At 72.0% G+C, this 56,538-nt stretch carries 54 protein-coding genes (2 of these 54 running past the window's edge); 42 read left to right on the forward strand and 12 right to left on the reverse strand.

Going from position 1 to position 56,538, the window contains the following annotated elements:
- From hemL to ACH4OA_RS19185, 8 genes are all read left to right on the forward strand, one after another.
- On the forward strand, positions 1 to 492 hold the 3' end of the coding sequence (gene hemL, locus ACH4OA_RS19150; protein ID WP_397946791.1) for a glutamate-1-semialdehyde 2,1-aminomutase. The gene continues 828 nt to the left of window position 1, outside the view; only the last 492 of its 1,320 coding nucleotides appear in the window; its start codon lies beyond the left edge, outside the window; the stop codon is at positions 490 to 492.
- On the forward strand, positions 489 to 1,217 hold the full coding sequence (locus ACH4OA_RS19155; protein WP_397938464.1) for a histidine phosphatase family protein: 729 nt from the start codon (positions 489 to 491) through the stop codon (positions 1,215 to 1,217). The genes hemL and ACH4OA_RS19155 overlap by 4 nt, the downstream gene beginning before the upstream one ends.
- 165 nt (positions 1,218 to 1,382) lie before the next feature.
- Positions 1,383 to 2,663: a hypothetical protein gene (locus ACH4OA_RS19160; RefSeq protein WP_397969884.1), complete on the forward strand. Its 1,281-nt coding sequence runs from the start codon at positions 1,383 to 1,385 to the stop codon at positions 2,661 to 2,663.
- A gap of 155 nt (positions 2,664 to 2,818) precedes the next feature.
- Positions 2,819 to 3,409: a TlpA family protein disulfide reductase gene (locus tag ACH4OA_RS19165; protein WP_397938461.1), complete on the forward strand. Its 591-nt coding sequence runs from the start codon at positions 2,819 to 2,821 to the stop codon at positions 3,407 to 3,409.
- Position 3,410: 1 nt separating this feature from the next.
- Positions 3,411 to 4,184, forward strand: a complete 774-nt coding sequence (locus ACH4OA_RS19170; protein WP_397969885.1) for a cytochrome c biogenesis CcdA family protein — start codon at positions 3,411 to 3,413, stop codon at positions 4,182 to 4,184.
- Positions 4,185 to 4,187: 3 nt separating this feature from the next.
- On the forward strand, positions 4,188 to 5,894 hold the full coding sequence (locus ACH4OA_RS19175; protein WP_397938457.1) for a cytochrome c biogenesis protein ResB: 1,707 nt from the start codon (positions 4,188 to 4,190) through the stop codon (positions 5,892 to 5,894).
- Positions 5,891 to 6,973 (forward strand): c-type cytochrome biogenesis protein CcsB, encoded by a 1,083-nt coding sequence (gene ccsB / locus ACH4OA_RS19180; RefSeq protein ID WP_397938455.1) that lies wholly within the window; start codon positions 5,891 to 5,893, stop codon positions 6,971 to 6,973. Before ACH4OA_RS19175 ends, ccsB begins: the two co-directional genes overlap by 4 nt.
- Before the next feature lie 77 nt (positions 6,974 to 7,050).
- Positions 7,051 to 7,458, forward strand: coding sequence for an SRPBCC domain-containing protein (locus ACH4OA_RS19185; protein WP_397938453.1), 408 nt, complete (start codon positions 7,051 to 7,053; stop codon positions 7,456 to 7,458).
- 46 nt (positions 7,459 to 7,504) lie between these two features.
- Here ACH4OA_RS19185 and ACH4OA_RS19190 read toward each other — a convergent pair whose 3' ends face one another.
- Entirely contained in the window at positions 7,505 to 8,914 is a 1,410-nt protein-coding gene (locus ACH4OA_RS19190) for a condensation domain-containing protein (protein ID WP_397938451.1), read from the reverse strand.
- Positions 8,915 to 9,167: 253 nt separating this feature from the next.
- On the opposite strand from ACH4OA_RS19190, the gene ACH4OA_RS19195 reads away from it, so the two are divergent.
- From ACH4OA_RS19195 to ACH4OA_RS19235, 9 genes are all read left to right on the forward strand, one after another.
- Positions 9,168 to 9,854, forward strand: coding sequence for a hypothetical protein (locus ACH4OA_RS19195; RefSeq protein WP_397969887.1), 687 nt, complete (start codon positions 9,168 to 9,170; stop codon positions 9,852 to 9,854).
- Positions 9,855 to 9,951: 97 nt separating this feature from the next.
- Complete coding sequence (locus tag ACH4OA_RS19200; RefSeq protein WP_365878006.1) at positions 9,952 to 11,403, forward strand: menaquinone biosynthesis decarboxylase; 1,452 nt, start codon at positions 9,952 to 9,954, stop codon at positions 11,401 to 11,403.
- Complete coding sequence (gene mqnP, locus ACH4OA_RS19205) at positions 11,400 to 12,302, forward strand: menaquinone biosynthesis prenyltransferase MqnP (protein WP_397938446.1); 903 nt, start codon at positions 11,400 to 11,402, stop codon at positions 12,300 to 12,302. Before ACH4OA_RS19200 ends, mqnP begins: the two co-directional genes overlap by 4 nt.
- Positions 12,303 to 12,386: 84 nt before the next feature.
- Entirely contained in the window at positions 12,387 to 13,046 is a 660-nt protein-coding gene (locus ACH4OA_RS19210) for a UbiX family flavin prenyltransferase (RefSeq protein WP_365878002.1), read from the forward strand.
- A 57-nt stretch (positions 13,047 to 13,103) separates the two neighbouring features.
- Entirely contained in the window at positions 13,104 to 13,559 is a 456-nt protein-coding gene (locus ACH4OA_RS19215; protein WP_132787112.1) for an Lrp/AsnC family transcriptional regulator, read from the forward strand.
- Positions 13,560 to 13,597: 38 nt separating this feature from the next.
- Positions 13,598 to 14,761: an aminofutalosine synthase MqnE gene (gene mqnE / locus ACH4OA_RS19220; RefSeq protein WP_397938444.1), complete on the forward strand. Its 1,164-nt coding sequence runs from the start codon at positions 13,598 to 13,600 to the stop codon at positions 14,759 to 14,761.
- Positions 14,762 to 14,837: 76 nt separating this feature from the next.
- The gene (locus ACH4OA_RS19225) at positions 14,838 to 15,488 is read left to right on the forward strand and encodes a UdgX family uracil-DNA binding protein (protein ID WP_397969889.1); all 651 of its coding nucleotides are present in this window, start codon (positions 14,838 to 14,840) and stop codon (positions 15,486 to 15,488) included.
- A gap of 129 nt (positions 15,489 to 15,617) precedes the next feature.
- Complete coding sequence (locus ACH4OA_RS19230) at positions 15,618 to 15,920, forward strand: DUF4229 domain-containing protein (protein ID WP_365877996.1); 303 nt, start codon at positions 15,618 to 15,620, stop codon at positions 15,918 to 15,920.
- Between the two features lie 256 nt (positions 15,921 to 16,176).
- Entirely contained in the window at positions 16,177 to 16,827 is a 651-nt protein-coding gene (locus tag ACH4OA_RS19235) for a TetR/AcrR family transcriptional regulator (RefSeq protein ID WP_397969891.1), read from the forward strand.
- Here the strand turns inward: ACH4OA_RS19235 and ACH4OA_RS19240 are convergent.
- A complete protein-coding gene (locus tag ACH4OA_RS19240; RefSeq protein ID WP_365878659.1) occupies positions 16,824 to 17,705 on the reverse strand; it encodes a MaoC/PaaZ C-terminal domain-containing protein in 882 nt (293 codons plus the stop codon). The genes ACH4OA_RS19235 and ACH4OA_RS19240 overlap by 4 nt on opposite strands.
- Before the next feature lie 233 nt (positions 17,706 to 17,938).
- Between ACH4OA_RS19240 and ACH4OA_RS19245 the strand changes: the two genes are divergently transcribed.
- Positions 17,939 to 19,876 carry an AMP-dependent synthetase/ligase gene (locus ACH4OA_RS19245; RefSeq protein WP_397969893.1) on the forward strand — a complete coding sequence of 646 codons (1,938 nt, stop codon included), beginning with the start codon at positions 17,939 to 17,941 and terminating at the stop codon, positions 19,874 to 19,876.
- 55 nt (positions 19,877 to 19,931) lie between these two features.
- Here ACH4OA_RS19245 and ACH4OA_RS19250 read toward each other — a convergent pair whose 3' ends face one another.
- Complete coding sequence (locus ACH4OA_RS19250) at positions 19,932 to 20,561, reverse strand: class I SAM-dependent methyltransferase (protein WP_397969895.1); 630 nt, start codon at positions 20,559 to 20,561, stop codon at positions 19,932 to 19,934.
- 83 nt (positions 20,562 to 20,644) lie between these two features.
- On the opposite strand from ACH4OA_RS19250, the gene ACH4OA_RS19255 reads away from it, so the two are divergent.
- Positions 20,645 to 22,255 (forward strand): serine/threonine-protein kinase, encoded by a 1,611-nt coding sequence (locus tag ACH4OA_RS19255; protein ID WP_397969897.1) that lies wholly within the window; start codon positions 20,645 to 20,647, stop codon positions 22,253 to 22,255.
- On the opposite strand, the gene ACH4OA_RS19260 is transcribed toward ACH4OA_RS19255, so the two are convergent.
- The 3 genes from ACH4OA_RS19260 to ACH4OA_RS19270 form a co-directional block, all read right to left on the reverse strand.
- Positions 22,252 to 23,454 (reverse strand): glycoside hydrolase family 64 protein, encoded by a 1,203-nt coding sequence (locus ACH4OA_RS19260; RefSeq protein ID WP_397969899.1) that lies wholly within the window; start codon positions 23,452 to 23,454, stop codon positions 22,252 to 22,254. The two genes, ACH4OA_RS19255 and ACH4OA_RS19260, sit on opposite strands and share 4 nt — an antisense overlap.
- A 412-nt stretch (positions 23,455 to 23,866) precedes the next feature.
- Positions 23,867 to 24,181 (reverse strand): AzlD domain-containing protein, encoded by a 315-nt coding sequence (locus ACH4OA_RS19265; protein ID WP_397969901.1) that lies wholly within the window; start codon positions 24,179 to 24,181, stop codon positions 23,867 to 23,869.
- Positions 24,178 to 24,879 carry an AzlC family ABC transporter permease gene (locus ACH4OA_RS19270; RefSeq protein WP_397969902.1) on the reverse strand — a complete coding sequence of 234 codons (702 nt, stop codon included), beginning with the start codon at positions 24,877 to 24,879 and terminating at the stop codon, positions 24,178 to 24,180. Before ACH4OA_RS19270 ends, ACH4OA_RS19265 begins: the two co-directional genes overlap by 4 nt.
- Positions 24,880 to 24,947: 68 nt before the next feature.
- Here ACH4OA_RS19270 and ACH4OA_RS19275 point away from each other — a divergent pair, with 68 nt between their 5' ends.
- Positions 24,948 to 25,514 (forward strand): helix-turn-helix domain-containing protein, encoded by a 567-nt coding sequence (locus tag ACH4OA_RS19275; RefSeq protein WP_397938424.1) that lies wholly within the window; start codon positions 24,948 to 24,950, stop codon positions 25,512 to 25,514.
- A gap of 104 nt (positions 25,515 to 25,618) precedes the next feature.
- Here ACH4OA_RS19275 and ACH4OA_RS19280 read toward each other — a convergent pair whose 3' ends face one another.
- Entirely contained in the window at positions 25,619 to 25,822 is a 204-nt protein-coding gene (locus ACH4OA_RS19280; protein WP_016645643.1) for a cold-shock protein, read from the reverse strand.
- A gap of 287 nt (positions 25,823 to 26,109) precedes the next feature.
- On the opposite strand from ACH4OA_RS19280, the gene ACH4OA_RS19285 reads away from it, so the two are divergent.
- The 6 genes from ACH4OA_RS19285 (at position 26,110) to ACH4OA_RS19310 (ending at position 32,068) form a co-directional block, all read left to right on the forward strand.
- On the forward strand, positions 26,110 to 27,000 hold the full coding sequence (locus ACH4OA_RS19285) for a menaquinone biosynthetic enzyme MqnA/MqnD family protein (protein WP_397969903.1): 891 nt from the start codon (positions 26,110 to 26,112) through the stop codon (positions 26,998 to 27,000).
- Between the two features lie 40 nt (positions 27,001 to 27,040).
- Positions 27,041 to 27,922, forward strand: coding sequence for a prepilin peptidase (locus ACH4OA_RS19290; RefSeq protein WP_397969905.1), 882 nt, complete (start codon positions 27,041 to 27,043; stop codon positions 27,920 to 27,922).
- 130 nt (positions 27,923 to 28,052) lie between these two features.
- Positions 28,053 to 29,252, forward strand: a complete 1,200-nt coding sequence (gene mqnC / locus ACH4OA_RS19295) for a cyclic dehypoxanthinyl futalosine synthase (protein ID WP_397938417.1) — start codon at positions 28,053 to 28,055, stop codon at positions 29,250 to 29,252.
- A 7-nt stretch (positions 29,253 to 29,259) separates the two neighbouring features.
- Complete coding sequence (locus ACH4OA_RS19300) at positions 29,260 to 29,865, forward strand: imidazolonepropionase-like domain-containing protein (RefSeq protein WP_397938415.1); 606 nt, start codon at positions 29,260 to 29,262, stop codon at positions 29,863 to 29,865.
- Between the two features lie 77 nt (positions 29,866 to 29,942).
- Entirely contained in the window at positions 29,943 to 30,638 is a 696-nt protein-coding gene (locus tag ACH4OA_RS19305; protein ID WP_365873934.1) for a demethylmenaquinone methyltransferase, read from the forward strand.
- Between the two features lie 137 nt (positions 30,639 to 30,775).
- Positions 30,776 to 32,068 carry a geranylgeranyl reductase family protein gene (locus ACH4OA_RS19310; RefSeq protein WP_365873932.1) on the forward strand — a complete coding sequence of 431 codons (1,293 nt, stop codon included), beginning with the start codon at positions 30,776 to 30,778 and terminating at the stop codon, positions 32,066 to 32,068.
- Between the two features lie 50 nt (positions 32,069 to 32,118).
- Here the strand turns inward: ACH4OA_RS19310 and def are convergent, their stop codons facing one another.
- Together def and ACH4OA_RS19320 are read right to left on the reverse strand one after the other, a co-directional pair.
- Positions 32,119 to 32,751: a peptide deformylase gene (def, locus tag ACH4OA_RS19315; protein WP_397969907.1), complete on the reverse strand. Its 633-nt coding sequence runs from the start codon at positions 32,749 to 32,751 to the stop codon at positions 32,119 to 32,121.
- Between the two features lie 128 nt (positions 32,752 to 32,879).
- Positions 32,880 to 33,752, reverse strand: coding sequence for a C40 family peptidase (locus ACH4OA_RS19320; RefSeq protein ID WP_397938409.1), 873 nt, complete (start codon positions 33,750 to 33,752; stop codon positions 32,880 to 32,882).
- Between the two features lie 805 nt (positions 33,753 to 34,557).
- Here ACH4OA_RS19320 and ACH4OA_RS19325 point away from each other — a divergent pair.
- Genes ACH4OA_RS19325 through nuoN form a run of 14 tightly spaced genes read left to right on the forward strand, consistent with a single transcriptional unit; the run spans position 34,558 to position 50,673 of the window.
- Positions 34,558 to 34,917, forward strand: a complete 360-nt coding sequence (locus ACH4OA_RS19325; protein WP_030379754.1) for an NADH-quinone oxidoreductase subunit A — start codon at positions 34,558 to 34,560, stop codon at positions 34,915 to 34,917.
- A 15-nt stretch (positions 34,918 to 34,932) separates the two neighbouring features.
- On the forward strand, positions 34,933 to 35,487 hold the full coding sequence (locus ACH4OA_RS19330; protein WP_365873926.1) for an NADH-quinone oxidoreductase subunit B family protein: 555 nt from the start codon (positions 34,933 to 34,935) through the stop codon (positions 35,485 to 35,487).
- The gene (locus tag ACH4OA_RS19335) at positions 35,484 to 36,245 is read left to right on the forward strand and encodes an NADH-quinone oxidoreductase subunit C (protein WP_397969909.1); all 762 of its coding nucleotides are present in this window, start codon (positions 35,484 to 35,486) and stop codon (positions 36,243 to 36,245) included. The genes ACH4OA_RS19330 and ACH4OA_RS19335 overlap by 4 nt, the downstream gene beginning before the upstream one ends.
- Entirely contained in the window at positions 36,242 to 37,582 is a 1,341-nt protein-coding gene (locus ACH4OA_RS19340) for an NADH-quinone oxidoreductase subunit D (protein ID WP_397969910.1), read from the forward strand. The genes ACH4OA_RS19335 and ACH4OA_RS19340 overlap by 4 nt, the downstream gene beginning before the upstream one ends.
- Positions 37,579 to 38,499: an NADH-quinone oxidoreductase subunit NuoE gene (gene nuoE, locus ACH4OA_RS19345; protein WP_397969912.1), complete on the forward strand. Its 921-nt coding sequence runs from the start codon at positions 37,579 to 37,581 to the stop codon at positions 38,497 to 38,499. Before ACH4OA_RS19340 ends, nuoE begins: the two co-directional genes overlap by 4 nt.
- Complete coding sequence (nuoF, locus tag ACH4OA_RS19350) at positions 38,496 to 39,845, forward strand: NADH-quinone oxidoreductase subunit NuoF (protein ID WP_365873918.1); 1,350 nt, start codon at positions 38,496 to 38,498, stop codon at positions 39,843 to 39,845. The genes nuoE and nuoF overlap by 4 nt, the downstream gene beginning before the upstream one ends.
- Positions 39,842 to 42,346, forward strand: a complete 2,505-nt coding sequence (locus ACH4OA_RS19355; RefSeq protein ID WP_397938401.1) for an NADH-quinone oxidoreductase subunit G — start codon at positions 39,842 to 39,844, stop codon at positions 42,344 to 42,346. The genes nuoF and ACH4OA_RS19355 overlap by 4 nt, the downstream gene beginning before the upstream one ends.
- Entirely contained in the window at positions 42,343 to 43,707 is a 1,365-nt protein-coding gene (nuoH, locus tag ACH4OA_RS19360) for an NADH-quinone oxidoreductase subunit NuoH (protein ID WP_397969914.1), read from the forward strand. The genes ACH4OA_RS19355 and nuoH overlap by 4 nt, the downstream gene beginning before the upstream one ends.
- On the forward strand, positions 43,700 to 44,350 hold the full coding sequence (gene nuoI / locus ACH4OA_RS19365; protein ID WP_397969916.1) for an NADH-quinone oxidoreductase subunit NuoI: 651 nt from the start codon (positions 43,700 to 43,702) through the stop codon (positions 44,348 to 44,350). Before nuoH ends, nuoI begins: the two co-directional genes overlap by 8 nt.
- Positions 44,347 to 45,192 (forward strand): NADH-quinone oxidoreductase subunit J, encoded by an 846-nt coding sequence (locus tag ACH4OA_RS19370; protein WP_397946759.1) that lies wholly within the window; start codon positions 44,347 to 44,349, stop codon positions 45,190 to 45,192. Before nuoI ends, ACH4OA_RS19370 begins: the two co-directional genes overlap by 4 nt.
- Complete coding sequence (gene nuoK, locus ACH4OA_RS19375) at positions 45,189 to 45,488, forward strand: NADH-quinone oxidoreductase subunit NuoK (RefSeq protein ID WP_030742982.1); 300 nt, start codon at positions 45,189 to 45,191, stop codon at positions 45,486 to 45,488. Before ACH4OA_RS19370 ends, nuoK begins: the two co-directional genes overlap by 4 nt.
- Positions 45,489 to 45,503: 15 nt before the next feature.
- The gene (nuoL, locus tag ACH4OA_RS19380) at positions 45,504 to 47,450 is read left to right on the forward strand and encodes an NADH-quinone oxidoreductase subunit L (protein ID WP_397938397.1); all 1,947 of its coding nucleotides are present in this window, start codon (positions 45,504 to 45,506) and stop codon (positions 47,448 to 47,450) included.
- A gap of 5 nt (positions 47,451 to 47,455) precedes the next feature.
- A complete protein-coding gene (locus ACH4OA_RS19385; RefSeq protein WP_397938395.1) occupies positions 47,456 to 49,027 on the forward strand; it encodes an NADH-quinone oxidoreductase subunit M in 1,572 nt (523 codons plus the stop codon).
- Positions 49,024 to 50,673 (forward strand): NADH-quinone oxidoreductase subunit NuoN, encoded by a 1,650-nt coding sequence (nuoN, locus tag ACH4OA_RS19390; protein ID WP_365873904.1) that lies wholly within the window; start codon positions 49,024 to 49,026, stop codon positions 50,671 to 50,673. Before ACH4OA_RS19385 ends, nuoN begins: the two co-directional genes overlap by 4 nt.
- Before the next feature lie 56 nt (positions 50,674 to 50,729).
- On the opposite strand, the gene ACH4OA_RS19395 is transcribed toward nuoN, so the two are convergent.
- The gene (locus ACH4OA_RS19395) at positions 50,730 to 51,332 is read right to left on the reverse strand and encodes a Uma2 family endonuclease (protein ID WP_397946756.1); all 603 of its coding nucleotides are present in this window, start codon (positions 51,330 to 51,332) and stop codon (positions 50,730 to 50,732) included.
- Between the two features lie 209 nt (positions 51,333 to 51,541).
- On the opposite strand from ACH4OA_RS19395, the gene recQ reads away from it, so the two are divergent.
- Positions 51,542 to 53,563 (forward strand): DNA helicase RecQ, encoded by a 2,022-nt coding sequence (recQ, locus tag ACH4OA_RS19400; protein ID WP_397969918.1) that lies wholly within the window; start codon positions 51,542 to 51,544, stop codon positions 53,561 to 53,563.
- A 52-nt stretch (positions 53,564 to 53,615) separates the two neighbouring features.
- Here recQ and ACH4OA_RS19405 read toward each other — a convergent pair whose 3' ends face one another.
- Both ACH4OA_RS19405 and fahA read right to left on the reverse strand, forming a co-directional pair.
- Positions 53,616 to 54,554, reverse strand: a complete 939-nt coding sequence (locus tag ACH4OA_RS19405) for a M56 family metallopeptidase (RefSeq protein WP_365941493.1) — start codon at positions 54,552 to 54,554, stop codon at positions 53,616 to 53,618.
- A 222-nt stretch (positions 54,555 to 54,776) separates the two neighbouring features.
- Entirely contained in the window at positions 54,777 to 55,994 is a 1,218-nt protein-coding gene (gene fahA, locus ACH4OA_RS19410; protein WP_397946752.1) for a fumarylacetoacetase, read from the reverse strand.
- A 261-nt stretch (positions 55,995 to 56,255) separates the two neighbouring features.
- Here fahA and ACH4OA_RS19415 point away from each other — a divergent pair, with 261 nt between their 5' ends.
- A protein-coding gene (locus ACH4OA_RS19415; protein ID WP_397946750.1) for an HAD family hydrolase crosses the window boundary here: on the forward strand, positions 56,256 to 56,538 show its start. Its footprint extends 530 nt past the window's final position; 283 of the gene's 813 nt are visible here — the first part of the coding sequence; its start codon is at positions 56,256 to 56,258; its stop codon lies off the right edge, out of view.

The following is a 56,538-nucleotide window of genomic DNA, read 5'->3' on the forward strand; positions in this document are numbered from 1 at the left end:
GGCGGCGGGTTCCCGGCCGCGGCGTTCGGCGGCCGGGCCGATGTCATGGCCCACCTCGCGCCCGCCGGACCCGTGTACCAGGCCGGCACCCTCTCCGGGAACCCGGTCGCCACCGCGGCCGGCCTCGCCCAGCTCCGGCTGCTCGACGACGCCGCGTACGAGAAGGTCGACGGCGTCTCCGAGCAGATCCGGACGCTGGTGAGCGAGGCGCTGGCCAAGGAGGGCGTCGCGCACCGGGTGCAGACGGCCTCCAACATGTTCTCCGTGTTCTTCACGGACCGGCGGGTACGCGACTACGAGGGCGCCAAGCGGCAGGAGTCCCACCGCTACACCGCGTTCTTCCACTCGATGCTGGCGAACGGCGTCTACCTGCCGCCGTCGTCCTTCGAGTCCTGGTTCGTGTCCACGGCCCACGACGAGCGGGCCATCCAGACCATCGCCGACGCCGTTCCGGCGGCGGCCCGGGCGGCTGCGGAGGCCACGGCGGAATGAGCGGCACCTCTGAGAACACCCGCGGGAGCAACCCCGGGAGCAAGGACGTCACCGTCGTCCACGTCATGCGGCACGGCGAGGTCGAGAACCCGGACGGCATCCTGTACGGCCGGCTGCCCGGCTACCACCTGTCCGAGCTGGGCCGGCAGATGGCCGACCGGGTCGCCGAGCACCTGGCCTCCCGGGACGTGACGTACGTCTGCGCCTCGCCGCTGGAGCGGGCGCAGGAGAGCGCCACGCCGATCGCCAAGGCGCACGGGCTGGACCTCGCCACCGACGAGCGGCTGATCGAGGCCGGCAACGTCTTCCAGGGCAAGACCTTCGGCGTCGGCGACGGCGCGCTGCGCAAGCCGGACAACTGGAAGCACCTCGTCAACCCGTTCCGGCCGTCCTGGGGCGAGCCGTACGTCGACCAGGTCGTACGCATGATGGGCGCGCTGAACGCGGCCAGGGACGAGGCGCGCGGCCACGAGGCGGTGCTGGTCAGCCACCAGCTGCCGATCTGGATCCTGCGGTCGTACGTCGAGCGGCGGCGGCTGTGGCACGACCCGCGCAAGCGGCAGTGCACGCTCGCCTCCCTGACGTCCTTCACCTATCAGGGTGACAAGATCGTGTCGGTCGGGTACAGCGAACCGGCCATCGATCTGGTCCCGGTGCACCTGCGGGCCGGCGCCCGGCCGCAGAAGGGCAAGGGCACGGTCCAGGGGAAGGCGTTCGGCGCCTGACCGGGCCGGCCGGGCCACCGGTCGTCACACAGCGTCCGTTTGGCGTGGCTTAGCGCATTTTCGCAGGTCTTGTTGCGAAAAGCAGAAGAATCAGGGGAACCTCCCCGATCATCGCGCCCTCTGACTGGGTGACCAGCAGGCAGCAGCGATGATCGGGGTTCTCCCATGCCCATCTACTCCCGGCCCCTCTCCCGGAGGGGAATGCTCGGCCTCGGCGCGGGTGCGGCGGCCGCCGCCTCGCTCGCCGGCTGCGGTCCCACGTCCTCGGACGGCGCCGGGCGCCCCGCCGGTTCCCGGACCGAGCAGGGCAGCAAGGGCGGGCGGCGTCCGGCGCGGCCCATCGGGGACGGCTCCACCTCCTTCACCGGCCCGCAGCCGCACCAGCCGGCCAGGCCGGAGCCGCTGGAGCCGGGCCAGACCCCGCCGCAGTTCGTGATCTTCTCCTGGGACGGCGCCGGCGAGGTCGGCAACGGTCTCTTCCCGCGCTTCCTGGACCTGGCCAAGGAGCACGGCGCGAGCATGACCTTCTTCCTCTCGGGGCTGTATCTGCTGCCCGAGTCGAAGAAGCGGCTGTACGAGCCCCCGAACAACCCGCGCGGCGCCTCCGACATCGGCTACCTCACCGACGAGCACATCAAGGCGACGCTGGCGAACGTGCGCCGGGCCTGGCTGGAGGGCCACGAGATCGGCACCCACTTCAACGGGCACTTCTGCGCCGGGGGCGGCACGGTCGGCAACTGGACGCCGCAGCAGTGGGGGAGCGAGATACGCCAGGCCAAGGCGTTCGTGAAGGAGTGGCGGACCAACACCGGCTGGACCGACCTGCCCTCGCTGCCGTTCGACTACGACAAGGAGCTGGCCGGCGGCCGTACGCCCTGTCTGCTCGGCCAGGACAAGCTGCTGCCCACGGCCCGCGAGCTGGGCTGGCGCTACGACGCCTCGTCGCCGGGCGGCCGTCAGGTGTGGCCGGACAAGCGCCTGGGCATCTGGGACCTGCCCCTCCAGCAGATACCTTTCCCCGGACGCTCGTTCGAGGTCCTGTCCATGGACTACAACATGCTCGCCAACCAGTCGCTGAACTCGACCAAGGCGCCCGCCTACAACTACCCGGGCTGGCGCAAGCAGTCCGCGCAGGCGTACATCCAGGGCTTCCAGCGGGCCTACGAGACGAACCGGGCGCCGTTCTTCGTCGGCAACCACTTCGAGCAGTGGAACGGCGGCATCTACATGGACGCCGTAGAAGAGGCCTTCAAGCACATCGCGCGGGAGAAGGAGAAGGGCGCCGACGTGCGGCTGGTCTCCTTCCGCCAGTTCGTGGACTGGATGGACGTGCAGAAGCCCGAGACGCTCGCCAAGCTGCGCACGCTCGGTGTCGGGCAGCAGCCCGCCGGGGGCTGGAAGCAGTTCCTGCGGAAGACCGGCGCGGCCTCCTCCGACGCGGCCTGAGCGGCGCCGGCCGGACCGCCCGGGCGGCACCGGGCCCACCGGCCCCGCGACGACGGATGTCCGAATTGCCCCGTGTAAATACGCCCTGAAATGCGCTTTTCCGCCCGGCAGGGGGGCGCGCGAAAACCCGGGCACCGCCATGCGAAACTTTTCACATGAGTACCCGTAGCCGCGCCGTCCTGCTGACCGCTGTGGCCGCCGCCGCGGCCCTCACCCTGTCCGCGTGCGGTAAGGGTGGCGTCTCCGGCGGCGGTGGCGACACCCACTTCGTCACCGGCAGCAACGGCATCGACACCGTCCCGGCCGGAAAGCGCGTCGCGGCCCCGGACCTGTCCGGCAAGACCATCGACGGCAAGACCCTCGACGTGGCCGACTACCAGGGCCAGGTCGTCGTCATCAACGTCTGGGGCTCGTGGTGCGGACCGTGTCGGAACGAGGCGCAGTACTTCGCCAAGGTCTCGAAGCAGTACGAGGACAAGGGCGTCAAGTTCGTCGGCATCAACACCCGGGACACGAGCACCACCCCGGCCGTGAACTTCGAGAAGGAGCACGGTGTCGGGTACCCGAGCCTGTACGACCCGACGGGCAGGCTGATGCTCCGCTTCAAGAAGGGCACGCTCAACCCGCAGCTCGTCCCCTCCACGCTCGTCCTCGACCGGCACGGGAAGGTCGCCGCACGGGCCCTGGAGGCGCTGGACGACACCGGCCTGCTTGACATGATCAAGCCGGTCCTCGCGGAGAAGTGACGTGAGCGCACTGCTGACGCTGGCCGCGCAGACGGGCAGCAACCAGACGGTCCTGCACGGCGCGCTGCTGGTCGCGCTGCCGATCGCCCTGTTCGCCGGGCTCCTGTCCTTCTTCTCGCCCTGCGTGCTGCCCCTGGTGCCGGGCTACCTCTCCTACGTCACCGGTGTCGCGGGCACCGACCTGGCCGAGGCCAGACGCGGCCGGATGTTCGCCGGCGCCTCCCTGTTCGTGCTCGGCTTCAGTGTGGTGTTCGTCTCCAGCGGGGCGCTCTTCGGCTACTTCGGCGCCAACCTGATCGACTACCAGGGCACCCTGTCCAAGGTGCTCGGCGTGCTCATGATCGCGATGGGCGCGTTCTTCATGGGGCTGCTGCCCTGGTTCACCATGCGCGAGTTCCGCTTCCACAAGCGGCCGGCCGGCGGTCTGCTCGGCGCGCCCGTCCTCGGCGCCCTCTTCGGCGTCGGCTGGACGCCCTGCATGGGCCCGACGCTCTCCTCCGTGAACCTGCTGTCCTTCAACGAGTCCAGCGCCGCGCGCGGCTCCCTGCTGATGGTCGTCTACTGCCTCGGCCTCGGCGTCCCCTTCGTGCTCACCGCGGTCGGCTTCCGCAAGGCGCTCGGCGCCTTCGCCTGGGTCAAGCGCCACTATGTGTGGGTGATGCGCTTCGGCGGCTCGATGATGATCGTGACCGGTGTGCTGCTGCTGACCGGCGCCTGGAGCGGACTGGTGCAGCAGATGCAGACCTGGTCCGACGGCTTCAATGTGGGGATCTGACCGATGAGCAAGACCGACACCGACAACAGCCGGGAGCGGGAGGAGCTGGGAGCGGCCGGCTCCCGGCTGTCCACCGCCCCGCAGGAGGAACCGGCGGGCCTGCCGGGCCTCGGTGTCATCGGCTGGGTGCGCTGGTTCTGGCGGCAGCTGACCTCGATGCGGGTCGCGCTGCTGCTGCTCCTGCTGCTCTCGCTCGGCGCGATCCCCGGCTCGCTGATCCCGCAGACCGGCGCGGACGCGAACAAGGTCGAGGAGTTCCGCGCCGCGCACCGCACGCTGGCGCCGGTCTACGACAGGCTGGGCCTGTTCCACGTCTACAGCTCGGTGTGGTTCTCCGCGATCTACATCCTGCTGTTCGTCTCCCTCGTCGGCTGCATCGTGCCCCGCACCTGGCAGTTCGTCGGCCAGCTGCGCGGCCGTCCGCCGGGCGCCCCCCAGCGGCTGACCCGGCTGCCCGCGTACACGACGTGGCGCACGGAGACCGACCCGGAGCAGGTCCGCGAGGCCGCGCTCGCCCTGCTGAGGAAGCGCCGCTTCCGCGCCCATGCCGCCGGTGACGCCGTCGCCGCCGAGAAGGGCTATCTGCGCGAGGTGGGCAATCTGGTCTTCCACATCGCCCTGATCGTGCTGCTGATCGCGTTCGCCTCCGGCCAGCTGTACAAGTCGGACGGCACCAAGCTGATGGTGGAGGGCGACGGCTTCTCCAACGCGCTGCCGATGTACGACGACTTCAAGTCCGGCAGCCTGTTCCGGCCCGACGACCTGGTGCCGTTCAGCTTCGACCTGAAGGCCTTCACGGGCACCTACGAGCCGTCCGGACCCAACAAGGGCACCCCGCGCACCTATGAGGCGAAGGTCCGCTACAGCAAGGGCGCGTACGGCAAGGAGACGACGACCACCGTCAAGGTCAACGAGCCGCTGGAGATCGACGGCGCCAAGGTCTACCTGGTCAGCCACGGCTACGCGCCCGTGATCACCGTCCGGGACGGCAAGGGCGCGGTCGTCTACCGCGACGCCGTACCGCTGCTGCCACTGGACGGCAATGTCACCTCGCAGGGTGTCGTCAAGGTCATGGACGGCTACCGCGATCCGCGGGGCAGGAAGGAGCAGCTCGGCTTCCAGGCGTTCTTCGTGCCGACCTTCGACCCGCGCAGCGGCACGATGCTCTCGCAGTTCCCCGCGCTGGTGAACCCGCTGCTGGCGGTGAACGCCTACCACGGCGACCTGGGAGTGGACTCGGGCATCCCGCAGAGCGTGTACCAGCTCGACAAGAAGCACATGAAGGCGTTCAAGGACGACAAGGGCCAGCTCCTGAAGAAGCTGCTCAAGCCGGGCGACACGCTCACGCTGCCCGGCGGTGCCGGCTCCGTCACGTTCGAGAAGGACGTCAAGGAGTGGGCCGGCTTCGAGATCGTCCAGGAACCCGGCAGCGGCTGGGCGCTCGGCGGTGCCCTCGCCGCCATCTTCGGCCTGGCCGGCTCCCTGTTCATCCAGCGCCGCCGTGTGTGGGTGCGGGCGGTGCGCGGCGCCGACGGCGTCACGGTGGTGGAGATGGCCGGGCTCGGACGCAGCGAGTCCGCCCGGCTGCCCGAGGAACTGGGCGAGCTGGCCGGACACCTCTACGACCGGGCGCCGGGAGCCACCGGCCCCGACGACCCCGCACGAACCCCCGACCTCCGAGCCGTACCTGCCGAAGGGGCTGAGAAGTGACGCTCGCCGCCGCCACCAACGAACATCTCGCGAGCATCAGCAACACGCTGATCTACTCGTCGATGGCCGTCTACACCCTGGCCTTCTTCGCCTACATCGCCGAGTGGCTGTTCGGCAGCCGCAGCAAGGTCGGCCGTACGGCCGCCGCGCTCACCGCCGGCGCCGGGCGCACGGCGGACCGTCCCGCCGTCGCGGTGCGGCAGGCCGGCGGCACCGCCGTGCTGGAGCGGCCCCGGGTCGTCGTCCGCTCGGCGGCCGGCGCCCGGGACGTGCCGGACGGCCCCGGCGCGCACGGCGGTGACGAGCAGGGCGACCTGTACGGCCGCATCGCCATCTCCCTCACCGTGCTCGCGTTCCTGGTGGAGCTGGCCGGCGTCGTCGCCCGCGCGGCCTCCGTGGAGCGGGCGCCGTGGGGCAACATGTACGAGTTCAACATCACCTTCTCCACGGTCGCCGTCGGCGTGTACCTCGCGCTGCTGGCACTGCGGAAGAACGTGCGCTGGCTCGGCCTGTTCCTCACCACCACGGTCCTGCTCGACCTGGGCCTGGCGGTCACCGTCCTGTACACGGCCAGCGACCAGCTCGTGCCGGCCCTGCACTCGTACTGGCTGTACATCCACGTCTCCACCGCGATCTTCTGCGGCGCGGTGTTCTACGTCGGCGCGGTCGCCACGATCCTGTACCTGTTCAAGGACGCGTACGAGAACAAGCTCCTCAACGGCGGCAAGCCCGGCTCCTTCGCGTCCTCGGTGCTGGAGCGGCTGCCCGCCTCCGCGTCCCTGGACAAGTTCGCCTACCGGGTCAACGCGGCCGTCTTCCCGCTGTGGACGTTCACGATCATCGCGGGCGCGATCTGGGCGGGCGACGCCTGGGGCCGGTACTGGAACTGGGACCCGAAGGAGACCTGGTCCTTCATCACCTGGGTCGCCTACGCCTGCTACCTGCACGCCCGGGCCACGGCCGGCTGGAAGGGCCGCAAGGCCGCCTACCTGGCGCTGATCGCGTTCGGCTGCTGGCTGTTCAACTACTACGGCGTCAACATCTTCGTCTCCGGCAAGCACTCCTACGCGGGCGTCTGAGCCGGTCCGGCGCGAGCGGCGCGGGGCAGCGGCCGTAACCGGGTGCGCGCGTCCCGGGGCGGGGGCAGGCTGGTGGCATGAGCGGTTCCATCGCACAGGGCACCAGCCAGACCCACGGGAACACGCACATCCTGCATTTCGTGGTGCGGCTCCCGCGGCGCATGGAGGAGATCTGGCCCGCGCTGGCCACCCCGGAGGGGCTGGCGGCCTGGTTCACGCCCGCCGATGTGCTCGAACCCCGGCTCGGCGGCGCGGTCGCCCTGCGCGGCCTGGGCAGCGGGGAGGTCACCGCGTGGGACGTGGACCGGGTCGCGGAGTACACGGTGGGGGCCGGCGGCCGGATCCGGTTCCATCTGGAACGGGACGGTCAGGACGGCAGCGCGCTCCGCTGCACCCACGAGTTCCAGGGCGAGGAGGAGTCGGAGCAGCGCTGGCGCGACCGTTTCGAACGGCTGATCGAGACGCAGCAGCGGGACGGGACCTGACCGGGCCGGGTCCGGCCGGCCCCGGCCGGGCCCGGGGCCCGTCGGCTCACGAGACCGCGGACAGGCTGCCGTGGGCCACCGAGGCGATCCGGTCCCGCAGCCGCTCGGTGTAGAGCCGCATGTTCTTCGCCGCGACGTCCGTGTCCGGGTACCGGCTCGCCAGCCACAGCCCGTCGGGCAGCCGGTTCACCCACACGCACACCTGGTCGCCGTACGAGACCCGCAGCAGCCCGTACGCCTTCAGCTCCGCCCACCGGTCGGCGCCGGGCAGGGTGCGGGTGTCGATGTAGGAGACGATCGAGTACAGGTCCGGCGAGGTCGGCCGGAAGTCCGCGCCGAGCAGGTCCAGCACCCGGGCCAGCGGGATGCGGGCCAGCGCCCGGCTCGCCCGCAGCTCCGCGCGCACCGCCCGCAGGGCCTCCGGGAAGCCCCGGGTGCGGCCCACGGGCACCTCGATCGGGGCGCCGCCGACGTACCAGCCCACCGACTCGCTCCAGCAGGACTTCGCCCGGGTGTGGAAGGGCACCACCGTCCGGTACACCGGCTGTCCGCCCAGCTCGTGCACGATGAGCGCGGTCGCGGCCAGCAGCCCGGTCAGGGTGCCGCCGTAGGGCCGGCAGTACGCCTCGAACGCGGCCGCCGCGTCCGCGTCCGCCAGCGGCTCGCACAGCATCCGCTGCGGCGGCAGCGGACCGCCCGGCGCCAGGCCCAGGTCGACCGGGAAGCCCGGCAGCGTGCCGTCGCAGCGGCGGATGAACTGCCGCCAGCGGTCCACGATCGCGTGCCCGTCGTCGAGGCCGTCGGCGCGGGTCCGCTCGATCTCGCAGAAGTCGACGTAGCTGGCGGCCGGCGCCCCGGTGCCGGCCGCGGCGCCGGCCGGGCCCGCCGTGTACAGCTCGTGGATCTCGCCGGCGATCCGCTGCACGGAGTAGCCGTCGACGTTGCTGTGGTCGAAGGCCAGGTACACGCTCACGCCGTCGTCCCGGACGACCGCCGCGTAGATGAGATTCGGCCAGCGCAGCGCGTCCGCGACCGTGTCGAAGCGGTCCTGGAGGTGCCGGACGAGCGCGTCGGCGTCGGGGAAGCGGCCCACCTCCTCGCGGTGCAGGGACACGTCGGCCGCGTCCAGCGTGAACCGGCGCAGCGTGTCACCGGCGGCCCACCGGAAGCCGCTGCGCAGCGTCTCGTGCCGCACGGTCCAGGTGTGCAGGGCGCGCTCCAGCGCGTCCAGGTCGACCGGGCCGGGCAGGTCGAAGGCGGCGCCGAGCCAGGTCGGCACGGACAGCCCGTCCGCGCGGACGGACCGGGCCGTCCTGATGTGGGACTCCTGGATGTAGGCGGGCGGCCGGGTGTCGTCCGGGAGCGCCGCCGCCGCCGCGACGGTCGCCGGGCTCAGGGTCCACTCGACGAGCCGTCCCGGCCGGACCTCGCAGCGCTGGATGTCAGTGATTCGCACGCGTCTCCCATCACGGAAGGGGACCCCTGGATACGGGGCCCCCTGGCAAGGCAATGCCGTGGGACGCGGCCGGGACATGCCCGTCCGGTCCATTTCAACGGAACGGGTGGCGGGCCGAACGCGGAAGTGATTAACCGACGGTGACCGGCCGGGGCCGGCCGCCGGGAACACGGGCCTCCGCAAAAGTGTGACGGGCGTTCATATCCATGCGCTCGTGCGTTGGCCGGACGTTGTGCCGGCCGTCGTTCCGCGCGTGCACGATCCTGCCCCCGCCGACGCAGGAGAACCGGGTGGACCCCCACTACGACATCGTCTTCCGTCGGGACAGCCCGCCGCCGGCCTGATCACGGGCGAGCGCGCGGCCGAGGGCCATCCGGCCACCACCCACCGGCCGTGCGTCAGCCCGATCGTGCTCGGCACCTACCGGGAGTACGCCGAGACGCTCCAGGAGGCCGCCGATGTGCGCGCCGTCCACACCTACCCGGTGCGCTTCGGCGACGCCGGCCCGGCGCCACTGCGCCGGGCCGCCGAGGTGACCGGCGGGCGGGGTCCGATGGCCTGGTGGCCGGCGGCCCTCGCCGGCCTGCTCGTGCTGGGCGGGCCGGCGCTGCGGCGCGGCATCGCCCGGCTCGGCAAGACCGCCGCCGACCCCGGCTACCTGCCGCTGTACCTGGACAACGACGCCGTGATGCGCCTGTTCAAGACGGGCGGGTTCGTCATGGTCACCGGCCGGTTCGAGGCGGGCGGCGGCCGGGGCGGGTCGCTGGTGATGCGGGCCCCCTACGCGGGCGGCGGCCCCGCCGCGCACCTGCGGGTCGTGCTGCGCGGCGACGGGCTGCTCACCCCGGACCGGCAGCTGCCCGAAGGCCAGTTCCAGGCGCACTGCCTGGGCAAGGTGACCAGCTGGGACCCCGGCGCCCGGGAGGTCGTGCTCCAGTAACCGGTCGCCGTCTTCCGCTGACCGGCCGACCGTGATCCCGGCCGGAAGCGGGGGGTGGGCGCGGGGACAAAGCGGTACGTCGGCGATACTTGGCCGCATGGCTTACGACGATCTTCGCTCCCTGCTGCGGGCGCTGGAGCGCGAGGGCGACCTCAAGCGCATCAAGGCCGAGGTCGACCCGTATCTGGAGGTCGGTGAGATCGTCGACCGGGTGCAGAAGTCCGGCGGTCCCGCGCTGCTCTTCGAGAACGTGCGCGGCTCGGACATGCCCCTGGCCATGAACGTGTACGGCACCGACCGCCGCCTGCTGAAGGCGCTGGGCCTGAAGGCGTACGGCGACATCTCCGACAAGATCGGCGGGCTGCTGCGGCCCGAGCTGCCGCACGGCTTCGTCGGGGTGCGCGAGGCGTTCGGGAAGCTGGGCGCGATGACCCACGTCCCGCCGCGCAAGGTCAAGGACGCGCCGGTGCGCGAAGTGGTCCTCAAGGGCGACGAGGTCGACCTGGACCGGCTCCCGGCGCTGTTCACCTGGCCGAAGGACGGCGGCTCCTTCTTCAACCTGGGCCTGACCCACACCAAGGACCCGGAGACCGGCATCCGGAACCTGGGCCTGTACCGCCTCCAGCGCCACGACAAGCGCACCATCGGCATGCACTGGCAGATCCACAAGGACAGCCGCAACCACTACCAGGTCGCCGCGCGCCGGGGCGAGCGGCTGCCGGTCGCGATCGCCTTCGGCTGTCCGCCGGCCGTGACGTACGCCTCCACGGCGCCGCTGCCCGGCGACATCGACGAGTACCTGTTCGCCGGGTTCATCGCCGGCAAGCGGATCGAGATGACCGACTGCGAGACGGTCCCGCTCCAGGTGCCCGCGCAGGCCGAGGTGGTCCTGGAAGGCTGGCTGGAGCCGGGCGAGACGCTGCCCGAGGGCCCCTTCGGCGACCACACCGGCTTCTACACCCCGCAGGAACCCTTCCCGGCGCTGCGGATCGACTGCGTGACCATGCGCAGGCGCCCGCTGCTCCAGTCCATCGTCGTGGGCCGCCCGCCGACGGAGGACGGGCCGCTCGGCCGCGCCACGGAACGTTTCTTCCTGCCCCTGCTGAAGATCATCGTCCCGGACATCGTGGACTACCACCTTCCCGAGGCCGGCGGCTTCCACAACTGCGCGATCGTCTCGATCGACAAGAAGTACCCGAAGCACGCGCAGAAGGTGATGCACGCGATCTGGGGCGCGCACATGATGTCCCTCACCAAGCTGATCGTGGTCGTGGACGCCGACTGCGACGTGCACGACCTGCACGAGGTCGCCTGGCGGGCCCTCGGCAACACCGACTACGCCCGGGACCTCACGGTCGCCGAAGGCCCCGTCGACCATCTCGACCACGCCTCCTACCAGCAGTTCTGGGGCGGCAAGGCGGGCATCGACGCCACCCGGAAGTGGCCGGAGGAGGGCTACACCCGCGACGGCGGCTGGCCCGAGATGGTCCTGTCGGACCCGCAGACCGCGGCCCTGGTGGACCGCCGCTGGAAGGAGTACGGACTGTGACCTCGGCCTCTGCCGCCCTCGCCCGGCCGGGGCGGACCCGGGCCTTCCTGCGCCTGGTGATGATCGAGCACTCGGTCTTCGCGCTGCCCTTCGCCTACATCGCCGCGCTCACCGCGATGTACGAGCGGGACGGCAACATCCACTGGGTGCGGCTGCTCCTGGTCACGGTCTGCATGGTCGGCCTGCGCACGTTCGCGATGGCCGTCAACCGGATCATCGACCGCGAGATCGACGCCCGCAACCCGCGCACGGCCCACCGCGAACTGGTGACCGGCGCGATGTCGGTGCGGCACGCCTGGACCGGCGCCCTGATCGCGCTCGCGGTCTTCCTCGGCGCCGCCGCCCTGCTCAACCCGCTCTGCCTGGCCCTGGCGCCGGTGGCGGTGGTCCCGATGGTGGTCTACCCCTACGGCAAGCGGTTCACCAACTTCCCGCAGGCCATCCTGGGTCTCGCCCAGGCCATGGGCCCGATCGGCGGCTGGCTGGCGATCAGCGGCGAGTGGTCCTGGACAGCGGTGATCCTCGGTCTCGCCGTCGGCGTCTGGATCGGCGGCTTCGACCTGATCTACGCCTGCCAGGACGTCGAGACGGACCGCGAGATCGGTGTGCTGTCGGTGCCGGCCAGGTTCGGCGTCCCGGCCGCGATCCAGAGCGCGCGCGTCTGCCACACGGTCACCACGGCCCTGTTCGTCTGGTACGCCGTGGCCACCCACGCCGGGGTCTTCTTCTGGCTGGGCCTGGTGATCGTGGCGGCGGCCTTCGTCTACGAGCACCGCATCGTCCGCCCGCACGACCTGTCCCGGCTGAACCGGGCGTTCTTCAGCGTCAACGGCTTCATCGGCATCGCCTTGTTCGTGTGCGCCCTGCTGGACCTCCTGGTCCGCGGGCTGGGCGTCTGATCGCGGTGCTCAGGCCCCACCCGGCCTGAGCACCACCGGACCCGCCGGTACGCTCAAGGTGTGAACGCAGGAGAAACGCAGCGCGTGCCTTGGATCGTGGGGGTGTCCGGAGCTTCCGGGACGCCGTACGCCGCCGCGGTGCTGCGTGCGCTGCTGGCGGCCGGCGAGGCGGTGGACCTGGTGGTCAGCCGGGCCTCGCGGCTGACGCTGCTGGACGAGACCGGCATCGCGTTCCGGGACGCCCACTGGCAGGACGACCTGCGCACATGGCTGGCCCGGGGCGCCGACGGCAAGCCCGGCACGTTCGACGTGGACGTCAGCGGCGTGCGGTACTGGCCCGCGGGCGATCTCGCGGCGGGCCCGTCCTCGGGCTCGTACCCGGTGCGGGGCATGCTCATCGTGCCCGCCTCCACCGCCTGCGTGGCCGGGGTGGCGCTCGGCCTGTCCAAGGACCTGCTCCAGCGCGCGGCGAGCGTGACGCTGAAGGAGCGCCGGACGCTGGTCGTGGCCGTGCGGGAGACCCCTCTGAACGGCCAGACCCTGCGGCAGCTCGTCGCCCTGGACGACGCCGGCGCCACGGTCGTGCCGGCCTCGCCGGCCTTCTACGCGGGCGCCACCCACATCCAGGACCTGGTGGACTTCGTGGCCGGCCGGGTGCTGGACGCGGCGGGGGTCGGCCACGGCCTGTACCGGCGCTGGCGGGGCGAGCTGGGCGGCGGCGCGGCGGGCGGACAGCAGGGCTAGCAGAGTTACGTACGGACCTCATCACTCCAGCAACTTTCACCGGAAGGCTTCGATCGCATGGACGCGGTGGACAGGCAGCTCATCCAGGCCCTGAGGGAGAACGGCCGGGCCTCGTACGCGGAGCTGGGACGTCTTGTCGGCCTGTCGGGCCCCAGCGTCACCGACCGCATCAACCGGCTGGAGGCGGCCGGCGTCATCACCGGCTACCGCGCCACGGTGGACGCGGCCTCGCTGGGCCTCGGCGTCATCGCGCTGATCGGCATCTCGCTGTCCGACGCGGCCGACCACGAGGACGTCGCGCAGCGGCTGCGGGACCTGCCGGAGATCGAGGACTGCTGGTTCATCGCCGGCGACGACTCCTTCATGCTCAAGGTGCGCTCCACCGACGTGGACGGCCTGGAGAAGACGATCCGCCGGCTCAGCGGCACCAAGGGCGTCTCCCGGACCCGTACCACGATCGTGCTGTCCACGAAGTGGGAGAACCGGGTCGGGGAGCTGCCCGAAGAGGTCTAGGGATACCGTTGGTCGGGCTGTCGGAGAAAGGTGTTGCCATGGACGTCGGGCTCAAGCGCGAGCTGGAGGAGAAGGTCCGGGCCGGTGAGCGGCTGACCCGCGAGGACGGCATCGCGCTGTACGCGTCGGACGACCTGGCCTGGCTCGGCGGTCTCGCGCACGAGGTGCGGACCCGCAAGAACGGTGACGTGGTCCACTTCAACGTCAACCGGCACCTCAACATGACGAACGTGTGCACCGCGTCCTGCGCCTACTGCTCGTTCCAGCGCAAGCCGGGCGAGAAGGACGCGTACACGATGCGCATCGAGGAGGCCGTCAAGCTGGCCAAGGCGATGGAGTCGGAGAACCTCACCGAGCTGCACATCGTCAACGGCCTGCACCCCAACCTGCCGTGGCGGTACTACCCGCGGTCGCTGCGCGAGCTGAAGAAGGCCCTGCCGCACGTCTCGCTGAAGGCGTTCACGGCGACCGAGATCCACCACTTCGAGACGATCAGCGGGCTGTCCGCGTCCGAGATCCTGGACGAGCTGATCGACGCGGGCCTGGAGTCGCTGACCGGAGGCGGGGCCGAGATCTTCGACTGGGAGGTCCGGCAGCACATCGTGGACCACCGCACCCACTGGGAGGACTGGTCCCGTATCCACCGGCTGGCGCACGAGAAGGGTCTGAAGACCCCGTGCACCATGCTCTACGGCCACATCGAGGAACCCCGCCACCGCGTCGACCACGTGCTGCGCCTGCGTGAACTCCAGGACGAGACGAACGGCTTCCAGGTCTTCATCCCGCTGCGCTACCAGCACGACTTCGTGGACCTGAAGGACGGCAAGGTCCGCAACACCCTCCAGGCCCGCACCAGGATGGCCACCGGTGCGGAGGCGCTGAAGACCTTCGCCGTCTCCCGGCTGCTCTTCGACAACGTCCCGCACGTCAAGGTCTTCTGGGTGATGCACGGCGTGCAGACCGCCCAGCTCGCCCTCCAGCACGGCGCCGACGACATGGACGGCTCGGTCGTGGAGTACAAGATCACCCACGACGCGGACAACTACGGCACGCCGAACAAGCTGACCCGCGAAGACCTCCTGGAACTGATCCGCGACGCCGGCTTCCGCCCGGTGGAACGCAACACGCGCTACGAGATCATCCGCGAGTACGAGGGCGCCGACCCGGCCCGCCGCGACAGCCCCCAGCCCATGCGGGTCTGACCCCGGAGGGACGGACCCGGCGGACGGCGCCCGGACCGGTGCGTTGCCCGCCGCGGCCCGGGGGTACCCAGGGGGCATGGCCGCCACCGAGTCCCCCGAGGACGCCTACACGGCGGAGCCCTTCGTGCCCGCCGGGGCCGATCTGGGGGCCCTGCGCCGGGCCGCCGAGGGCTGCCGCGGGTGCCCCCTGCACCGGGACGCCACCCAGACGGTCTTCGGCACCGGACGCCCCGGCGCCCGCCTCATGCTCGTCGGCGAGCAGCCCGGCGACCAGGAGGACCGCCAGGGCAGACCGTTCGTCGGCCCGGCCGGCAAGCTGCTCGACCGCGCCCTGGCGGACGCCGGCCTGGATCCGGCGGACGCGTACGTCACCAACGCGGTCAAGCACTTCAAGTTCACCCGGGCCGGCCCCCGCAAGCGCCGCATCCACAAGGCGCCGACCCTGCGGGAGGCGGCGGCCTGCGGTCCCTGGCTCGCGGCCGAGCTGGCCCTCGTCGGACCGGAGCTGATCGTGATCCTCGGCGCGACCGCCGGGAAGGCCCTGCTGGGCTCCTCGTTCCGGGTGACCCAGGTGCGCGGGACCGTGCTGGAGGAGGAGATCCACGGCCGCCCGGAGCGCCTGGTGCCCACCGTGCACCCGTCGGCCGTGCTGCGCGCGGACGACCGCGAGCAGGCGTACCGCGGGCTGGTGGCGGACCTGGAGGTGGCCGTGCGGGCCCTCGGCTGAGCGAGCGCGCGAGGAGGGCGGGCCGTCCGCGTCCCCGGGGTCCCCGGGGCGCGACCCCCTTGCATGATCGTCCAGGGGGCGTGCTTCACTGGACGATGACCCTTTTTGGATTCGGACGGGTGGATTGAGATGCTCCGCTACACGCTGATGCGCCTCGGTATCTTCGCGGGCTGCCTCGTGATCGTCTGGGGAGCCGTCTACTCGGGCATCTTCCCGCGCGGCTTCGGCGACTCCAACCCGTTCTGGGTGCTGCTGCTCTCGCTGGTCCTCTCGGCGCCGATCAGCTGGGTGGTGCTGCGCAAGGAGCGGGACCGCGCCTCGGTGCGGATCGTGCACAAGGTCGACCGGATGAAGGCGAACCTGGACGCCAACCGCACCCAGGAGGACCTGGCCGACGAGTCGGCGCGGACCCGGGGCGGCGCCGCCGCCTAGCACCGACCCGGCGACCCGATGGGATGAACGCCGGGCGAACTTCCCCGGCCGGACTCCGGTCGGTGCCCGAGTCCGGTACTGGCGCCGGGGCGAGTGCGCCATCGGCTACCGGGACCACGGCGACGCGCTGCCGAGTCCGGGCTACGGCCTGCGCATCAACCCGCACAAGGCCGAGCGGCGGCTCTGGTCGGCCGCGGACGAGGTGGTCGTCGTCGTCGGCGAGGGGCCCGGTCCGGGGCCCCACTAGTCTTGCCCCATGGGTGCGGTCAGGACGAAACGGATGCCGAGGGCGGTGCGGGAGCGGCAGATGCTCGACGCCGCCGTACGCGTCTTCGGCCGGCGCGGGTACCGGGCCGCGTCGATGGACGAGATCGCCGAACTCGCGGGCGTGTCCAAGCCGTTGGTGTATCTGTACCTGAACTCGAAGGAAGACCTCTTCACCGCCTGCATCCGCCGTGAGGCCGCCGCGCTGACCGCGGCCGTCCGCGCGGGCGTCGGCGAGGACCTGCCCGCCGACCGGCAGCTCTGGGACGGCCTGCGGGCGTTCTTCGCGCACACCGCCGAGCATCCCGACGGCTGGGCGGTGCTGCACCTCCAGGCCCGCACGCACGGCGAGCCGTTCGCGTCCGAGGTCGCGGCGATGCGCGCGGAACTGGTCGCGTTCGTGACCCGGCTGGTCGTGGTGGTGGCCCGGGAGGCCCACCGCGATCCCGGTCTGCCCGAGCGCGAGGTGGCCGGCCTCGCCCAGGCGCTGGTCGGCGCGGCGGAGGCGCTCGCCGCGTGGGCCAACGCCACACCGGGCGTCACCGCCCGCCAGACCGCGGCCACCTTGATGAACTTCGCCTGGTCGGGCCTGGCCAGCCTGATGTCGGGCCAGGTCTGGACGCCCCCGCCGGACCAGCCCTAACGCCCGTCCCGGACCTCGCCGTCCAGGTGCACGCGCCCCCGCCCGTCGCGCAGTTCGAACCGTCCGCCGCCGTCCGCGCCGTAGACCACGGTGCCCGGGAGCGGTACGGGTGCCCGGAAGCGGGCCCGGACCTCGGCGGCGTCCGGGCTGCCGTGGGCGGCCAGGCAGCGGGCGACGGTCCACATGCCGTGCGCGATGGCCCGGCGGAAGCCGAACGGGCGGGCGGTGAGCGGGTGGACGTGGATGGGGTTGCGGTCGCCGGACACGGCGGCGTACCGCCGGCCGACGTCACCGGCGAGCCGCCACTCGGCGACCACGGGCAGCGCCCCGCCGGCCACGCGGGCGGCTCCGGTGCGGCCGGCGGCGGCCGGGGTCCCGTGCGGGCCGCCGTCCGGCCGTGCCGTGCCGTGCCGGGCCAGGTAGGTGCTGCGGGAGGACCACACCGGCCGGCCGCCGGAGCACAGCGCGGTCACCACCGTCGCCTCGGTGCCCCGCCGGTGCGCGGACAGGCCCTCGGTCCACACGGAGACCTCGTACTCCGCGTCGGCGGGCAGCGCGGCCATCCGCCGGATCCCGATCGACGTGTGCACCAGCCCCGGCAGCGGCAGCGGGAAGTCCCGGCGGCTCATCAGCCGCATGGCCAGCGGGAAGCCGAGGACGTGCGGGTAGGTGACCGGGAGGCCCGCCGCGCCGGTCGGATAGCCGCAGACCCGCTCGTAGGCGGCCAGCCGCGCGAGGTCGATCCGCACGCCGGGCAGGAGCAGCCGGGTGTGCGGGTACGCCGCGCCGGGCGCCGGCCGTTTGAAGGGCGCCCACAGCGCGCCTCGCAGCAGCAGCGGGCCCAGCGCCGGCGGCGCGGCGAGGGTGACGGCGTTCATCGGGCTCCGTGGGGCCGAGGCGGCGGCGGGTCCACCGTGCTTACTCTGAAGTAAAGTTACCGGAGGTAAGTGCCGTCCGCGCAACCCCGGAGGCTGCACATCCCCGGCCCCGGACCACCGCTGAACCCGCACGATCCCCTCACAGCGGAGCCGTACGATCACCTGCCTGACCAGCGGTAACCCTGCCCGCACCGGGGCCGCCGCCGGTGCACGCAACGCCACAGGAGCCGCCCGTGTCCACGTCCCACCCGACCGCCTCCGCCCCCGGCCGGCACGTCTCCGCCACCGACTACGACGGCCGCCCGGTTCTCGTGGCGCCCGTGGTGCGGCGGCTGGACGGCGCGGTCCGGGAGGCGTCGGTGCCGCCGTTCGCGCCCCCGGTCACCCACGGTTCGCTCGCCGACCTGCCGTACGAGAACGCGGAGGCGGCCCCGGACAAGGTCGTCCTCAGCCGCAGACTCCCCGGCGGGCGCTGGACGGACGTGACGGCCGCCCGGTTCGCCGCCGAGGTGCAGGCGGTGGCCAAGGGGCTGATCGCCGAGGGCCTGGTGCCCGGCGACCGGATCGCCGTGATGGCCCGGACGACCTACGACTGGACGCTGCTCGACTTCGCCGCCTGGGCCGCCGGGCTGGTCACCGTCCCGGTGTACCCCACCTCCTCCGTCTTCCAGACGCGCTGGATCCTGCACGACTCCGGTGCGGTCGCGCTGGTCACGGAGACCGCCGCGCAGGCCGCCGCGCTCGGCCCGGAACTCCCGCGCCTGCCCGACGTCCGCCATGTGTGGGTGATGGAGAAGGAGCACGTGGCCCGGCTCGCCGACGCGGGCGCCGCGGTGCCGGACGCGGAGGTGGGCGTGCGCCGGGGCATGCTCGGTCCGGACACGCTCGCCACGCTGATCTACACCTCGGGCACCACCGGCCGCCCCAAGGGCTGCGCCCTCTCGCACGGCAACTTCTTCGCCGAGGTGGACAACGCCGTCGCGCTGCTCCAGCCGGTCTTCAGACCCCGGGACGTGGAGCCGTCCGTGCTGCTCTTCCTGCCCATGTCCCACGTCTTCGGCCGGATGGTCGCCATCGCCTGCGTCCGCGCCCGGGTCCGCCTCGGCCACGCGCCCAGCCTGGCCCCGGACCGCCTCCTGCCGGACCTGGCCGCCTTCCGGCCCACCTGCCTGCTCTCGATCCCGTACATGCTGGAGAAGATCTACAACTCCGCGCGCGCCAAGGCGGAGGCGGGCGGCCGGGCGGCGGTCTTCGACCGGGCGGCGGCCGTGGCCCAGCGCTACGGCGAGGCGCTGGAGGCCGCCCAGACCGGCACCGGCGACGGCCCGGGCCGCGCCCTGAAGACCCAGCGCGCCTTCTACGACCCGCTCGTCTACCGCCGTATCCGCACCGCGATGGGCGGCCGGGTCCGGCAGGTGATCAGCGGCGGCTCACCGCTCGGCCGGCCCCTCGCCGCGTTCTACGCCGGCGCGGGCATCGAGATCTTCGAGGGCTACGGCCTCACCGAGACCACCGCCGCCACCACGGTCACCCCGCCGCTCAAGCCCCGCCTCGGCACGGTCGGCTGGCCGCTGCCCGGCACCCGGGTGCGGATCGCGGCGGACGGCGAGATCCTCGTCGCCGGCGACCATGTGCTGCGCGGCTACTGGGACCCGCAGGCGGGCGGCGTCGTCCCGGCGACCCGCGACGGCTGGCTGGCCACCGGCGACCTCGGCGAGCTGGACGACGAGGGCTATCTGACCATCACCGGCCGCAAGAAGGAGCTGCTGATCACCTCGGGCGGCAAGTCGGTGGCCCCGGCCCCGCTGGAGAACTGGCTGCGCCGGCACCCGCTGATCTCCCAGGCGATCCTGGTGGGCGACGGCCGCCCGTACGTCGCCGCGCTCCTCACCCTCGACACGGACGGCATCACCCACTGGCGCCAGATGATCGGCAAGCACCCGGTGCCGCCGGAATTCCTCGTCGACGACCCGGAGTTGCGGGCCGTCCTCCAGCGGGCGGTGGACGAGGCCAACAAGCTGGTCTCCCGCCCCGAGTCCATCCGCCGCTTCGCCGTCCTCCCGGCCGACTTCACCGAGCAGGACGGCCACCTCACCCCGTCGATGAAACTGCGCCGCGACCGCATCCTGCGGGACTACGCGGCGCAGGTGGAAGCCCTGTACGAGTGCTGACGGCACGGCTCGCCGCGTCCGCCACCCGAGGCGTCGCCGACCTCGGCGCGCGGGGTCAGTCCTGCTTCCGGCCGAGAAGGAACGCCTGCGGCGTCGACTCCCCGTGCGCCTCCTCGGGCTCACGCACCGTGCAGGAGCGGACGTCGAAGCCGGCCTGGGTCAGCAACTCGGCCATCCGTCCGGGGCGGCGCCGGTGGAAGTCCAGTGACACGTCACGGTCCCAGGGCCGCTCCAGGCGCAGCGGCACGTCACCGACCTGGAACGCGAGCAGGAGCCGCCCGCCGGGCTCCAGCACACGGTGGAACTCGGCGAACAGTTCCGGGAGTTCCTCCGTGGGCGTGTGGACGGTGGAGTACCAGGACACGGCCCCGGCCAGGGACCCGTCGGCCAGGGACAGCGTGCGCATCGACCCCTGCTCGAACCGCAGCGCGGGGTACTCGCGGCGGGCGATGGCGACCATGGACGCGGACAGGTCGAGGCCGAAGACGGACAGGCCCAGCCCGGCGAGGTGGGCGGTGACCGCGCCGGGGCCGCAGCCGAGGTCGGCGACCCGGCCGTGCGGGCCGGTCTGTTCGGCGTACGCCGCGAGCAGGGCCCGCTCCAGGGGCCGGTGGGCGAGCGGGTCCGCGAAGTGGACGGCGTAGTCCTCGGCGACGGTGTCGTAGAAGGTCCGGGTGTCGGTCATGAGGAGGGACCGTAGCGGACCGCACCGGCGCTCGGCTTAGGCTGCCGGTGTTGGCCGACGCTGCACAGGGGGGTACAGGGCCGATGAGTCAGACGGCGGAGGTTTTCCAGCCGCTCCAGGCCGGCGATCCGCACGAGGTCGGGGGCTACCGGCTGGCCGCCCGGCTGGGCGCGGGCGGGATGGGCCGGGTCTATCTGGCCCACACCAAGGGCGGCCGTCCCGTCGCGCTGAAGGTCGTACGGCCGGAGCTGGCGGACGACCCGGACTTCCGGCGGCGGTTCCGGCGCGAGGTCCGGGCGGCGCGGCGGGTCCGGGGCGCCTACACCGCCGAGCTGATCGACGCCGACCCGGACGCTCCGTCGCCCTGGCTGGCCACGCTGTACGTGCCGGGGCCGTCCCTGACGGACGCGGTGGCCCGGCACGGCCCGCTGCCGGTACCGGCGGTGCTGCGGCTGATGGCGGGCGTGGCCGAGGCGTTGCAGGCGGTCCACGCCGAGGGGATCGTGCACCGGGACCTGAAGCCGTCGAACGTGCTGCTGGCCGCGGACGGACCGCGGGTGATCGACTTCGGTATCGCACTGGCCGCCGACGGCACCTCGTACACGGCGACCGGCGGCACCATCGGCACGCCCGCCTTCATGGCCCCGGAGCAGGCGTCCGGGGACGAGGTCACGGCGGCCACCGACGTGTTCGCGCTCGGGCAGACGGCCGCGTTCGCGGCGCTGGGCCGACCGCTGTACGGCGACGGCCCGGCCGTGAACGTGCTGTACCGGATCGTGCACTCCGCGCCCGACCTCGCGCTGCTGCCCGAGCCGCTGCGCCCGCTGCTCGCCCGGTGCCTGGCCGCCGACCCGGCCCGGCGGGCGACCCCGGCGGAGATCGTGGAGTGGTGCGGCCGGCGGCTGGACGCGGACACCGGCCCGGCCGGGTGGCGGGAGATCACCGGGCCCGAGGTCGTGGTCCCGGGGCCGGTGCCCGAACCCACCCGGGTGGTGCCGCGGCCGCTGGCCGGGCACCCGGGGCGGCCCACCGGGCAGCCCACGGCCCGGCGACGGCGGACGGCACTGCTGTCGGCCGCCGGTGTGGCGGGCGGCGTGCTGCTGGCGGTGCTGCTGGCCTGGACGGTGCTGGACGCACGCGGCGGACCCGGCGCGCGCGGCGCGGCCGGCGGGTCCACCGCGTCCGCGTCCGCCGGGAACCGCACGGACGCCAAGGGCTCCGCGGCCTCCTCCGGTGCCGGGGAATCCTCCCCGGGATCGGGCGGCGGCGCCGCGCCGGGCGTGGCCCGGTCTCCCTCGGCCGCGCCGTCGCGGCCGCGGACCGACGCTTATCCGGGGCTGTACCTGGACGCGAAGAAGCCGGTCAGCTTCGCGGACCCGGACGGCAAGCCGAAGAATGGCGAGGGCGACCTCCGCTTCGACTGCGCGACGATCGGCTGCGAACTGAAGAGCGACAGCAGCGTGTTCGTGCAGATCTTCGGCGGACACGGCACCACCCTGGACGAGTGCCGGCTGATCCTCCAGGACGCCACCAAGCACACCTGGACGCTGTCCGCCGCGGCGGCCGGGAGCGAGTTCTGCATCCGGCACCCGTCCGGGGACATCGCGCTGTTCGTCGTCCAGACCAAGTCCACCGCGGTGCCGGAAGCCGCCTTCCTGGAGGGGGACCTGACGATCTGGCGGCACGCGGCCTAGAACGGCGTCAGGGTCAGCCGGATGCCGGTGGGCGCGGTGTCCTGGATGTAGGAGGCGTAGTCGGCGACGTCGTCGAAGGCGAAGCCGTAGGCCCGGCCGTCCAGGGTCGCCGCGTGCACGGCCTTCGCGTAGTGGTTGGTGAGGCCGGTCCGGTAGAAGGCCGAGGCGTCGGTGACCGGCTGGGCGGGGTCGCTCAGCAGGGTGGAGCGGTTGAAACCGGCGCCCAGGACGGCGGCGACGGGGCCGGTGGTGCCGTCGTTCGGCGCGGCGAGGGCGCCGTCGCAGAAGAGGACGTCACGGGTGGACGGCCTGCCGAAGGAGACCTGGGCCGGACCGCCGAAGGCGAACCGGTCGGCGCGCACCCGGCCGGTGAAGGTGCCCGCGTTGGTGGTGACCGTGAGGTCCTTGCCGGTGTAGGCGCTCCACACCTGGTCGATGTAGGGGGCGAGGTAGTCCTTGGGGAACAGGCCCGCGTCCAGGCCGTGTCCGGGAGCGATCACCCGGAGGTCGTCCACGGCCAGCGGGGCGAACTCGGCGACCTGCCTGACCGCGTCGAACACCGCGGCCCGGCCGCCGTCGCGCAGGGTGCCCGTGGTCTGGTCCTTGGTCCCGGTCAGCCGGATGCTCATCGGCACGCTGAACATGTCGACCATGGTCGTGTTGCAGAACATGCCCGAGGCGTTGTGGGTGAACTCGGCGCAGTCGTGCAGCACGCGGTAGCTGGGGTCGGAGGTCACCCAGCCGGCGGGGTACTGGAGGGCCGCGTTGCCGTTGCCGTCGGTGACCGCCTTGAACTTCAGCTTCTCGCCGAGCGAGACGTAGATGCGGCCCGACATGTAGGGGAGCGTGAAGGTGGCCTCCCCGCTCGCGGGCAGGGAGAGGGCGTAGTCGGTGAAGCCGTCCGCGCCGTTGTCGGACAGGGCTATCGGGGCCAGGGTGCCGTCCGGGGTGACCCGGACCTGCTTCCCGTCCTGGTTGCCGACGATGTAGACGTGCACCGAGCCGTTGCCGAACGAGCCGCTGTTGTTGACGATCGTCAGCGGGAGCGCGCCCGCCGCGGCGGCCCCGGCGGCGGTGTCCCGCGTGCCGGCGAGGGCGCGCGGACCCAGGACCGCGACGGCGGGTGCGGCCACCGCCGCTCCGCCCAGGGCGGTGAGCAGCTTGCGGCGGGTGAGACTGCGCTGGTGACGGGGTGTCATGTGGGTGCCTTTTGTCTGTGGGGGGTGGCCTGATTCCGCCCGCGCGGCGAAGGGCGGACGAGGAGGCGCAGTCAACCTCGTGAGAGCGCTCTCTCGGCCGCGGGGGAGCCGCGGGGGACCCCGATAGTACGCACGGCCGGTGCTCCGGCCAACCGGTCCGCCGCGCCCTCAAATCGGCCTGAGCTGGGGTTACTTGGGGAAGCAGGGTCGAGAGTCAAGGCCGCTTAAGCAGCGGTTAAGCCTCGCTTAAGCGAGGTGGCTTGGTGGGCGGCGCCCGGCGGAATGGTCAATTCCGTCGATGTGGCCGCATGCGCGCACAACGGTCGCACAGGGCCGTGAAGGACCACACAGGGGCCGGATCCGGCCTGCCGACGGCTTTCCGTGCGCCCGGCGGGTCTCCGGACGACGGGCCCTACGCCACGCCCGCCAGCCGCAGCAGCGCCGTCGTCACCACCGCGCCCAGCACCACGACCGCGAACGAGGCCCGGCGCCAGGCCAGGACCGCGCCGGCCAGCACCCCGGCGGGCCGGGCCCAGCCCGCGAAACCGCCGGACTCGGTCAGCGCGCCCGTGGCCAGCAGTGCGGCCAGCAGCACCACCGCGCCCGCCGAGGCCAGCTCCTGCACCCGGGCCGGGACCGCGACCCGGCCGTGCAGCACCGGGCCGACCAGCCGGAAGGCGTACGTGCCGGCGGCCAGGGCGAGGATCACGACGACGGTGGCGTTCACGCGGCGGCTCCCGGCGCGGCCGGACGGCGATGGAGGGCCAGGCCCGCGAGGGCGCACAGGACCGGCACCCCGGCCGGGACGACGGGCGTGAGTGCCAGGGCGAGCGCGGCACCGGGCAGGGCGCACCGCCGCAGCGCCGGTTCCGCGCGCAGGGCCGGCAGGACCAGGGCGGCCAGGACGGCGGGGAACGCGGTGTCCAGGCCGTAGCGGGCGGTGTCGCCGAGCGCGCCGCCGGCCAGCGCCCCGGCCAGCACGCCGAGGTTCCACACGGCGAACAGGCCGAGCCCGGATATCCAGAACGCCCGTCGCCGCCGCACCGGGTCCGGCTGGGCCAGTGCGAAGGCCGCCGTCTCGTCCGTGACCAGGTGGGCGCCGAGGAAGCGGCGCGCCCGGCCGGGACCGAGGCTTTCGGCCACCGCCAGACTGAAGGCCGCCGTCCGGGTGTTGAGCAGCAGGCCCGTGGCCACGGCGGCCGCCGGACCACCGCCGGCGAGCAGCACGCCCACCGCGCTGAACTGGGCCGACGCCGCGTACACCAGCAGGGACATCACCACCGGCACCCACACCGGCAGCCCGCCGGCGACCGCCACCGCGCCGAAGGACACGCCGACGACACCGCTGGCCGCCCAGACGAGGGAGCTGTCCCGCAGGAGCGAGGTGCTCGTGCCCGCCGCCGTTGTTCGCTGTACCGAACGCATGTTTTCTAGAATGGACAGTGAACGCACTGTTCGTCAAACCGTACGATCGTACCGATGGAGCGAACGACATGTCCGAGGCCACCCCCGCCCGGCTCCCCCTGGAATGGATCGCCGCCGCCCTGAAGCGGGAGCGCGGCCGTGCCGGGCTGTCCCTGTCCGAGCTGGCCAAACGCGCCGGGATCGCCAAGTCCACGCTGTCCCAGCTGGAGGCCGCGAGCGGGAACCCGAGCATGGAGACCATCTGGGCGCTCGCGGTCGCGCTCGGCGTGCCGTTCAGCGCGCTGGTGGAGCCGCCCGTGCCGAGCGTGCGGGTGGTCCGGGCCGGCGAGGGGCCCGTGGTCGGCTCGGAGCGGTCCAGCTATGTGGCCACGCTGCTCTCGGCGAGCCCGCCGGGAGCCCGCCGGGACATTTATTACGTATGGCTGGAACCGGGCACCGTCCGGGATTCGGAGCCGCATATTCCCGGCACGGTGGAGCACCTCGTCGTCACCGAGGGCACGGTGAAAGCCGGGCCGCGCGGCGAGAGCGCCGAACTCGGACCCGGCGACTACATGACGTACCGGGGAGACGTGCCGCACTCCTACGAGGCGCTCGCGGCCGGGACGAAGTTCGTGCTGGTCATGCAGCACGTCTGAGGCAGTGCGTGAACGGTGAATGAACGGGAAAAGGCAGGAGCCCCGTCGCCTGCCGGCGCGGGGCTCCTTGGGTACTGCACTCAGGTTCTGCGATCAGGCGGTGATCAGGCGGGGGTGACGTTCTCCGCCTGCGGGCCCTTCGGGCCCTGCGTGACGTCGAAGGTCACCGCCTGGTTCTCCTCCAGGGAGCGGAAGCCGCTGGCGTTGATCGCGGAGTAGTGAACGAAGACGTCGGGGCCGCCGCCCTCCTGGGCGATGAAGCCAAAGCCCTTTTCGGCGTTGAACCACTTAACGGTTCCGGTAGCCATAAGCCCTCCTTGGGCTCAAAAGGGTTGCCCTGCTCCAGAACCTGCAAGTGCGAAACGGTGCTGCACGACTGCATACTTCTGAAAACGACGAGAGCCTGCGGTTACATGCTCCGCAGGCTCTGTACTGCAAGGGAAACCAAACTGCAACTTGCGAGCAAGCCTAGCATCCGGACCGCCGAATGCAAGAGAGGTCAAGATCACTTCACTCGGATGTTTGAAGGACCGTTAGGTCGTTCGGAGGGCGGACCGCCCCCGGCGCCGCACGGCCCCGGGGCTAGTCTCGCGATGTGGACAATTCCCGCACCCGGCCGCGCGTCGGCCACATCCAGTTCCTGAACTGCCTGCCCCTGTACTGGGGGCTCGCCAGAACCGGCACGCTCCTCGACTTCGAGCTGACCAAGGACACCCCGGAGAAGCTCAGCGAGCAGCTCGTGCACGGCGACCTCGACATCGGCCCGGTCACCCTGGTCGAGTTCCTGCGCAACGCCGACGACCTGGTCGCCTTCCCGGACATCGCCGTCGGCTGCGACGGCCCCGTGATGTCCTGCGTGATCGTCTCCCAGGTGCCCCTGGACCTGCTGGACGGCGCCCGGGTCGCCCTCGGCTCCACCTCCCGCACCTCGGTCCGGCTTGCCCAGCTGCTGCTGGCCGAGCGCTACGGCGTACGGCCCGACTACTACACCTGCCCGCCCGACCTCGGCCTGATGATGCGGGAGGCCGAGGCCGCCGTCCTCATCGGCGACGCCGCGCTGCGCGCCAATCTCCTCGACGGCCCGCGCTACGGCCTGCACGTGCACGACCTCGGCGCGCTCTGGAAGGAGTGGACCGGCCTGCCGTTCGTCTTCGCGGTCTGGGCGGCCCGCCGGGAGTACGCCGAGCGCGAGCCCGTCCTCACCCGCCAGGTCCACGAGGCGTTCCTCGCCTCCCGCGACCTCTCCCTGGAGGAGGTCGGCAAGGTCGCCGAACAGGCCGCCCGCTGGGAGGCGTTCGACGAGGCCACCCTCGCCCGCTACTTCACCACCCTCGACTTCAGCTTCGGCGGCCCGCAGCTGGCGGCCGTCGCCGAGTTCGCCCGCCGCGTCGGCCCGACGACCGGCTTCCCGGCGGACGTACGGGTGGAGCTGCTGACGCCCCGCCCGGAGGAGGCGGCGCGCACGGTTTCCGGGCACACCGGGTAGGAATCCCGCGGACGCCGGTGCGCGGGGGAGGGGGCCGGAGATGGCGGGCACGGGAGCGGTGGTGGCCGTCGCCGCGGTGTGGGGCGCGCTCGCGGGCACGCTGCTGCCCCGCGCCGCCTACCGCTTCGGCGTCCCCTCCGGCGAACCCTGGCGCGACCGCTGCCCCGCCGGACGCCACGCGGTGCGGGGCTGGCTGGGGCCGGGGGGGTGCGGGGAGTGCGGGCGCGAACGGGGGCGCGCGGCGGGCGAAGGGCGCGTGAAGGGTCTGGGGCGTGCTGCGGCCGGGGAGCGCGTGAAGGGCTTGGGGCGCGCGGCGGCCGGGCGGTGCGTGGAGGGTCCGGGGCGCGCGGAGTCCGGGCCGGGCGCCGGGGCCGGGGGGCGTGCGCCCTCAACCGTGCTCCTCGCCGCCGTCGCCGGTGCCGTCTGCGCCGCCCTCGCCGCCGCCACCGGTACCCGGCCCGAGCTGGCGGTCTGGCTGCTGCTCGCGCCCGCCGGCGTGCTCCTCGCCGCCGTGGACGTGCGGGTGCGGCGGCTGCCCGACCCGCTGACCCTCCCGCTCGCGCCCGCCGCCCTCGCCCTGCTCGGCCTCGCCGCCCTGCTCCCCGGCCACGCCGGCCACTGGCCCACCGCGCTCTACGGCGCCCTCGCCCTCGGGGCCGGCTACTACGCGCTGTACCGCCTCAACCCGGGCGGCATGGGCTTCGGCGACGTGAAACTGGCCGTCGGCGCGGGCGCCGTACTCGGCTGGTACGGCTGGTCCGCCGTGCTGTTCGGCACCTTCGCCGCGTTCCTGTCCGGCGCCCTCTACGGCGGCGTCCTCGTCCTCGCCCGGCGGGCCGGCCGCAAGACGGCCGTGCCCTTCGGCCCGTTCCTGCTGGCCGGCACCCTCGCCGGGCTGCTGACCGGCGCGTACGCGGCCTGAGAGCGGCCCGCCGGAGGGGCTGGCGTAGGCTGGCGCTGTCCGCCCACCCGTCTTTTGCCCCCTCATATCGGGCGCTTCGCGCACAGCACTACGCCCATCAACCCTTACGAACTCTGCGAAAGGGACGCCGGTGACCGAGAAGGCCGACCTTCAGTCCGTCCTCGACCGAGCCGCCGCCGGTGGGCGGATCACCCCCGAAGAGGCGCTCGACCTCTACCGTGACGCGCCCCTGCACGCCCTGGGCGCCGCCGCCGACGCCGTACGCCGCCGCCTGTACGCGGGCACCGAGCACATCGCCACGTACATCATCGAGCGGAACATCAACTACACGAACGTGTGCGTCACGGCGTGCAAGTTCTGCGCCTTCTACGCGGCCCCCAAGGACACGGAGAAGGGCTGGACCCGCGACCTCGACGACATCCTGCGCCGCTGCGCGGAGACCGTCGAACTGGGCGGCACCCAGATCATGTTCCAGGGCGGCCACCACCCGGACTACGGCGTCGAGTACTACGAGAAGCACTTCCGCGCCATCAAGGAAGCCTTCCCGCAGCTCGTGATCCACTCCCTCGGCGCGTCCGAGATCGAGCACATGGCCCGGATCAGCGGCGTCTCCGTCGAGGAGGCCATCACCCGCATCCACGAGGCCGGTCTCGACTCCTTCGCCGGCGCCGGCGCGGAACTCCTCCCCGAGCGCCCCCGCAAGGCCATCGCGCCCCTCAAGGAGAGCGGCGAACGCTGGCTGGAGATCATGGAGACCGCCCACCGGCTGGGCGTGGAGTCCACCTCCACCATGCTGATGGGCACCGGCGAGACCAACGCCGAGCGGATCGAGCACCTGCGGATGATCCGGGACGTACAGGACCGCACCGGCGGCTTCCGGGCGTTCATCCCGTACACCTACCAGCCGGAGAACAACCACCTGAAGGGCCGCACGCAGGCGACCCTCTTCGAGTACCTGCGGATGATCGCGATCGCCCGCCTCTTCCTGGACAACGTCCGGCACATCCAGGGCTCCTGGCTCACCACCGGCAAGGAGGTCGGCCAGCTGTCCCTGCACTACGGCGCGGACGACCTCGGCTCCATCATGCTGGAGGAGAACGTGGTCTCCTCGGCCGGCGCCCGGCACCGCTCCAACCGCCTGGAGATCATCGACCTGATCCGCACGGCGGGCCGCGTCCCGGCGCAGCGCGCGACGACGTACGAGCACCTCGTCGTCCACGACGACCCCGCGAACGACCCGGCCGACGACCGCGTGGTCTCCCACATCTCCTCCACGGCCATCGAGGGCGGCACCGCCCACCCCGAGCTGAAGCTGCTCGCGGCCAACTGACGCCGTCGTGCTCACCCTCCACGCGGACTCCAGGGGCCACGCCCACCTCGTCGACGGCGAGTGGATCCGGGCCGTCGGGCCCCTGGAGGAGCTGGCCGCCGCGCACCCGCGGGCCCGCGTGCGCACCTGGCCCGGCATCCTCACGCCCGGTTTCGTCAACCTCTACGGCAACGAGCTGCTGGAGCAGACGTACCACCCCGACCCGCGCGAGGCCGACACCCTCGGCACCGAGCCGCTGACCGGCGACGCGCTCGCCATGCTCGCCATGAACGACGCCCGCTGGGCCGCGAGCGCCCGGCGCGGCCTCCAGCGCATGCTGGCCCACGGCACGGTCGCCGTGGCCTGCGAGCCGCTGCGCGTCCGCGCGGTGCAGGACGCGCTGCGGCGCACCGGGATGGGCGTCGTGGGCCGCCTGGGCCGCCCCGACGACACCCCGTCCCTCGACCCCTTCGGCTCCGCCCGCCCGCCCCAGCAGGCCACGGAGCGCCGGCCGCACTCCGCCGCCCGGTTCGCCGTCTTCGACGTCCGCGACGAGGCGGAACTCCTCGAACGGGGAGCGGCCACCTGCGTGGCCACGGTGGTGGCGGGCCGCCTGGTGTTCCGCCGCCGCTGACGGACCGCCCCGCGGCGGGCGGTGCCCGTCCGCAAGCCCCGGCGCCCCGCCCGGGGCCGGGCTGCAACAATGGGCGGGTGACCCGCGCCTCCCTGAACAAGCAGCCGCACGAAGTCGCCTCGATGTTCGACGACGTGGCGGAACGGTACGACCTCACCAACGACGTGCTGTCCCTCGGCCAGGACCGGCGCTGGCGCAAGGAGGTGGCGAAGGCGGTCGACGCGCGCCCCGCGCAGAAGGTCCTGGACCTCGCCGCCGGCACCGCCACGTCCTCGCTGCCCTTCGCGCGGACGGGCGCGTACGTCGTCCCCTGCGACTTCTCCCTCGGCATGCTCCGGGCCGGCAAGAAGCGGCACACCTGGCTGCCGTTCACCGCGGGCGACGCGACCCGGCTGCCCTTCAAGGACGACACCTTCGACGCGGTGACGATCTCCTTCGGGCTGCGCAACGTACAGGACACGGACGCGGCCCTGCGCGAGATGCACCGGGTCACCCGGCCCGGCGGACGCGTGGTGATCTGCGAGTTCTCCCACCCGACCTGGGCGCCGTTCCGCACCGTCTACACCGAGTACCTGATGCGGGCGCTGCCGCCGGCCGCCCGCGCGGTGTCCTCCAACCCGGACGCGTACGTCTACCTCGCCGAGTCCATCCGGGCCTGGCCCGACCAGCCCGCCCTGGCCGAACGGCTGCGCGGGACCGGCTGGTCGAAGGTGGCCTGGCGCAACCTCACCGGCGGTGTGGTCGCGCTGCACCGCGGCTTCAAGGAGAGCTGACGGCGGCCGTCCCCCGCCGCGCCGGGCCGCGCAGAGCACGGGGTGGCCCTTCGGCGGGGTGACCGGGGCCGCTGCATAGACTGCCCGTGTCCAGTGCCGGTCGGCACAACAGACTTCGACCTTGGGGAGATCCCGCCGTGACCGTCGTGACCGAGCCGCTCTCCGAGAACAGCGCCGACGTGATCGTCGTGGGCGCGGGGCCGGCCGGCTCCACGACCGCGTACCACCTCGCCAAGGCCGGGCTCGACGTCCTGCTGCTGGAGAAGACCGAGTTCCCGCGCGAGAAGGTCTGCGGCGACGGCCTCACCCCGCGCGCGGTCAAGCAGCTCGTCGCCATGGGGATCGACATCTCCGAGGAGGCCGGCTGGCTGCGCAACAAGGGCCTGCGCATCATCGGCGGCGGCGTCCGCCTCCAGCTCGACTGGCCCGACCTCGCCTCCTTCCCGGACTACGGCCTGGTCCGCAAGCGCGACGACTTCGACGAACAGCTCGCCCGAGCCGCCCAGAAGGCCGGCGCCCGGCTGTACGAGCGCTGCAACGTCGGCGGCCCGGTCGTGGACGACCGCACCGGACGCATCACCGGCGTGACCGCCCGGCTGGGCGAGGACAAGCGTGAGGTCACCTTCCGCGCGCCGCTCGTCGTCGCCGCCGACGGCAACTCCACCCGGCTGTCCCTCGCCATGGGCCTGCACCGCCGCGAGGACCGCCCGATGGGCGTCGCCGTCCGGACGTACTTCGAAAGCCCCCGCCACGACGACGACTACCTGGAGTCCTGGCTGGAGCTGTGGGACCGCCGCGGCCCCCAGGACCGCCTGCTGCCCGGCTACGGCTGGATCTTCGGCATGGGCGACGGCACCTCGAACGTGGGCCTCGGCGTGCTGAACACCTCCGCCGCCTTCAAGGAGCTGGACTGGCGCGAGGTCCTCAAGGCGTGGTGCGCCTCCATGCCCGAGGACTGGGGCTACACCCCGGAGAACATGACCGGCCCCATCCGCGGCGCCGCCCTGCCGATGGCCTTCAACCGCCAGCCGCACTACACGCGCGGGCTGCTGCTCGTCGGCGACGCCGGCGGCCTGGTGAACCCCTTCAACGGCGAGGGCATCGCCTACGCCATGGAGTCCGGCCAGATCGCCGCCGACGTCATCGTGCAGGCCCACGCCCGCGCGACGCCCGCCCAGCGCGAGACCGCCCTCCAGCGCTACCCGCGCGTCCTGAAGGACACCTACGGCGGCTACTACACCCTCGGCCGCGCCTTCGTGAAGCTCATCGGCAACCCGAAGGTCATGCAGATCGCCGCCCAGCGGGGTCTGACCCACCCGGTGCTGATGAAGTTCACCCTCAAGCTGCTGGCGAACCTCACCGACCCCACGGGCGGCGACGCGATGGACCGCATCATCAACGGCCTGACCAAGGTGGCCCCGAAGGCCTGACCGGACCCCGGCGGGCCACGAGGCCCCGGCGCGCCACGAGGCCCGCGCGGCTAGGGCCTCTCGGTGCCGAACGCGGCCTCCTTGGCGGCCCGGCGGGCGTACACCTCGTCCCGCCGGTCCGTCATCTGCCGCAGCGCGTCCTTCCGTTCCCGCGTGGAGAGCCGGTCCAGGTAGAGGTGGCCGGCGGTGTGGTCGCTCTCGTGGGCCAGGCACCGCGCGAAGTACCCGGTGCCCTCGACCACGACCGCCCGGCCGTCCTTGTCCTGCCCGCGCACGACGGCCCGGTCCGGCCGCGGCACGGTCACGACGGCACCGGGCACCGACAGGCAGCCCTCGCCCTCCTCCAGCAGCCGTCGCTCACCCGTGGGCGTTTCGAGCACCGGATTGACGATGTGTCCGACATGCCGGACTCCGTCGTCGTCGGGGCAGTCGTACACGAACAGCCGCAGATCCAGCCCGACCTGATTCGCCGCCAGCCCGGCACCGTCGGCGACGTACATGGTGCGGAACATGTCGTCGATGAGCGCGGCGAGGCCGGGACCGAACTCCGTGACGTCCCGGCACGGCCTGCGCAGCACCTCCTCACCGACCTCGGTGATACGGCGCACCGTGCCCCGCCCGGCCTCGGGGGCGTAGCGCGGGTAGTAGCCGACGGGACTTCCCTGTACGAACACGCGTGGCATCGCGTGGACTCCTTCGCTCGTGCGCGGACCGCCGGACGGCGGCCCGGCCCGAGCATGCCAGGGACGACGAAGGGCCGCTGCCCCCGAGCGGCTGCGGCCCTGCGTGCGTGAGAGGTGCGGCGTACGTCCTAGAGCACCCGCACGGCCCCGGTGGGCGGGTCGTAGGACAGGGGACGCTCCACGACGCCGGTGGAGGGGTTCTGCGCGCCCACGAACATACCGTCGCCGACGTACACCGCCACGTGGTACGCGCTGCCCGCGCCGCCCCAGTACAGGATGTCGCCCGGCTGGAGGTTGCTCAGCGAGACCTGGGTGCCGGCCGTCGACTGGTCCTGGGAGACGCGCGGCAGGCTGACGCCGACCTGCTTGAAGGCCGTCTGCACCAGGCCGGAGCAGTCGTAGGCGGAGGGGCCGGTGGCGCCGGAGACGTACGCCTTGCCGACCTGCGCCTTGACGAAGCTGACGATCGCCGCGGCCGAACCGGTGGCCGGGGGCGTGCTGGTGCCGGTGTCCGAGCCGGCGTCCGTGCCGGTGCCGGTGCCGGTCCCGGAACCGGTGCCGCCGGGGAGGGTGGCGGTGTCCGCCGTGGTGGCCAGGGTGGTGCGCGCCGCGGTGCGCGCGGCACGGGCGGCGGCCTTCTTGCGGGCGTCCTCCTCGGCCTTCTTCTTGGCCTCCGCGGCCTTCTTCCTGGCCTCGGCGAGGTCCGCCTTCGCCTGCTTCGCGGCCTTCGCGGCGGCCGCGTCACGCTCGGCCTGCAGCTGGTAGTGCGCGGCGGCCTGCTCGGTGGCGTCGGCCGTCTGGGCCGCCTGGGTCGCCAGGTCGGCCGTCAGGGTGGGCAGTTCGAGGGTCTGCGTCACCGGCTCGGCCGCGTTCGCCGAGCCGGACGCCCCGGCGACTGCCAGGGTGCCGAGGACGCCACCGGCAACTCCGGCCCGCACGGCGAGGGACGACGCGTTGCGGCGGGGCTTCCGGTGGCTGCGTATGTGAGCGGTGTGGGACATGGGAACAACCGGTACCAGGGACTCCTTCATATCTTCAAGAAACGTGTGCTGCGCCACAGTTGCTCAATCGAGACACGGAAACCCGGGCGTGTCGCCCTTTATTGACGCCGTAACGGACATTGTGGACGGTCGTGATCAAGCCCTTGATCACGGTCTTTGATCATTACGTCCGAATTGCCCCGCGCCTACCACTGGTGGGGATCGTTGGCCAAGCCCGGTTCTCATGCCGCTCTCATCGATGTGGCGGAGGTCACGGAACGATCACCGACGGGCGGGCGTCCCGCGCGGGCGCGGCCGGCACCCCCGGGACCGCCGGGCTGGTGAACACGCGCACACGCTCCGGACTCGCGTCCACATCCGGCCCGCGGCTCCCCCTGATGTGTGAACGCGCTCCTTTAACATCCGGCCGCGTCCAGCACCAATTTGCATGCAGCCGCACTCTCTTGATATTGAGACGACCGCTCTGGCCTGGGGTGACGTGGGGGAATGTCACTTCTCGTGATCAACTGAACGCTTCCGGTGTGAAGATCACCCATCATCCGACTTCATGATCCTTCGTCAGGTGGTGGAGATCACAAAGCTGGTGTAATACCCCGTGTCGCAGATCACAGAGCGGCGGGCATAAGATGCGAGGCAGTTGGGCTTGTGACCTGCTTCACATGTTCGCGATCTTCGCCCGGGACGAGCGGGGTCCGTGGACCGGTGAGGCCGCCGTGAGCCCAGTGCAACCTCCCCCAAGGTCTCGGCTCCGCTCGACCAGGGGGGACCCCAAGCAGTCAGTGCCGACTGAGAGGAGCGAGGAGCGGTGAACGCGTATGCGCCCATCCTCGTACTGGGAGCCCTCGGGGCAGGCTTTGCGATCTTCTCCGTGGTCATGGCCACGCTGATCGGTCCGAAGCGGTACAACCGCGCCAAGCTGGAAGCCTACGAGTGCGGCATCGAGCCGACCCCCACGCCGGCCGGCGGCGGGCGCTTCCCCATCAAGTACTACCTGACGGCGATGCTCTTCATCGTCTTCGACATCGAGATCGTCTTCCTCTACCCCTGGGCCGTCACCTTCGACTCCCTGGGGATCTTCGGGCTCGTGGAGATGCTGCTCTTCGTGCTCACCGTCTTCGTCGCGTACGCGTACGTATGGCGGCGCGGCGGCCTGGAATGGGACTGAGGGGCCTTTAACGACATGGGACTCGAAGAAAAGCTGCCGAGCGGATTCCTGCTCACGACCGTCGAGCAGGCCGCGGGCTGGGTGCGCAAGTCGTCCGTCTTCCCGGCCACCTTCGGCCTGGCCTGCTGCGCCATCGAGATGATGACCACCGGCGCCGGCCGTTACGACCTCGCCCGCTTCGGCATGGAGGTCTTCCGCGGCTCGCCGCGCCAGGCCGACCTGATGATCGTCGCCGGCCGGGTGAGCCAGAAGATGGCGCCCGTCCTGCGGCAGGTCTACGACCAGATGCCTCACCCGAAGTGGGTGATCTCCATGGGCGTCTGCGCCTCCTCGGGCGGCATGTTCAACAACTACGCGATCGTCCAGGGCGTCGACCACATCGTCCCGGTCGACATCTACCTCCCCGGCTGCCCGCCCCGGCCCGAGATGCTCATGGACGCGATCCTCAAGCTGCACCAGAAGATCCAGTCCTCCAAGCTGGGCGTGAACGCCGAGGAAGCGGCCCGCGAGGCGGAGCAGGCGGCGCTCAAGGCACTGCCCACGATCGAGATGAAGGGGCTGCTGCGGTGAGCGACGCGAACGGCACCCACGGTGCGGACGGGCCGGACGGGGTGAACCCCGAGAAGGACCTCTCCGCCTCCAACCTGCCCGGCCAGCGCGGCCAGGGCGGCGAGGAGATCCGCGTCCAGCGCGGCATGTTCGGCGCGGACAACGGCGGCGACACCTCCGGCTACGGCGGCCTGGTCCGCTCGGTCCGACTCCCGGGACCGGCGACCCGCCCCTACGGCGGCTGGTTCGACGAGGTCGCCGACGAACTCGAAGGCGCCCTGGAGGAGCAGGGACTCCTGCCCGGCAACGCGATCGAGAAGACGGTCGTCGACCGCGACGAACTGACCTTCCACATCGAACGCGAGCACCTGGTCCGCGTCGCCCGCGTCCTGCGCGACGACCCGGCGCTGCGCTTCGAGCTGTGCACCGGGGTCAGCGGCGTCCACTACCCGAACGACAAGGGCCGGGAACTGCACGCCGTCTACCACCTGCGCTCGATCACCCACAACCGGCTGATCCGCCTGGAGGTCAGCGCCCCCGACAGCGACCCGCGCATCCCGTCCCTGGTCTCCGTCTACCCCACCAACGACTGGCACGAGCGCGAGACCTACGACTTCTTCGGGATCGTCTTCGACGGCCACCCGGCCCTGACCCGGATCATGATGCCGGACGACTGGCAGGGCCACCCGCAGCGCAAGGACTACCCCCTCGGCGGCATCCCCGTCGAGTACAAGGGCGCCCAGATCCCGGCTCCGGACCAGCGGAGGTCGTACTCGTGAGCACGCAGTCAGCTTCCGCCGCGTCGGCCGCGTCCGCACGCGAGACCACCGAGGGCACCGTCTACACGGTCACCGGTGGCGACTGGGACGAGATCGTCCAGTCCGCGGCCCGCGCCGACGACGAACGCATCGTCGTCAACATGGGTCCGCAGCACCCGTCCACCCATGGAGTGCTCCGGCTGATCCTGGAGATCGACGGCGAGACGGTCACCGAGGCCCGCTGCGGCATCGGCTACCTGCACACCGGCATCGAGAAGAACCTCGAATACCGCACGTGGACGCAGGGCACCACCTTCGTCACGCGCATGGACTACCTGACGTCCTTCTTCAACGAGACCGCCTACTGTCTCGCCGTCGAGAAACTCCTCGGCGTCGAGGACCAGATCACCGACCGCGCCACGGTCATCCGGGTGCTCCTGATGGAGCTGAACCGGCTCTCCTCCCACCTGGTGTGCATCGCCACCGGCGGCATGGAGCTGGGCGCCACCACGATCATGATCTACGGCTTCCGTGATCGTGAAATGATTCTCGACCTCTACGAACTGATCACGGGCCTGCGCATGAACCACGCGTACATCCGGCCCGGCGGACTCGCCCAGGACCTGCCGCCCGGCGCGGTGGACCAGATCCGCGAGTTCGTGAAGAAGATGAAGAAGAACCTCCCGGAGTACGACAAGCTGGCCACCGGGAACCCCATCTTCAAGGCCCGTATGCAGGACGTCGGCTACCTCGACCTGGCCGGCTGCATGGCCCTCGGCGCCACCGGCCCGATCCTGCGCTCCACCGGCCTCCCGCACGACCTGCGCAAGGCCCAGCCGTACTGCGGCTACGAGACGTACGACTTCGACATCCCGACCGCCGACACCTGCGACGCCTACGGCCGCTTCCTCATCCGCCTGGAGGAGATGCGCCAGTCGCTCAGGATCGTCGAGCAGTGCCTGGACCGGCTCCAGCCCGGCCCGGTCATGGTCGCCGACAAGAAGATCGCCTGGCCCGCCCAGCTCGCCCTGGGCCCGGACGGGCTCGGCAACTCCCTCGACCACATCAAGAAGATCATGGGCACCTCCATGGAGGCCCTGATCCACCACTTCAAGCTGGTCACCGAGGGCTTCCGCGTCCCGCCGGGACAGACGTACGCGGCCGTCGAGTCGCCCAAGGGCGAACTCGGCGTGCACGCCGTCTCCGACGGCGGCACCCGCCCCTACCGGGTCCACTTCCGCGACCCGTCCTTCACCAATCTGCAGGCCATGGCGGCGATGTGCGAGGGCGGCCAGGTCGCCGACGTCATCGTCGCCGTCGCGTCCATCGACCCCGTGATGGGAGGCGTCGACCGGTGACCACCTCTTCCTCCGAGCGGGGCGTCAGCCTGGGCATGCCCGAACTGCCCGCACCCGGCTACCCGGACGACGTCCGGGCCCGGCTGGAGGCGGACGCCCGCGAGCTGATCGCGCGCTACCCCGACTCCCGGTCCGCCCTGCTGCCGCTGCTCCACCTCGTGCAGTCCGAGGAGGGCCACGTCACCCGCACCGGCATGCGGTTCTGCGCGGACCTGCTGGACCTGACCACGGCCGAGGTCACCGCGGTCGCCACCTTCTACACCATGTACCGGCGCAAGCCCTCCGGGGACTACCAGGTCGGCGTGTGCACCAACACGCTGTGCGCGGTGATGGGCGGCGACGCGATCTTCGAGACCCTCCAGGAGCACCTGGGCGTCGGCAACGGCGAGACCACCGACGACGGCCTGGTCACCCTGGAGCACATCGAGTGCAACGCGGCCTGCGACTACGCGCCGGTCGTGATGGTCAACTGGGAGTTCTTCGACAACCAGACCCCGGCGAGCGCCAGGAGCCTGGTGGACGACCTGCGCGCGGGCCGGCCCGTGCAGCCCACGCGCGGAGCGCGGCTGTGCACCTTCAAGGAGACCGCGCGGATGCTGGCCGGCTTCCCCGACGAGCGGCCCGGGGCCGTCGAGGAGGGCGGCAGCGCGGGACCCGCGTCGCTGGCCGGCCTCCGCCTGGCCAAGGGAGAGACCGCGTCCGCCCGCGTGGTCCATCCGCGCGGGGGACCGCAGCAGGAGCCGCAGGACCGGACGGTGCACGAACCGTCGCCGGCCGAGCACCTCAGCTCCCACGACGCGCCGCAGGACACGTCGGCCTCCGACCCCGCCCACCCGTCATCCGCCGCCGACCGGGACGGAGGGACCGCGCCCCGCGGCTCGCACCCGTCCGGTCCCACCGCCGAGGAGGGGGAGTGATGACCGTGGTATCCGAGGTCAGGGACCCGAGCCCGGAGAAGCTGCTCGCGCCCGTGCTGTCGGCCTTCTGGGACGAGGACCGGTCCTGGAGCCTGGACGTCTACCGGAGGCACGACGGGTACGAGGGGCTCCGCAAGGCCCTCGCCATGTCACCGGACGACCTGATCGCCTACGTCAAGGAATCCGGGCTGCGCGGCCGCGGCGGCGCGGGCTTCCCGACCGGGATGAAGTGGCAGTTCATCCCCCAGGGCGACGGGAAACCGCACTACCTGGTGGTCAACGCCGACGAGTCGGAGCCCGGGACGTGCAAGGACATCCCGCTGCTCTACGCGAATCCGCACAGCCTCATCGAGGGCATCGTGATCGCCTGCTACGCCATCAGGTCCTCGCACGCCTTCATCTACCTGCGCGGCGAGGTCGTCCCCGTCCTGCGGCGGCTGCACGAGGCCGTGCGCGAGGCCTACGCGGCGGGCTACCTCGGCGAGAACATCCTCGGCAGCGGACTGGACCTCCAGCTCACCGTGCACGCGGGCGCCGGCGCGTACATCTGCGGTGAGGAGACCGCACTGCTCGACTCGCTCGAAGGCCGCCGCGGCCAGCCGCGGCTGCGTCCCCCCTTCCCCGCCGTGGAGGGCCTCTACGCCTGCCCCACCGTGGTGAACAACGTCGAGTCGATCGCGTCGGTTCCCGCGATCCTGCACCACGGCAAGGAGTGGTTCAGGTCGATGGGCAGCGAGAAGTCCCCGGGCTTCACGCTCTACTCGCTCAGCGGCCACGTCGCGAGCCCCGGCCAGTACGAGGCACCGCTCGGCGTCACCCTGCGCCAGCTCCTCGACATGAGCGGCGGCATGCGCCCCGGCCACCGGCTGAAGTTCTGGACGCCGGGCGGCTCCTCGACACCGATGTTCACCGACGAGCACCTCGACGTCCCCCTCGACTACGAGGGCGTCGGCGCGGCCGGCTCCATGCTCGGCACCAAGGCCCTGCAGTGCTTCGACGAGACGACCTGCGTCGTACGGGCCGTGACCCGCTGGACCGAGTTCTACGCCCACGAGTCCTGCGGCAAGTGCACGCCCTGCCGCGAGGGGACGTACTGGCTCGTGCAGTTGCTGCGGGACATCGAGGCCGGCAAGGGCGCCAGGTCCGACCTGGACAAGCTGGCCGACATCGCCGACAACATCAACGGCAAGTCCTTCTGCGCCCTCGGCGACGGCGCCGCGTCCCCGATCTTCTCCTCGCTGAAGTACTTCCGCGAGGAGTACGAGCAGCACATCACGGGCCGGGGCTGCCCCTTCGACCCGGCCAAGTCGACGGCCTGGGCGGACCGCCCGGAGGTGAACGCATGACCGTGACCACCAACGCTCCCGCCGGCGGCGGGGAGGCGGCGGTCCCGCCGGAGGACCTCGTCACGCTGACCATCGACGGCATCGAGGTCAGCGTGCCCAAGGGCACCCTGGTCATCCGGGCCGCCGAACAGCTCGGCATCGAGATCCCCCGCTTCTGCGACCACCCCCTCCTGGACCCGGCCGGCGCCTGCCGGCAGTGCATCGTCGAGGTCGAGGGCCAGCGCAAGCCGATGGCGTCCTGCACGATCACCTGCACGGACGGCATGGTCGTCAAGACCCACCTGACCTCGCCGGTCGCCGAGAAGGCCCAGCACGGCGTGATGGAGCTGCTGCTCATCAACCACCCGCTGGACTGCCCGGTCTGCGACAAGGGCGGCGAGTGCCCGCTGCAGAACCAGGCCATGTCCCACGGCAACGCCGAGTCCCGCTTCGAGGGCCGCAAACGGACGTACGAGAAGCCCGTCCCGATCTCCACGCAGGTGCTCCTCGACCGCGAACGGTGCGTGCTGTGCGCCCGCTGCACCCGCTTCTCCCAGCAGATCGCCGGCGACCCCATGATCGAGCTGGTCGAGCGGGGCGCGCTCCAGCAGGTCGGCACCGGCGAGGGCGACCCGTTCGAGTCGTACTTCTCCGGCAACACCATCCAGATCTGCCCGGTCGGCGCGCTCACCTCGGCCGCGTACCGCTTCCGCTCCCGCCCGTTCGACCTCGTCTCCTCGCCGTCGGTGTGCGAGCACTGCTCCGGCGGCTGCGCCACCCGCACCGACCACCGGCGCGGCAAGGTCATGCGCCGGCTCGCCGCCTCCGACCCCGAGGTCAACGAGGAGTGGATCTGCGACAAGGGGCGCTTCGCGTTCCGGTACGCGCAGACCCGGGACCGCCTGGAGACGCCGCTGGTCCGGAACGCCGACGGCGTCCTGGAGCCCGCCTCCTGGCCCGAGGCGCTCCAGGCGGCGGCGCGCGGCCTGACCGCCGCCCGCTCCCGCGCCGCCGTCCTCACCGGCGGCCGGCTGACCGTCGAGGACGCCTACGCGTACACGAAGTTCGCGCGGGTGGCGCTCGACACCAACGACATCGACTTCCGCGCCCGCGTGCACAGCGGCGAGGAGGCCGACTTCCTGGCCTCCCGGGTGGCCGGCCACGGCCGCGACCTCGACGGCAGCGGTGTCACATACACCTCCCTGGAGAAGGCGCCCGCCGTCCTGCTGGTCGGCTTCGAGTCCGAGGAGGAGGCCCCCGGCGTCTTCCTGCGGTTGCGCAAGGCCTGGCGCAAGCACAGGCAGCGGGTGTTCGCGGTGGCCACGCACGCCACCCGGGGCCTGGAGAAGGCGGGCGGCACGCTGCTGCCGGCCGCTCCCGGCACCGAGACGGAGTGGCTGGAGGCCCTAGCGAGCGGCCTCGGCCTGGAGGAGCCCGGCACGCTGGCCGCCGAGGCCCTGCGCGCCGACGGCGCCGTCATCGTCGTGGGCGAGCGGCTGGCCGGCGTCCCGGGCGGCCTCACCGCCGCCGCGCGCGCCGCCACCGCGACCGGCGCCGGCCTGGTGTGGATCCCCCGGCGGGCCGGTGAGCGCGGCGCCGTCGAGGCGGGCGCGCTGCCCTCGCTGCTGCCGGGGGGCCGCCCGGCGACCGACCCGCGCGCGCGGGCGGAGGTCGCCGCGGTCTGGGGCCTGGCGGAGCTGCCGGCGGGCTACGGCCGCGACACCGGGCAGATCGTCGAGGCCGCGGCCGCGGGCGAACTGTCCGCGCTGGTGGTCGCCGGGGTGGAGGTCGCCGACCTGCCCGACCCGGCACGCGCGCGTGCGGCCCTGGAGAACGTCGGCTTCCTGGTCTCGCTGGAGCTGCGGCCCAGCGAGGTCACGGAACACGCCGATGTCGTCCTGCCGGTCGCGGCGGTCGCCGAGAAGGCGGGCTCCTTCCTCAACTGGGAGGGCCGGGTCCGCTTCTTCGAGGCCGCGCTCAAGCCCGACCAGATGACCCGCCGGCTCGCCCCGGCCGACACGCGCGTGCTCCACATGCTCGCCGACGCCATGGACGTCCACCTGGGCCTGCCGGACCTGCGCACCACCCGCGCGGAGATCGACCGGCTCGGCCCCTGGGACGGCCCCCGCGCCGCCGAGCCGGTGGAGACCGCGGGCGCGCTGCCCCGCCCCGCCGCCGGCGAGGCCGTACTCGCCGGGCACCGCCTCCTGCTCGACCGGGGCGTCCTCCAGCAGGGCGACGAGGCGCTGGCCGGCACCCGGCACGCCGCCCGCGCGCGCCTGTCCCCGGCGACGGCCGCCGAGGCCGGTGTCGCGGCGGGCGCCGTCCTGGCCGTCACCGGTCCGGCCGGCACCGTCGCCCTGCCGCTGGAGATCACCGAGATGCCCGACCGGGTGGTCTGGCTCCCGCTGAACTCCACGGGCGCCGGCGTCGCCTCCGACACCGGGGCGCGGCCCGGCTCCCTCGTCCGCATCGGCCCGGCGGCGGTCGCCGACCCGGCCCCCAAGGAGGTGGAGGCATGAGCGCGTACCTCGCCGCTGAAGACCTCTCGATGTTCGGCCGCGACCCGTGGTGGCTGGTCGTCGTCAAGGCGGTGTTCTGCTTCGCCTTCCTGATGGTGACCGTGCTGTTCTCCATCGTCTGGGAACGCAAGGTCGTCGCCTGGATGCAGCTGCGCATCGGCCCCAACCGGCACGGCCCCTGGGGCATGCTCCAGTCGCTGGCCGACGGCGTGAAACTGATGCTCAAGGAAGACCTCGTCGTCAAACGCGCGGACAAGGTGGTGTACGTCCTCGCGCCGGTCGTCGCGGCCATCCCGGCCTTCATGGCGATCGCGGTGATCCCGTTCGGACCGGCCGGCAACGAGATCTCGGTCTTCGGCCACCGCACCACCATGCAGCTCACCGACCTGCCGATCGCGATGCTCTACATCCTCGCGGTCGCCTCGGTCGGCATCTACGGCATCGTGCTGGCCGGCTGGAGTTCCGGCTCCACCTACCCGCTCCTCGGCGGTCTGCGCTCCTGCGCGCAGATGATCTCCTACGAGATCGCCATGGGCGCCGCGTTCGCCTCGGTGTTCCTGTACTCGGGGTCGATGTCGACGTCCACGATCGTGGAACAGCAGCACGACCGCTGGTACATCCTGCTGCTGCCGGTCTCCTTCATCCTGTACATCGTCACGATGGTCGGCGAGACCAACCGCGCCCCCTTCGACATGCCGGAGTCCGAGGGCGACCTGGTCGGCGGCTTCAACACCGAGTACTCGTCGATCAAGTTCGCGATGTTCATGCTCGCCGAGTACGTCAACATGGTGACGGTCTCGGCCGTCTCGGCCACCCTGTTCCTCGGCGGCTGGCGCGCGCCCTGGCCCGTCAGCGGCTTCTGGGAGGGCGCCAACCACGGCTGGTGGCCGCTGCTCTGGTTCGTCGTCAAGGTCCAGTTGCTGCTGTTCTTCTTCATCTGGCTGCGCGGCACGCTCCCGCGGGTCCGCTACGACCAGTTGATGAAGCTGGGCTGGAAGGTCCTCATCCCGGTCTCCGTGACCTGGCTGATGCTGGTCGCCACCGTCCGCGCCCTGCGCAACGAGAACTACGACTTCGCCGACATCGCCCTCTACGTCGGCGGCGGTGTCCTCGCCCTGCTGCTCGTCTCCTTCGTCGCCGACATGTTCCGCGAGAAGGGCAGGACGGCCGCGCGGCCCGCCGCCGAGCAGCCGTCCTTCGACCCGATGGCGGGCGGTTTCCCGGTCCCGCCGCTGCCCGGACAGGAACTGCCGCCGGTGCCGAGGCGCCGCCCGCGCCGGGAGCGGGAACTGATTGTCAGTGGCGGACCGGACACTGTCAGTGACGGAACTTCGGATGGAAAGGAGGCGTCCGATGGCTGAGGAGCCTCAGGAGTCCGGGCAGTCCAAGCCCGGCTTCCAGAACCCCGTGGCCGGCTTCGGCGTGACCTTCAAGGCCATGTTCAAGAAGCGGCTGACCGAGCAGTACCCGGAGCAGGAGAAGACCACGGCTCCGCGGTTCCACGGACGGCACCAGCTCAACCGCCATCCGGACGGCCTGGAGAAGTGCGTCGGCTGCGAGCTGTGCGCCTGGGCCTGCCCCGCCGACGCGATCTATGTGGAGGGCGCCGACAACACCGACGAGGAGCGCTACTCGCCGGGCGAGCGGTACGGCCGCGTCTACCAGATCAACTACGCCCGCTGCATCCTGTGCGGACTGTGCATCGAGGCGTGCCCCACCCGCGCGCTGACGATGACGAACGAGTTCGAGCTGGCCGACTCCAGCCGCGCCAACCTCATCTACACCAAGGAGCAGTTGCTCGCCGGTCTCGACGAGGGCATGGTCGACACCCCGCACGCGATCTTCCCGGGGACGGACGAGCAGGACTACTACCGCGGTGTGGTCACCCACGCCGCGCCCGGCACCGTCCAGCAGACCGCCGTGTCCAAGGGCGAGGCCCCGCAGGAGGCCGCCGCCACCGCCGGCCCGGACGAGCCGGCCGCGGAGCAGGTGATCGGCCGATGAGCGCGCAGCACCTCGCCGCCTACGCCACCTCCACCGGCGAGGCCTTCCAGTTCTGGGTCCTCGGCACGGTCGCGGTGATCGGCGCCCTGTGCACCGTCTTCATGAAGCGGGCCGTGCACAGCGCGCTCTGCCTCGCCGGCACCATGATCGTCCTGGCGGTCTTCTACCTGGCGAACGGCGCCTACTTCCTCGGCGTCGTGCAGATCGTCGTCTACACCGGCGCGATCATGATGCTGTTCCTGTTCGTGGTGATGCTCGTCGGCGTCACGGCCGCGGACTCCCTGAAGGAGACCATCAAGGGCCAGCGCTGGCTGGCCCTGCTGTGCGGGCTCGGCTTCGGCGTGCTGCTGTTCGCCGGGATCGCCAACGCCTCCCTGAAGCAGTTCAACGGCACCGGCCAGGCGAACGCGAACGGCAATGTGGAGGGCCTGGCGTCCCTCATCTTCACCAAGTACGTCTTCGCCTTCGAGATCACCGGCGCGCTGCTCATCACGGCCGCCGTCGGCGCCATGGTGCTCACCCACCGCGAGCGCACGGAGCGCGCCAGGACCCAGCGCGAGCTGTCCGAGCAGCGCATCCGCGAGGGCACGTACATCCCGCCGCTTCCCGCCCCCGGCGTCTACGCCCGGCACAACGCGGTGGACATCGCGGGCCTGCTGCCCGACGGCACCCCGTCCGAGCTGACCGTCAGCAAGACGCTGCGCGAGCGCGGCCAGATCCGGGACGTGTCCATGCAGGCGCTGGGCGACCTGCGGGCGCTGGAGCAGCGCGCGCAGGAGCGCCTGGAGCGCGGTCCCACCCCGCCGGAGACGTTCAAGCGGCCCGAGGAGGCGTCGAAGTGAACCCGGTCAACTACCTCTACCTCGCCGCCCTGCTGTTCACGATCGGCGCGACCGGCGTCCTCATCCGGCGCAACGCCATCGTCGTCTTCATGTGCGTCGAGCTGATGCTGAACGCCTGCAACCTCGCGTTCGTCACCTTCTCCCGGATGCACGGCAACCTCGACGGCCAGATCATCGCCTTCTTCACGATGGTCGTCGCCGCCGCGGAGGTCGTGGTGGGCCTGGCGATCATCGTGTCGCTGTTCCGCACCCGCCACTCGGCCTCGGTCGACGACGCCAGCCTGATGAAGCTGTAAGGGGTCGGAAGAATCGTGGAGAACCTGATCGCGCTGCTCATCGCGGCGCCCCTGCTCGGAGCGGCCGTCCTGCTGACCGGCGGCCGGCGCCTGGACCGGGCCGGCCACTGGATCGGCACGCTGCTGTCGACCGCCTCCTTCGTGTGCGGCCTGATCCTCTTCGCCGACCTGCTCGGCCGGGGCGCCGAACACCGCACCCTGGTCAAGCACCTGTTCAGCTGGGTCCCGGTGGCCGGCTTCCAGGCGGATGTCACCTTCCGCCTCGACCAGCTGTCCATGACGTTCGTCCTGCTCATCACGGGCGTCGGCTCCCTGATCCACCTGTACTCGGTCGGGTACATGGCGCACGACGAGCGGCGCCGCCGCTTCTTCGGCTACCTGAACCTGTTCCTCGCGGCGATGCTGCTGCTCGTCCTCGCCGACAACTACCTGCTGCTCTACGTCGGCTGGGAGGGCGTCGGTCTCGCCTCGTACCTGCTGATCGGCTTCTGGCAGCACAAGCCCAGCGCCGCCACGGCCGCGAAGAAGGCGTTCCTGGTCAACCGGGTCGGCGACATGGGCCTGTCGATCGCGATCATGCTGATGTTCACCACCTTCGGCAGCTTCGCCTTCGGCCCGGTCCTCACGCACACCGGTGACGCCTCCGAGGGCAGGCTCACCGCGATCGGCCTGATGCTGCTGCTCGCCGCCTGCGGCAAGTCCGCCCAGGTGCCGCTGCAGTCCTGGCTCGGCGACGCCATGGAGGGCCCGACCCCGGTCTCGGCCCTGATCCACGCGGCGACGATGGTGACCGCGGGCGTCTATCTGATCGTCCGCTCCGGCGCCCTGTTCGACGCGGCGCCCGACGCCCAGCTCGCCGTCACCGTCGTCGGCGCGGTCACGCTGCTGTTCGGTGCGATCGTCGGCTGCGCCAAGGACGACATCAAGAAGGCGCTGGCCGGCTCCACCATGTCGCAGATCGGCTACATGGTCCTCGCGGCCGGCCTCGGACCGATCGGCTACGTCTTCGCGATCATGCACCTGGTGACGCACGGCTTCTTCAAGGCGGGGCTGTTCCTCGGCGCCGGCTCCGTGATGCACGGCATGAACGACGAGGTGGACATGCGCCGCTACGGCGGCCTGCGCAGGTACATGCCGGTCACGTTCGTCACGTTCGGCCTCGGCTACCTCGCCATCATCGGCTTCCCGGGCCTGTCCGGCTTCTTCTCCAAGGACAAGATCATCGAGGCGGCGTTCGCCAAGGGCGGCACCGAGGGCTGGATCCTCGGCGGCGCGGCCCTGCTGGGCGCGGCCCTCACCGCCTTCTACATGACGCGCGTGATGCTGATGACGTTCTTCGGAGAGGCGCGCTGGAAGAACCAGCCCACGCGCTCCCCGGAGGCGCCGAGCGCCGAGCCCGCCGCCGAGACCCGCGGCGAGCACACCGAACCGCACCCGCACGAGTCCCCGAAGGTCATGACGATCCCGATGATCGTGCTGGCCGTCGGCTCGGTCTTCGGCGGTGCGTTCTTCAGCATCGGCGACCGCTTCCTGCACTGGCTGGAGCCGGTCACCGGGCACAGCGAGGGCGACTCCCCGCTCGGCGCGGCGACCGTCACCGGTGCGACCATGGTCTGCCTCGTCCTCGGCGTGGCCGTCGCCTGGGCCCAGTACGGCCGCAAGCCCGTCCCGGCCGTCGCCCCGCGCGGCTCGCTGCTCACCCGGGCCGCCCGCCGCGACCTGCTCCAGGACGACTTCAACCACGTGGTCCTGGTGCGCGGCGGCGAGCACCTGACGCGCTCGCTGGTGTATGTCGACCACACCCTGGTCGACGGCGTCGTCAACGGCACGGCGGCCGGCTTCGGCGGCCTGTCCGGACGACTGCGCCGGCTCCAGAACGGCTTCGCCCGCTCCTACGCGGTCTCGATGTTCGGCGGTGCGGCACTCCTCGTCGCCGCGACCCTGCTGATGAGGGCGGTCTGATACCGATGTCCTTTCCTCTGCTCACAGCGACGGCGGCGCTCCCGGCCCTCGGGGCCGTCGCCACGGCCGCCGTACCGGCCGCCCGGCGCACCGCCGCGAAATGGCTGGCGCTGCTCGTCTCGCTCGCCACGCTCGCCCTGGCGGTCACCGTCCTGGTCCGCTTCGACCCGGACGGCGACCGCTACCAGCTCGCCGAGAGCCACGCCTGGATCAAGGACTTCGGCGTCAGGTACGAACTGGGCGTCGACGGCATCGCGGTGGCGCTGATCGCGCTGACCGCCGTACTGATCCCGTTCATCATCCTCGCCGGCTGGCACGACGCCGACCCGCTGGAGACCGGCAACCGCCGCTGGCGGCCCACCCAGGGCTTCTTCGCGCTGATCCTCGCGGTCGAGGCGATGGTGCTGATCTCCTTCGAGGCCACCGACGTCTTCCTCTTCTACATCTTCTTCGAAGCCATGCTGATCCCGATGTACTTCCTCATCGGCGGCTTCGGGGACCGTGCGCACCAGCACGGCGAGGAGACGGCCGCCACCCAGCGGTCGTACGCGGCGGTGAAGTTCCTCCTCTACAACCTGGCCGGCGGCCTCCTCATGCTGGCCGCGGTGATCGGCCTCTATGTGGTGGCCGGGAACTTCAGCCTCCAGCAGCTCGCCGAGGCCCGCGCGAACGGCTCGCTGCACATGGCGGCCGGCACCGAGCGCTGGCTGTTCCTCGGCTTCTTCTTCGCCTTCGCGGTGAAGGCGCCGCTGTGGCCGCTGCACACCTGGCTGCCCAACGCCATGCAGGAGTCCACCGCACCCGTCGCCGTGCTCATCACCGCGGTCGTCGACAAGGTGGGCACGTTCGCGATGCTCCGCTTCTGCCTCCAGCTCTTCCCGGAGGCCAGCAAGTGGGCGACGCCCGTGATCCTGGTCCTGGCCCTGGTCAGCATCCTCTACGGCGCGCTGCTCGCCGTCGGCCAGCGGGACATCAAACGCCTGGTGGCGTACGCGTCGATCTCGCACTTCGGCTTCATCGTCATGGGCATCTTCGCGATGACCAGCCAGGGCCAGTCCGGCGCCACGCTCTACATGGTCAACCACGGCATCTCCACAGCCGCGCTGATGCTCGTCGCCGGCTTCCTGATCTCCCGGCGCGGCTCCCGGCTCATCGCCGACTACGGAGGCGTGCAGAAGGTCGCCCCGGTGCTCGCCGGCACCTTCCTGATCGGTGGTCTCGCCACCCTCTCGCTGCCCGGCCTGGCACCGTTCGTGAGCGAGTTCCTGGTCCTGGTCGGCACGTTCACGCGCTATCCGGTGATCGGTGTCCTCGCCACCCTCGGCATCGTCCTCGCCGCCCTCTACACCCTGGTGCTGTACCAGCGGACGATGACGGGCCCGGTGAAACCGGAGGTCTCGGCGATGCCCGATCTCCGCGCGCGCGAGCTGGTGGTCGTGGCCCCGCTGATCGTGCTGCTGATCTTCCTGGGCGTCTATCCGAAGCCCGTCACGGACATCGTGAACCCGGCGGTCAAGCAGACCTTGTCCGACGTACACAAGAAGGACCCCCAGCCCGAGGTGGAGGCGGCCAAGTGAGCGCAGCAGCCGTCCACAGCCTGTGGACAACCGCGGCCGAACCGATCTCGAAGATCGACACGCCGAAGATCGAATACGGACAATTGTCGCCGACGCTGATCGTCGTCGGCGCGGCCCTGGTCGGCGTCCTCATCGAGGCGTTCGTCCCGCGCAGGTCCCGCTACTACGCACAGGTTTTCGTCTCCGTCGTCGCGCTGTGCGCCGCGTTCGCCGCGGTCGTCGCGCTGGCGGCCGACGGATTCGGCACCACGAAGGCCCACATCGCCGCCATGGGCGCCATCGCGGTCGACGGCCCGGCCCTCTTCCTCCAGGGCACCATCCTGCTGGCCGGCCTGGTCGCCCTGTTCACCTTCGCCGAACGGCGCCTGGACCCGGCGGCGCACGGCAACCGGGTCGACTCCTTCGCCGCGCAGGCCGCCTCCGTGCCCGGCAGCGACAGCGAGCAGGCGGCGGTCAAGGCGGGCTTCGCCACCACCGAGGTCTTCCCGCTGCTGCTCTTCGCGGTCGGCGGCATGCTGGTCTTCCCCGCGGCCAACGACCTGCTGACCCTGTTCGTGGCCCTGGAGGTGCTGTCCCTGCCGCTGTACCTGCTGTGCGCGCTGGCCCGGCGCAAGCGGCTGGTGTCGCAGGAGGCCGCGGTCAAGTACTTCCTGCTGGGCGCGTTCGCCTCCGCGTTCACCCTGTTCGGCATCGCGCTGCTGTACGGCTACGCGGGCTCGGTGTCGTACGCGCGCATCGCCCAGGTCGTCGACGGCACGGTCACCGGTGTCGACCCCGCCCTGGCCGGCACGATGGGCAACGACGCGCTGCTGCTGATCGGCGGCGCCCTGCTCGTCATGGGCCTGCTGTTCAAGGTGGGCGCGGTGCCGTTCCACATGTGGACGCCCGACGTCTACCAGGGCGCGCCCACCCCGGTGACCGGCTTCATGGCGGCGGCGACGAAGGTGGCCGCGTTCGGCGCGCTGCTGCGCCTGCTCTACGTCGTCCTGCCCGGCCTGCGCTGGGACTGGCGGCCGGTCATGTGGGCGGTGGCGATCATCACCATGCTGGGCGGCGCGATCGTCGCCATCACCCAGACCGACATCAAGCGCCTGCTGGCGTACTCGTCCATCGCGCACGCCGGATTCATCCTCGCGGGTGTCATCGCCACGTCGAAGGACGGCGTGTCGTCGGTCCTGTTCTATCTGGCGGGCTACTCCTTCGTGACGATCGGGGCGTTCGCCGTGGTCACGCTGGTCCGGGACGCGGGCGGCGAGGCCACCCACCTGTCCAAGTGGGCGGGCCTCGGCCGGCGCTCGCCGCTGGTGGCGGCCGTGTTCGCGGTGTTCCTGCTGGCCTTCGCCGGCATCCCGCTGACCTCCGGGTTCGCGGGCAAGTTCGCGGTGTTCAAGGCGGCGGCGGACGCCGGCGCGGCCCCGCTGGTCATCGTCGGTGTGATCTCCTCGGCGATCGCCGCGTTCTTCTACATCCGGGTGATCGTGCTGATGTTCTTCAGCGAGCCGAAGCCGGACGGCCCGACCGTGGCCGTGCCGTCCCCGCTGACCATGGCGGCGATCGGCGTGGGCGTGGCGGTGACCCTGGTGCTCGGCGTGGCACCGCAGTACTTCCTGGACCTGGCGGGCCAGGCGGGAGTGTTCGTGCGCTGACGTGCCACTGCCCGGCTCCCTGCGACAGGGGCCGGGCAGTGGTCTGTCCGCGCACGTCACCCGGCGCTGTCGCGGCGCGCCCTGATCCGGGTGAGGTCCAGGTCCACCGGGAACGGCACGTCCACCTTCATCCGCTCGCGGAAGATCCCGGTGCCGGTGTACGCGCCGGTCGTCGGCTCCAGCTCGAAGACGTGCACCGCGGCCCGGCCGTTCTCGTTCTCGACCCGCCAGTAGTGCGGGATCTTCGCGCGGGCGTACTTCAGCGGCTTGGTCTCGCGGTCCCGGGAGACCGAGTCCTCGGAGACGACCTCGATGGCCAGGACGACGGACTCCACCGGGAAGCGGGTCTGGCTCGTGTCCTCCACCACATCCGCGTGTACGACGACCACGTCCGGCTCGGGCCGGTTCTGGCGATCCAGGTCGATGGTGAACTCACGGAACACCTCGAACTCCGCGGGTGCCAGCGATTGGAGCTGCCACTTGAAGAAGTCAATGGTGCGCTCGTGAAAAATGGTCTGCGGACTCACGAAGACCAGGCTCCCGTCGATCAGTTCCGTGTGCGGAGGAAGATTCGGGAGGCGGTCCAGGTCGTCGGCGGTCCATCCGCCCTTCGGCGGTGTCGGCCAGCTGGGCGTGGACGCCTTCGGTGCGACGCTCATCAGTGCTCCCATGGGACGGAGTCTCGCCGGTCTGTTCAGAGTATCGGCGGGGAACGAGCAGGTCTCCCGCGAACGTGTGACCGACGGTCGTGTCGTTGGCGTGCGGCGTCCGGCCGGTCTGTGGATAACTCCGAGGCTGTCGGTGCGGGCCCCTATGGTGGAGGGAGCGGTCGACAGACGGCACACGGGGGACCGGCGGGGACAGGACGATGGGCGTGACGGGCGGAATCAGCGAGATGCCACAGATGACCGAGGGGCCGGGCACGGCCGGCAGCGAGGCGGCGGCCACGCTGCACCGGGTCTTCGGATACGAGACCTTCCGGGGCGAGCAGCAGGCGATCGTCGAGCATGTGATCGCGGGCGGCGACGCCGTGGTGCTCATGCCGACCGGCGGCGGGAAGTCGCTGTGCTACCAGATCCCGGCCCTGGTCAGACCGGGCACGGGCGTGGTGGTCTCACCGCTGATCGCGCTCATGCAGGACCAGGTCGACGCGCTGCGCGCCCTCGGCGTCCGCGCCGGCTTCATGAACTCCACGCAGGACTTCGACGAGCGGCGCGTGGTCGAGGCCGAGTTCCTGGCCGGCGAGCTGGACCTGCTCTATCTGGCCCCGGAGCGGCTGCGGCTGGACGCCACGCTGGACCTGCTCTCGCGCGGCAAGATCTCCGTCTTCGCGATCGACGAGGCGCACTGCGTGTCCCAGTGGGGCCACGACTTCCGCCCCGACTACCTCTCCCTGTCGCTGCTCGGCGAGCGCTGGCCGGACGTCCCGCGGATCGCCCTCACCGCCACGGCCACCGACGCCACCCACCAGGAGATCACCCAGCGGCTGAACCTGCCGGCGGCCCGCCACTTCGTCGCCAGCTTCGACCGGCCCAACATCCAGTACCGGATCGTGCCCAAGGCCGACCCCAGGAAGCAGCTCCTCGCCTTCCTGCGGGAGGAGCACCCGGGCGACGCCGGCATCGTCTACTGCCTCTCGCGCAACTCGGTCGAGCGCACGGCGGAGTTCCTGACCGCGAACGGCGTCCAGGCGGTGCCGTACCACGCGGGCCTGGACGCGGCCACGCGCGCGGCACACCAGTCCCGGTTCCTGCGCGAGGACGGCCTGGTCGTGGTCGCGACGATCGCCTTCGGCATGGGCATCGACAAGCCGGACGTGCGCTTCGTCGCCCACCTGGACCTGCCCAAGTCGATCGAGGGGTACTACCAGGAGACCGGCCGGGCGGGCCGCGACGGCCTGCCGTCCACGGCCTGGATGGCGTACGGCCTGAACGACGTCGTGCAGCAGCGCAAGCTGATCCAGTCCGGCGAGGGCGACGAGGCGTTCCGCTGCCGGGCCGGGGCCCACCTGGACGCCATGCTCGCGCTGTGCGAGACCGTCCGGTGCCGGCGCGGTCAGCTGCTCGCCTACTTCGGCCAGGACGCCGACGCCGACGCCTGCGGCAACTGCGACACCTGCCTCAGCCCGCCGGAGACCTGGGACGGCACCGTCGCGGCGCAGAAGGTGCTGTCCACGGTGGTGCGGCTGCAACGGGAGCGCGGGCAGAAGTTCGGCGCGCTCCAGATCGTCGACATCCTGCTCGGCAAGCGCACCGGCAAGGTGATCCAGTTCGACCACGACCAGCTGTCCGTCTTCGGTATCGGCCAGGACCTCGCCGAGGGGGAGTGGCGGGGAGTCATCCGGCAACTGCTGGCCCAGGGACTGCTCGCGGTCGAAGGGGAGTACGGCACGCTGGTGCTCACCGAGGCGAGCGGCACGGTGCTGCGGCGCGAGCGCGAGGTGCCGCTGCGCAAGGAGCCGAAGAAGGCGGCCATCGTCCGGTCGCGGTCCGCCGGTGGCGCGGCGGGCACCGGCAAGGCCAAGGCGGCCGCGGTCGAGCTGCCCGAGGAGCTGCTGCCCGCCTTCGAGGCGCTGCGGGCCTGGCGTGCCGAGCAGGCCCGGGAACAGGGCGTCCCGGCGTACGTGATCTTCCACGACGCCACCCTCCGGGAGATCGTGGCCCGGCGGCCCGGTTCGGTGCGGGATCTGGGCACGGTGAACGGCGTCGGCGAGAAGAAGCTGGCGACGTACGGCGAAGGCGTGCTCCAGGTGCTGACCTCGCTGGGCGGGTCCGCGCCGGCCGCCCCCGGCGACGCACCGGCGTCCGCGCCGGCCGCCGCAGCCGGCGGCGCACCGGACGAGGACTGGCCCGAGCCGCCGGACGAGCCCGAGCCGGACGACTGGATATAGCGGCGGGACACAGCGTCCCGCCGGGGCGGGTGTCCGCCGGCCGGCGGGGCGCTCAGGACAGCGCGGTCAGGCCGGGCGCGAAGGTGATCAGCAGCGGCAGCAGCGGGACCAGCGCGGCCACCGTCGTGGTCAGGGCCCGCTGCCGGCGCAGCAGCCGTGGCGGCGGCTCCAGCAGCCGGTCCACGCGCTCGCCCAGCAGACGGCGGCTGGAGGCGCAGGACAGGACGCCCCGGTGCTGGTTCAGCTCGATCAGGGCGAGGGCCGTGGTGAGGTGCCCGCAGCGCCGGGAGGCCGTGTCGTCGGCGGCCAGCTCGACCAGGCGGTGGGTCTGGTCGCAGAAGTGGGCGAAGAGCGGCACGCGCGGGAAGCCCGTGGCGAGCGCCGCGGACAGGTGCAGCAGCCAGTCGTGGTGGGCACGGGCGTGCCCGCGCTCGTGGGTGAGGACGGCGTCGAGCTGCACATCGGTGAGGCGGTGCAACGCCCCGGTGGTGACGACCAGTTGGGGCGGGTGGCCGGGCATCCACCAGGCGTCCGGGTACTCGTCCTCCAGGACCAGCATCGGACCGCGTGCCGCCGGCAGCCCGGCCGGCAGTTCGGGGGCGCGCTCGCGCAGGTGCGCCCGGGCCTGGCCGCGGCTGCGGCGGACCTCGGCGAGTTCCCGGGCCAGCATCGCCGTCGTCCAGGCGGCCCCGCAGGCCAGCAGCACGGTGAGGGCGGCGGCCCAACCCGGCGCGGTGGACAGGTCGTAGGCGGCGGTGACGGCGGGCGGCGCGGGGGCGAACACGTGGTCGCGGACGGTGTGGAAGACGGCCGCCGCGCCCAGCACCAGTGCGGTCAGACAGCACAGCAGGACGGTGGCGACCAGGCACTGCCACACCCACAGCGCCACCACGGGATCCCGCTCGGGCCAGGCGGCCCGGGTCAGCGCGCGCGGCACCGGCACGGCGGCTGTCAGGGCGACGACGCTCAGCAGGAGCAGGCAGACGGTCATGCCGGGGCTCCGGTTCCTGGTCGGAGACGTATGCGGGTGCGGGTCTTGCCGGGCGCGCGGCGCAGGGTGGCGCGTCGCGCGGAACGAGTGGTGCGTGTCCTTGTCAGTATGACGAAGTCGACGCCCCGAGTCAGGTGCCGAGGACGATCCGCCCGGCCCGCGCACCGACAGGGTCACGCGCGCGTGCCCCGGCCGGCCGCGCGTGGCCGGCCGGGGTGCCGCTCAGTTCGGTACGACCCGTCCGCCGACCTCGCCCAGTCCCACCCGGCGGCCGTCCGGGCCGGGCGCCCAGGCCGACAGGGTCACCGTGTCCCCGTCCTCCAGGAACGTGCGCTTGCCGTCCGGGAGGTCGAGGGGGTCGCGGCCGTTCCAGGTCAGCTCCAGCAGCGAGCCGCGCTGGCGTGCGGCGGGGCCGCTCACCGTGCCCGAGCCGTACAGGTCGCCCGTGCGCAGCGAGGCGCCGTTGACCGTCATATGCGCGAGCTGCTGGGCGGCGGTCCAGTACATGGTGGAGAACGGCGGCTCGGCGACCACGTGGCCGTTGACCGCGACGGAGATACGGAGGTCGTAGCCGCCCGGTTCGATGCCGGGCGCCGAGTCGTCCAGGTAGGGCAGCAGCGGGTGCGTGCGCTCCGGAGGTGCCACGCGGGCGTGCTCCAGCGCCTCCAGCGGGGTGATCCACGCCGACACCGAGGTGGCGAAGGACTTGCCGAGGAACGGGCCGAGCGGGACGTACTCCCAGGCCTGGACGTCCCGTGCGGACCAGTCGTTCAGCAGGCACAGCCCGAAGACGTGCTCCCGGAACGCGCCGAGCGGGACCGGGCTGCCCGGCCGCGACGGCACGCCCACGACGAAACCGACCTCGGCCTCGATGTCCAGCCGGACCGACGGGCCGAAGACGGGCGCGGGGTCGGCCGGGCCCTTGCGCTGCCCGGCCGGCCGTACGACGTCCGTGCCCGAGACGACGACCGTGCCGGAGCGGCCGTGGTAACCGATCGGCAGGTGCTTCCAGTTGGGGGTGAGGGAGTCCTCGGCGTCCGGGCGGAAGATCCGGCCGACGTTGCGGGCGTGGTGCTCCGAGGCGTAGAAGTCGACGTAGTCCGCCACCTCGAAGGGCAGGTGCAGGGCCACCTCGGACAAGGGGTGGAACAGCGGCTCGACGGCCGCGCGGTGCGCCGGGTCCGTGACCCAGGACGTGACGGCGCGCCGCACCTCCGACCAGGCGGCGGGGCCGGCGGCCAGCAGCAGGTTCAGGGTGGGCCGGGCGAGCAGCGGCTGGTGGGGCGAGCCGAGGGCCGCGGCGGCGGCGCCCGCGTCCAGGACGTGGTTCCCGAGCCGGACGCCGATCCTCCGCTCCGTGCTGCCGGCGGGCGAGAACACGCCGTAGGGGAGGTTGTGCGGGCCGAAGGGGTCGCCCTCGGGGACGTCGAAGGGGGGCATGGGGTGCTGCCTCACTCTCATCCGGGCCGTGCATGGCGATGCGTTCCATGTGGTCGCGCCACACGTTACGGCCGAGATGCGTGTCATGGGCAGTGCCGCACGGCGGGCCCCGGAAGGGAGGCCGGCACCGGGTCCGCCGGCGGCTTGCGCCGGTCCCGGCCGCCAGGAGGGCGTCCCCGCAGGGTATTTCGGGCCGGACGGCACACAAGTAGGCGCAAAGACGGGTGAGTCGGCGGGGCGCGGTGTCCGTATTCTCTGATCATGGCACCCACCCCGGCATATGCACTGATCGCCACCGACCTGGACGGGACGCTGCTGCGCGGCGACGACACCGTCTCCGACCGGTCGCTGGCCGCGCTCGCACGGGTGGCGCGGGCCGGGGCCCGGCATCTGGTCGTGACGGGCCGCCCGGCCCCGCGGGTGCGGTCCCTGCTCGCGCGCCTGGGCTGCACGGGTCTTGCGGTGTGCGGACAGGGAGCACAGGTCTACGACGCCGGGGCCGGCCGGCTGCTGTGGTCGGTGCGGCTGGAGCGGGAGCTGGCGG

The organism is Streptomyces sp. NPDC017095, from assembly GCF_044332325.1.
Lineage (GTDB): Bacteria > Actinomycetota > Actinomycetes > Streptomycetales > Streptomycetaceae > Streptomyces.

Bases quoted from the DNA above. Each gene is read 5' to 3' on its own strand.
- ACH4OA_RS19185 (WP_397938453.1), top strand. From the start codon at position 7,051: ATGAGCGGTTCCATCGCACAGGGCACCAGCCAGACCCACGGGAACACG.
- ACH4OA_RS19225 (WP_397969889.1), top strand. From the start codon at position 14,838: ATGGCCGCCACCGAGTCCCCCGAGGACGCCTACACGGCGGAGCCCTTC.
- ACH4OA_RS19275 (WP_397938424.1), top strand. From the start codon at position 24,948: ATGTCCGAGGCCACCCCCGCCCGGCTCCCCCTGGAATGGATCGCCGCC.
- ACH4OA_RS19155 (WP_397938464.1), top strand. From the start codon at position 489: ATGAGCGGCACCTCTGAGAACACCCGCGGGAGCAACCCCGGGAGCAAG.
- ACH4OA_RS19355 (WP_397938401.1), top strand. From the start codon at position 39,842: ATGACCGTGACCACCAACGCTCCCGCCGGCGGCGGGGAGGCGGCGGTC.
- recQ (WP_397969918.1), top strand. From the start codon at position 51,542: ATGGGCGTGACGGGCGGAATCAGCGAGATGCCACAGATGACCGAGGGG.
- ACH4OA_RS19280 (WP_016645643.1), bottom strand. From the start codon at position 25,822: ATGGCTACCGGAACCGTTAAGTGGTTCAACGCCGAAAAGGGCTTTGGC.
- ACH4OA_RS19385 (WP_397938395.1), top strand. From the start codon at position 47,456: ATGTCCTTTCCTCTGCTCACAGCGACGGCGGCGCTCCCGGCCCTCGGG.
- ACH4OA_RS19230 (WP_365877996.1), top strand. From the start codon at position 15,618: ATGCTCCGCTACACGCTGATGCGCCTCGGTATCTTCGCGGGCTGCCTC.
- fahA (WP_397946752.1), bottom strand. From the start codon at position 55,994: ATGCCCCCCTTCGACGTCCCCGAGGGCGACCCCTTCGGCCCGCACAAC.
- ACH4OA_RS19235 (WP_397969891.1), top strand. From the start codon at position 16,177: ATGGGTGCGGTCAGGACGAAACGGATGCCGAGGGCGGTGCGGGAGCGG.
- ACH4OA_RS19255 (WP_397969897.1), top strand. From the start codon at position 20,645: ATGAGTCAGACGGCGGAGGTTTTCCAGCCGCTCCAGGCCGGCGATCCG.
- ACH4OA_RS19175 (WP_397938457.1), top strand. From the start codon at position 4,188: ATGAGCAAGACCGACACCGACAACAGCCGGGAGCGGGAGGAGCTGGGA.
- nuoI (WP_397969916.1), top strand. From the start codon at position 43,700: ATGGCTGAGGAGCCTCAGGAGTCCGGGCAGTCCAAGCCCGGCTTCCAG.
- def (WP_397969907.1), bottom strand. From the start codon at position 32,751: ATGCCACGCGTGTTCGTACAGGGAAGTCCCGTCGGCTACTACCCGCGC.
- ACH4OA_RS19250 (WP_397969895.1), bottom strand. From the start codon at position 20,561: ATGACCGACACCCGGACCTTCTACGACACCGTCGCCGAGGACTACGCC.
- ACH4OA_RS19370 (WP_397946759.1), top strand. From the start codon at position 44,347: ATGAGCGCGCAGCACCTCGCCGCCTACGCCACCTCCACCGGCGAGGCC.
- ACH4OA_RS19165 (WP_397938461.1), top strand. From the start codon at position 2,819: ATGAGTACCCGTAGCCGCGCCGTCCTGCTGACCGCTGTGGCCGCCGCC.
- ACH4OA_RS19405 (WP_365941493.1), bottom strand. From the start codon at position 54,554: ATGACCGTCTGCCTGCTCCTGCTGAGCGTCGTCGCCCTGACAGCCGCC.
- ACH4OA_RS19260 (WP_397969899.1), bottom strand. From the start codon at position 23,454: ATGACACCCCGTCACCAGCGCAGTCTCACCCGCCGCAAGCTGCTCACC.
- ACH4OA_RS19240 (WP_365878659.1), bottom strand. From the start codon at position 17,705: ATGAACGCCGTCACCCTCGCCGCGCCGCCGGCGCTGGGCCCGCTGCTG.
- ACH4OA_RS19395 (WP_397946756.1), bottom strand. From the start codon at position 51,332: ATGAGCGTCGCACCGAAGGCGTCCACGCCCAGCTGGCCGACACCGCCG.
- ACH4OA_RS19215 (WP_132787112.1), top strand. From the start codon at position 13,104: ATGGACGCGGTGGACAGGCAGCTCATCCAGGCCCTGAGGGAGAACGGC.
- ACH4OA_RS19270 (WP_397969902.1), bottom strand. From the start codon at position 24,879: ATGCGTTCGGTACAGCGAACAACGGCGGCGGGCACGAGCACCTCGCTC.
- mqnE (WP_397938444.1), top strand. From the start codon at position 13,598: ATGGACGTCGGGCTCAAGCGCGAGCTGGAGGAGAAGGTCCGGGCCGGT.
- ACH4OA_RS19160 (WP_397969884.1), top strand. From the start codon at position 1,383: ATGCCCATCTACTCCCGGCCCCTCTCCCGGAGGGGAATGCTCGGCCTC.
- ACH4OA_RS19320 (WP_397938409.1), bottom strand. From the start codon at position 33,752: ATGTCCCACACCGCTCACATACGCAGCCACCGGAAGCCCCGCCGCAAC.
- ACH4OA_RS19290 (WP_397969905.1), top strand. From the start codon at position 27,041: ATGGCGGGCACGGGAGCGGTGGTGGCCGTCGCCGCGGTGTGGGGCGCG.
- ACH4OA_RS19200 (WP_365878006.1), top strand. From the start codon at position 9,952: ATGGCTTACGACGATCTTCGCTCCCTGCTGCGGGCGCTGGAGCGCGAG.
- ACH4OA_RS19330 (WP_365873926.1), top strand. From the start codon at position 34,933: ATGGGACTCGAAGAAAAGCTGCCGAGCGGATTCCTGCTCACGACCGTC.
- nuoH (WP_397969914.1), top strand. From the start codon at position 42,343: ATGAGCGCGTACCTCGCCGCTGAAGACCTCTCGATGTTCGGCCGCGAC.